The 56,071-nt window shown below is 68.5% G+C and carries 53 protein-coding genes and 1 tRNA gene (1 of these 54 cut by a window edge); 24 read left to right on the plus strand and 30 right to left on the minus strand.

What is annotated here, in order from left to right; all coding sequences use genetic code 11:
• The 3 genes from gyrA to NLI01S_RS02265 form a co-directional block, all read left to right on the plus strand.
• A protein-coding gene (gyrA, locus tag NLI01S_RS02255) for a DNA gyrase subunit A (protein ID WP_067598291.1) crosses the window boundary here: on the plus strand, positions 1-419 show its 3' portion. The gene continues 2,200 nt to the left of window position 1, outside the view; only the last 419 of its 2,619 coding nucleotides appear in the window; its start codon lies off the left edge, out of view; it ends in the stop codon at positions 417-419.
• Positions 420-520: 101 nt separating this feature from the next.
• Complete coding sequence (locus tag NLI01S_RS02260; RefSeq protein WP_067598294.1) at positions 521-1,162, plus strand: DUF3566 domain-containing protein; 642 nt, start codon at positions 521-523, stop codon at positions 1,160-1,162.
• A gap of 200 nt (positions 1,163-1,362) precedes the next feature.
• Positions 1,363-1,436, plus strand: a tRNA-Ile gene (locus NLI01S_RS02265).
• Between the two features lie 319 nt (positions 1,437-1,755).
• Here the strand turns inward: NLI01S_RS02265 and NLI01S_RS02270 are convergent.
• Complete coding sequence (locus NLI01S_RS02270; protein WP_223809070.1) at positions 1,756-2,196, minus strand: NUDIX domain-containing protein; 441 nt, start codon at positions 2,194-2,196, stop codon at positions 1,756-1,758.
• 167 nt (positions 2,197-2,363) lie between these two features.
• On the opposite strand from NLI01S_RS02270, the gene NLI01S_RS26545 reads away from it, so the two are divergent.
• The gene (locus NLI01S_RS26545) at positions 2,364-2,495 is read left to right on the plus strand and encodes a hypothetical protein (protein ID WP_263363264.1); all 132 of its coding nucleotides are present in this window, start codon (positions 2,364-2,366) and stop codon (positions 2,493-2,495) included.
• A 177-nt stretch (positions 2,496-2,672) separates the two neighbouring features.
• Complete coding sequence (locus tag NLI01S_RS26200; RefSeq protein ID WP_223809071.1) at positions 2,673-2,999, plus strand: hypothetical protein; 327 nt, start codon at positions 2,673-2,675, stop codon at positions 2,997-2,999.
• Positions 3,000-3,117: 118 nt separating this feature from the next.
• On the opposite strand, the gene NLI01S_RS02280 is transcribed toward NLI01S_RS26200, so the two are convergent.
• Positions 3,118-3,996 (minus strand): CPBP family intramembrane glutamic endopeptidase, encoded by an 879-nt coding sequence (locus NLI01S_RS02280; protein ID WP_067598299.1) that lies wholly within the window; start codon positions 3,994-3,996, stop codon positions 3,118-3,120.
• A 39-nt stretch (positions 3,997-4,035) separates the two neighbouring features.
• Between NLI01S_RS02280 and NLI01S_RS02285 the strand changes: the two genes are divergently transcribed.
• A complete protein-coding gene (locus NLI01S_RS02285; RefSeq protein ID WP_067598302.1) occupies positions 4,036-4,719 on the plus strand; it encodes a TetR/AcrR family transcriptional regulator C-terminal domain-containing protein in 684 nt (227 codons plus the stop codon).
• A 132-nt stretch (positions 4,720-4,851) separates the two neighbouring features.
• Here the strand turns inward: NLI01S_RS02285 and NLI01S_RS25515 are convergent, their stop codons facing one another.
• From NLI01S_RS25515 to rfbA, 3 genes are all read right to left on the minus strand, one after another.
• Complete coding sequence (locus NLI01S_RS25515; RefSeq protein ID WP_157090917.1) at positions 4,852-5,010, minus strand: hypothetical protein; 159 nt, start codon at positions 5,008-5,010, stop codon at positions 4,852-4,854.
• Positions 5,011-5,147: 137 nt separating this feature from the next.
• Positions 5,148-5,804 (minus strand): response regulator transcription factor, encoded by a 657-nt coding sequence (locus NLI01S_RS02290; protein ID WP_223809072.1) that lies wholly within the window; start codon positions 5,802-5,804, stop codon positions 5,148-5,150.
• A gap of 46 nt (positions 5,805-5,850) precedes the next feature.
• Positions 5,851-6,729, minus strand: coding sequence for a glucose-1-phosphate thymidylyltransferase RfbA (gene rfbA, locus NLI01S_RS02295; RefSeq protein WP_067598305.1), 879 nt, complete (start codon positions 6,727-6,729; stop codon positions 5,851-5,853).
• A gap of 80 nt (positions 6,730-6,809) precedes the next feature.
• Between rfbA and NLI01S_RS02300 the strand changes: the two genes are divergently transcribed.
• The gene (locus tag NLI01S_RS02300; protein WP_067598308.1) at positions 6,810-8,003 is read left to right on the plus strand and encodes a sensor histidine kinase; all 1,194 of its coding nucleotides are present in this window, start codon (positions 6,810-6,812) and stop codon (positions 8,001-8,003) included.
• On the opposite strand, the gene NLI01S_RS02305 is transcribed toward NLI01S_RS02300, so the two are convergent.
• Genes NLI01S_RS02305 through NLI01S_RS25910 form a run of 6 tightly spaced genes read right to left on the minus strand, consistent with a single transcriptional unit; the run spans position 7,942 to position 14,142 of the window.
• Complete coding sequence (locus NLI01S_RS02305) at positions 7,942-10,047, minus strand: prolyl oligopeptidase family serine peptidase (protein ID WP_067598311.1); 2,106 nt, start codon at positions 10,045-10,047, stop codon at positions 7,942-7,944. The two genes, NLI01S_RS02300 and NLI01S_RS02305, sit on opposite strands and share 62 nt — an antisense overlap.
• Positions 10,044-10,649 carry a flavoprotein gene (locus NLI01S_RS02310; protein ID WP_067598314.1) on the minus strand — a complete coding sequence of 202 codons (606 nt, stop codon included), beginning with the start codon at positions 10,647-10,649 and terminating at the stop codon, positions 10,044-10,046. The genes NLI01S_RS02305 and NLI01S_RS02310 overlap by 4 nt, the downstream gene beginning before the upstream one ends.
• 22 nt (positions 10,650-10,671) lie before the next feature.
• Positions 10,672-11,535 carry a hypothetical protein gene (locus NLI01S_RS02315; RefSeq protein ID WP_067598317.1) on the minus strand — a complete coding sequence of 288 codons (864 nt, stop codon included), beginning with the start codon at positions 11,533-11,535 and terminating at the stop codon, positions 10,672-10,674.
• Positions 11,532-12,443, minus strand: a complete 912-nt coding sequence (locus NLI01S_RS02320; RefSeq protein WP_067598320.1) for a T3SS effector HopA1 family protein — start codon at positions 12,441-12,443, stop codon at positions 11,532-11,534. The genes NLI01S_RS02315 and NLI01S_RS02320 overlap by 4 nt, the downstream gene beginning before the upstream one ends.
• Positions 12,440-13,465, minus strand: coding sequence for a phosphotransferase (locus NLI01S_RS02325; RefSeq protein ID WP_067598323.1), 1,026 nt, complete (start codon positions 13,463-13,465; stop codon positions 12,440-12,442). The genes NLI01S_RS02320 and NLI01S_RS02325 overlap by 4 nt, the downstream gene beginning before the upstream one ends.
• Positions 13,462-14,142, minus strand: coding sequence for a hypothetical protein (locus NLI01S_RS25910; RefSeq protein WP_190318335.1), 681 nt, complete (start codon positions 14,140-14,142; stop codon positions 13,462-13,464). The genes NLI01S_RS02325 and NLI01S_RS25910 overlap by 4 nt, the downstream gene beginning before the upstream one ends.
• Positions 14,143-15,611: 1,469 nt before the next feature.
• Between NLI01S_RS25910 and rfbB the strand changes: the two genes are divergently transcribed.
• On the plus strand, positions 15,612-16,610 hold the full coding sequence (rfbB, locus tag NLI01S_RS02335; RefSeq protein WP_223809073.1) for a dTDP-glucose 4,6-dehydratase: 999 nt from the start codon (positions 15,612-15,614) through the stop codon (positions 16,608-16,610).
• Complete coding sequence (locus NLI01S_RS02340; protein WP_067598332.1) at positions 16,597-17,313, plus strand: class I SAM-dependent DNA methyltransferase; 717 nt, start codon at positions 16,597-16,599, stop codon at positions 17,311-17,313. The genes rfbB and NLI01S_RS02340 overlap by 14 nt, the downstream gene beginning before the upstream one ends.
• A gap of 67 nt (positions 17,314-17,380) precedes the next feature.
• On the opposite strand, the gene NLI01S_RS02345 is transcribed toward NLI01S_RS02340, so the two are convergent.
• From NLI01S_RS02345 to NLI01S_RS02380, 8 genes are all read right to left on the minus strand, one after another.
• On the minus strand, positions 17,381-18,673 hold the full coding sequence (locus NLI01S_RS02345) for an activator-dependent family glycosyltransferase (protein WP_067598335.1): 1,293 nt from the start codon (positions 18,671-18,673) through the stop codon (positions 17,381-17,383).
• Between the two features lie 40 nt (positions 18,674-18,713).
• Entirely contained in the window at positions 18,714-18,977 is a 264-nt protein-coding gene (locus NLI01S_RS02350; RefSeq protein WP_067598338.1) for a hypothetical protein, read from the minus strand.
• Between the two features lie 27 nt (positions 18,978-19,004).
• Positions 19,005-20,429, minus strand: coding sequence for a dTDP-4-amino-4,6-dideoxy-D-glucose ammonia-lyase (desII, locus tag NLI01S_RS02355; protein WP_067598342.1), 1,425 nt, complete (start codon positions 20,427-20,429; stop codon positions 19,005-19,007).
• Positions 20,377-21,633 (minus strand): aminotransferase class I/II-fold pyridoxal phosphate-dependent enzyme, encoded by a 1,257-nt coding sequence (locus NLI01S_RS02360; RefSeq protein WP_067598344.1) that lies wholly within the window; start codon positions 21,631-21,633, stop codon positions 20,377-20,379. Before NLI01S_RS02360 ends, desII begins: the two co-directional genes overlap by 53 nt.
• 13 nt (positions 21,634-21,646) lie before the next feature.
• Positions 21,647-21,877, minus strand: coding sequence for a hypothetical protein (locus NLI01S_RS02365; protein ID WP_067598347.1), 231 nt, complete (start codon positions 21,875-21,877; stop codon positions 21,647-21,649).
• Between the two features lie 49 nt (positions 21,878-21,926).
• The gene (locus tag NLI01S_RS02370) at positions 21,927-22,739 is read right to left on the minus strand and encodes an ABC transporter permease (RefSeq protein ID WP_067598350.1); all 813 of its coding nucleotides are present in this window, start codon (positions 22,737-22,739) and stop codon (positions 21,927-21,929) included.
• Entirely contained in the window at positions 22,736-23,737 is a 1,002-nt protein-coding gene (locus tag NLI01S_RS02375) for an ABC transporter ATP-binding protein (protein WP_067598353.1), read from the minus strand. Before NLI01S_RS02375 ends, NLI01S_RS02370 begins: the two co-directional genes overlap by 4 nt.
• A gap of 80 nt (positions 23,738-23,817) precedes the next feature.
• Positions 23,818-24,927 (minus strand): DegT/DnrJ/EryC1/StrS family aminotransferase, encoded by a 1,110-nt coding sequence (locus NLI01S_RS02380; RefSeq protein WP_067598356.1) that lies wholly within the window; start codon positions 24,925-24,927, stop codon positions 23,818-23,820.
• A 371-nt stretch (positions 24,928-25,298) separates the two neighbouring features.
• Here NLI01S_RS02380 and NLI01S_RS02385 point away from each other — a divergent pair, with 371 nt between their 5' ends.
• The 10 genes from NLI01S_RS02385 (at position 25,299) to NLI01S_RS25520 (ending at position 37,132) form a co-directional block, all read left to right on the plus strand.
• On the plus strand, positions 25,299-26,660 hold the full coding sequence (locus tag NLI01S_RS02385; protein ID WP_067598359.1) for an MFS transporter: 1,362 nt from the start codon (positions 25,299-25,301) through the stop codon (positions 26,658-26,660).
• A gap of 548 nt (positions 26,661-27,208) precedes the next feature.
• Positions 27,209-27,337 (plus strand): hypothetical protein, encoded by a 129-nt coding sequence (locus NLI01S_RS26705; RefSeq protein WP_371850598.1) that lies wholly within the window; start codon positions 27,209-27,211, stop codon positions 27,335-27,337.
• Positions 27,338-27,978: 641 nt separating this feature from the next.
• The gene (locus tag NLI01S_RS02390) at positions 27,979-29,289 is read left to right on the plus strand and encodes a lysine N(6)-hydroxylase/L-ornithine N(5)-oxygenase family protein (RefSeq protein WP_067598362.1); all 1,311 of its coding nucleotides are present in this window, start codon (positions 27,979-27,981) and stop codon (positions 29,287-29,289) included.
• Complete coding sequence (locus NLI01S_RS02395) at positions 29,286-30,551, plus strand: ATP-grasp domain-containing protein (protein WP_067598365.1); 1,266 nt, start codon at positions 29,286-29,288, stop codon at positions 30,549-30,551. The genes NLI01S_RS02390 and NLI01S_RS02395 overlap by 4 nt, the downstream gene beginning before the upstream one ends.
• Entirely contained in the window at positions 30,548-31,807 is a 1,260-nt protein-coding gene (locus NLI01S_RS02400) for an MFS transporter (protein WP_067598368.1), read from the plus strand. The genes NLI01S_RS02395 and NLI01S_RS02400 overlap by 4 nt, the downstream gene beginning before the upstream one ends.
• Complete coding sequence (locus NLI01S_RS02405) at positions 31,804-32,358, plus strand: DUF3291 domain-containing protein (RefSeq protein ID WP_223809074.1); 555 nt, start codon at positions 31,804-31,806, stop codon at positions 32,356-32,358. The genes NLI01S_RS02400 and NLI01S_RS02405 overlap by 4 nt, the downstream gene beginning before the upstream one ends.
• 58 nt (positions 32,359-32,416) lie before the next feature.
• Positions 32,417-34,372: a class I tRNA ligase family protein gene (locus NLI01S_RS02410; protein ID WP_067598371.1), complete on the plus strand. Its 1,956-nt coding sequence runs from the start codon at positions 32,417-32,419 to the stop codon at positions 34,370-34,372.
• Positions 34,372-35,442, plus strand: a complete 1,071-nt coding sequence (locus NLI01S_RS02415; RefSeq protein ID WP_084392249.1) for an NAD(P)/FAD-dependent oxidoreductase — start codon at positions 34,372-34,374, stop codon at positions 35,440-35,442. The genes NLI01S_RS02410 and NLI01S_RS02415 overlap by 1 nt, the downstream gene beginning before the upstream one ends.
• 26 nt (positions 35,443-35,468) lie before the next feature.
• A complete protein-coding gene (locus tag NLI01S_RS02420) occupies positions 35,469-35,951 on the plus strand; it encodes a GNAT family N-acetyltransferase (RefSeq protein ID WP_067598374.1) in 483 nt (160 codons plus the stop codon).
• Positions 35,952-36,004: 53 nt separating this feature from the next.
• Positions 36,005-37,132: an amino acid:polyamine antiporter gene (locus NLI01S_RS25520; protein ID WP_157090919.1), complete on the plus strand. Its 1,128-nt coding sequence runs from the start codon at positions 36,005-36,007 to the stop codon at positions 37,130-37,132.
• Between the two features lie 166 nt (positions 37,133-37,298).
• Here NLI01S_RS25520 and NLI01S_RS02430 read toward each other — a convergent pair whose 3' ends face one another.
• A complete protein-coding gene (locus tag NLI01S_RS02430) occupies positions 37,299-38,957 on the minus strand; it encodes a catalase (protein ID WP_067598380.1) in 1,659 nt (552 codons plus the stop codon).
• Between the two features lie 209 nt (positions 38,958-39,166).
• A complete protein-coding gene (locus NLI01S_RS02435; RefSeq protein WP_067598383.1) occupies positions 39,167-39,664 on the minus strand; it encodes a phosphoribosyltransferase in 498 nt (165 codons plus the stop codon).
• Positions 39,665-40,047: 383 nt separating this feature from the next.
• Here NLI01S_RS02435 and pdhA point away from each other — a divergent pair, with 383 nt between their 5' ends.
• The 3 genes from pdhA to NLI01S_RS02450 are packed head-to-tail and all read left to right on the plus strand — an operon-like array spanning position 40,048 to position 43,479.
• Positions 40,048-41,133: a pyruvate dehydrogenase (acetyl-transferring) E1 component subunit alpha gene (gene pdhA / locus NLI01S_RS02440; RefSeq protein ID WP_067598386.1), complete on the plus strand. Its 1,086-nt coding sequence runs from the start codon at positions 40,048-40,050 to the stop codon at positions 41,131-41,133.
• 1 nt (position 41,134) lies between these two features.
• Positions 41,135-42,121 carry an alpha-ketoacid dehydrogenase subunit beta gene (locus NLI01S_RS02445; protein ID WP_067598389.1) on the plus strand — a complete coding sequence of 329 codons (987 nt, stop codon included), beginning with the start codon at positions 41,135-41,137 and terminating at the stop codon, positions 42,119-42,121.
• The gene (locus NLI01S_RS02450; protein ID WP_067598392.1) at positions 42,118-43,479 is read left to right on the plus strand and encodes a dihydrolipoamide acetyltransferase family protein; all 1,362 of its coding nucleotides are present in this window, start codon (positions 42,118-42,120) and stop codon (positions 43,477-43,479) included. The genes NLI01S_RS02445 and NLI01S_RS02450 overlap by 4 nt, the downstream gene beginning before the upstream one ends.
• A 54-nt stretch (positions 43,480-43,533) precedes the next feature.
• Here the strand turns inward: NLI01S_RS02450 and NLI01S_RS02455 are convergent, their stop codons facing one another.
• Positions 43,534-44,010, minus strand: a complete 477-nt coding sequence (locus NLI01S_RS02455; RefSeq protein WP_067598395.1) for an SRPBCC family protein — start codon at positions 44,008-44,010, stop codon at positions 43,534-43,536.
• Positions 44,011-44,170: 160 nt separating this feature from the next.
• Complete coding sequence (paaZ, locus tag NLI01S_RS02460) at positions 44,171-46,204, minus strand: phenylacetic acid degradation bifunctional protein PaaZ (protein WP_067598398.1); 2,034 nt, start codon at positions 46,202-46,204, stop codon at positions 44,171-44,173.
• A 160-nt stretch (positions 46,205-46,364) separates the two neighbouring features.
• Here paaZ and NLI01S_RS02465 point away from each other — a divergent pair, with 160 nt between their 5' ends.
• A complete protein-coding gene (locus tag NLI01S_RS02465) occupies positions 46,365-46,952 on the plus strand; it encodes a class I SAM-dependent methyltransferase (protein ID WP_223809075.1) in 588 nt (195 codons plus the stop codon).
• A gap of 331 nt (positions 46,953-47,283) precedes the next feature.
• Here the strand turns inward: NLI01S_RS02465 and NLI01S_RS02470 are convergent, their stop codons facing one another.
• Together NLI01S_RS02470 and NLI01S_RS02475 are read right to left on the minus strand one after the other, a co-directional pair.
• Entirely contained in the window at positions 47,284-47,805 is a 522-nt protein-coding gene (locus tag NLI01S_RS02470; protein ID WP_067598469.1) for a YbaK/EbsC family protein, read from the minus strand.
• 311 nt (positions 47,806-48,116) lie between these two features.
• Complete coding sequence (locus NLI01S_RS02475) at positions 48,117-49,109, minus strand: ADP-ribosylglycohydrolase family protein (protein ID WP_067598401.1); 993 nt, start codon at positions 49,107-49,109, stop codon at positions 48,117-48,119.
• Between the two features lie 116 nt (positions 49,110-49,225).
• Here NLI01S_RS02475 and NLI01S_RS02480 point away from each other — a divergent pair, with 116 nt between their 5' ends.
• Positions 49,226-50,983 carry a PASTA domain-containing protein gene (locus NLI01S_RS02480; RefSeq protein WP_067598404.1) on the plus strand — a complete coding sequence of 586 codons (1,758 nt, stop codon included), beginning with the start codon at positions 49,226-49,228 and terminating at the stop codon, positions 50,981-50,983.
• 147 nt (positions 50,984-51,130) lie between these two features.
• Here the strand turns inward: NLI01S_RS02480 and NLI01S_RS02485 are convergent, their stop codons facing one another.
• The 5 genes from NLI01S_RS02485 to NLI01S_RS02505 form a co-directional block, all read right to left on the minus strand.
• Positions 51,131-51,616: a MarR family winged helix-turn-helix transcriptional regulator gene (locus NLI01S_RS02485; RefSeq protein ID WP_067598406.1), complete on the minus strand. Its 486-nt coding sequence runs from the start codon at positions 51,614-51,616 to the stop codon at positions 51,131-51,133.
• A 120-nt stretch (positions 51,617-51,736) separates the two neighbouring features.
• The gene (locus NLI01S_RS02490; RefSeq protein WP_067598410.1) at positions 51,737-53,386 is read right to left on the minus strand and encodes an AMP-binding protein; all 1,650 of its coding nucleotides are present in this window, start codon (positions 53,384-53,386) and stop codon (positions 51,737-51,739) included.
• A 198-nt stretch (positions 53,387-53,584) separates the two neighbouring features.
• Positions 53,585-54,256, minus strand: a complete 672-nt coding sequence (locus tag NLI01S_RS02495) for a hypothetical protein (protein WP_067598414.1) — start codon at positions 54,254-54,256, stop codon at positions 53,585-53,587.
• 159 nt (positions 54,257-54,415) lie between these two features.
• Positions 54,416-54,859, minus strand: a complete 444-nt coding sequence (locus NLI01S_RS02500) for a DUF6114 domain-containing protein (protein ID WP_223809076.1) — start codon at positions 54,857-54,859, stop codon at positions 54,416-54,418.
• A complete protein-coding gene (locus NLI01S_RS02505) occupies positions 54,850-55,491 on the minus strand; it encodes a DUF6230 family protein (RefSeq protein WP_067598418.1) in 642 nt (213 codons plus the stop codon). The genes NLI01S_RS02500 and NLI01S_RS02505 overlap by 10 nt, the downstream gene beginning before the upstream one ends.
• Positions 55,492-56,071 lie beyond the last annotated feature (580 nt).

Consider the following 56,071-nt stretch of genomic DNA (forward strand, 5'->3'; position numbering starts at 1 on the left):
CGACCGACGTCCTGGTCGCCACCGAGAACGGATACGCCAAGCGGACCCCCTCGGAGCAGTACCCGACGCAGAACCGTGGCGGTAAGGGCGTGCTGACGGCCAAGGTCGTGGAGGCCCGCGGCAAGCTGGTCGGTGCCCTGATGGTGGACCCGGAGGTCGACGAGATCTTCGCGATCACCTCCGCCGGCGGCGTCATCCGCACCGGAGCCGGTGAGGTCAAACAGTCCGGTCGTACCACCATGGGCGTCCGTCTGATGAACCTCGACAAGGGCAACAAGATCGTCGCCGTGGCCGCCAACGCGGAGGCCGCCGAAGAGGCGGAGGCCGAGGAGGTCGCGGACGCGGTCGAAGCGGCCGAGAACGCGAACGCCGACACGGGTGACGTTCAGGTCTCGGGTGAAGGCGACAACGAGGCCTAGACTGCGCGTTATACGCAGTACGTCCCGTGGGGTTCGTTTCGGCGGCCCCACGGGACACACGGATCGACCCGTCCCAATGAAAGTCCAGCGGAAACGTTTCTATGTCTGAGAATCAGTCGAACACCAGCAGCAAAGATTCCGACGCGGCGGGTGTCGCAGGGGACTCGAACGTGGAGACGGCGGAACCGACCGCTGCGGACTCCTCGGAGACAACGACCGCGCAGGAATCGGGGGGCACCACAGTGACGTCTGAGTCCACGCCTGAGTCCACGCCGGAACCCGAGTCCGAGGCCCGATCCACGCCCGAAGAGCCCAAGGCGTCCCCCGAGCCGACGGGACCGACCGCCGTCAAGGCGACACTGGCGAGCCGGAAGGCCCATCTGACCGTCTCCAGGGTGGAGCCGTGGTCGGTCATGAAGTTCAGCTTCGTGGTCGCCCTCGTGTGCTTCATCATCCTGTTCGTCGCCGTCGCGGTGATCTACGCGGTCCTGTCGATGTTGGGTGTCTTCGACGAACTCACCAACATGATCAACGCTCTCCTGGAGGGTGACGGTGGTGACGACGAGCTGGGTCTGAACCCGGCAGCCTGGTTCTCGCCCGGTCGTGTCCTCGGTTACACCGGTGTCGTCGGTGCGCTGAACGTCGTGCTTCTGACCGCCCTGTCCACGGTGGGGGCGATGGTCTACAACCTGGTCGCGGACCTGGTCGGTGGCGTCGACGTCACCCTCTCCGAGGCCGAGTAGCCTTCGTTCGTCCGTCGGGCCCGGCTCTCCTGCTGAGAGCCGGGCCCGACGTCCGTTCCGGAACGGCCCGAGCACTGTCGGGAACGGGCTAAAATGGGAGGTGAAGAGGGACGTGGTTCGTCCCGTGTCCCCTCTCTCGTGCCAGGAGGTCTCCGGTTCGCCCAGGCCCCCGGGATGCGGTAGAGTTCCTGACGGAACGAGGGCGTATAGCTCAGTCGGTTAGAGCGCATCCCTGATAAGGATGAGGTCCCAGGTTCAAGTCCTGGTACGCCCACACTTTTACAGATCAGAGCCTTGCTTCTCCATTCGGAGAGTGGGGCTCTTCCTGTTTCCACCGGCATTCGACCGTGGGGCCCCACGGCGATCCCTGTCGGAGCCTGCGGCTCCCTGGCCCCGAGCGATATCGACAGGACGCCAAGTCGACAACGGTTCGAATCGCCATGTCGACTCGACCCTGACCGACGCTCCCCCGGCCGGTAGCGGCACGCCCAGAAGCTCCAGAAGTTCCAGAAGCTCCGATACGCACATGGGTGACCGGGCTCGGAGGCCACGACCGTTCGGCTGACCCTGACCGGAAGTTGATCGGCGTCCTGTCACAGACCGATCGCTGACTTGGGTCCCATGTAGGAACCTGCCCCGGGAAACCCGTCCTCGACCAAACGTGCGAAGTGGTCGCTGAATCCGAGGTGGGCGAGGTCCCCGGTCTTCACGAATTCCACTCCTCGGATCGGCCGCGAGTCGAGCCCTTCCGAGATATCCCCCAGAGAACCACCCGTACGGTGAACCTCAAAGGTTATGTGCACGACGTGCAAATTCTTTTCCGAGACGATGTGGTCGCACAGATACAACAGGCGTCCAACCTCGACCTCGACCCCTATTTCTTCGCGCATCTCGCGAACCAGGGCGTCACCGAGCGGTTCACCCTCCTCCACTCGTCCACCCGGCAAGCTCCACCTGCGCGGGCCGTCGGTGTCCTGCTCCAAGAGCAGTACCTTCCCGTCCTCGGCAAGGAGGCCTGCCACTCGTGTGTCCATGCCGGCACCCTAGCGAACGCAATGAGGCCCCGGGATCGACTGATGAACGAGAGCGAACCGATGTCGTGATCGCTGCCGGGGGATGGGGAAAACGACGTTCCGAATGGTCTCGCTACCTGCTCAACGAATTATTTCCCGTGCGAGGAAACCCGGGAATCGTCCACCTCATGGATGAGATCGTCCGAATGGGCAGGGTGAGGGCCACGATGGTCCACCACCCCTACTATGAGGACTTCATCCCCTCCTGGGTCGGTCGGGCTCTGACCGATGAGCGCGGCTACGACCGGGCGGCCGCATGAACCTGCGCCCATGACCCTCGTCGGCCGAACATCGATCTGCGCTTCACCCCACAGCAGGGACCGTCCAGCGAGACCGCTCTCGGCCGCCCGAACGAGCTCTACGCGATCTACGCCGACAACCTCTATCCCGAAGGCCACCCCTTCTCGCGACTACGGAGCACGGGCGAAGGTGCGTCGGTGATCGCGCGTCCGTGCAACCGGGCAGAGGCGCCGAACCGAGGGGTGATCGTCTGCGACCGCGGGTTCATGGTGGATCTGGTGGAGAAGCCGGACGAGTCCACGGCACGTGGTCTCGAACGCCAACACGGTCCGGACGCGCTCGTGCTGTTGGAAGGACGGGCTCGTGCAGACCGGTCCTTTCTCGACTTCCTGTGGTCGTACCGCCCCGACCGCGCCATGGAAGCGAAACTGTCTCTGGCCCTCTCGGCTTACGCACGTACCCATCCGGTCCGTGTGTGCCGCATCAGTTCGTCCGTGACCGACCTCGGAGCCCCGGTGCCGTGAGGGAGTGACCGGTCTTCGGGGTGGGTACTTGCCGGAGTCTCCGTCACGGCTGGTGTGGAACACGACGAAGACGACCCTGCCCGCGCTCGACCGCGCGGGCAGGGTCGTCTTCGTCGTGTCAGCCTTCGACGCCGGCGTTCCGGGGCAGGCCCAGACGTCCGCGGGTGCAGACCAGAAGGAACAGGGCGACCAGCAGGACCAGCCCGACCTCGATGGACGAGGCCGGGGCGCCCACGGCCACACCCTTGAGCCCCGATGCGACGTTGATCGCGGCGTGGGTGATCACCGCGGCGATCACTCCGCCTCGGGCCGTGTTGAACACGTATCCGAGGACGACGGTGAGCCCGAGGCACAGCAGGACGTACGAGGGGAAGTGGATGTTCGACTGGGACGTGCCCTCCATGAAGAACAGCGGGGCGTGCCAGACGGCCCAGATGATCCCCAGCATCACGTTCGCGGCCAGGGGGCTGTGCGCTCCCTGGAGTCGCGGCAGGGCGAAGCCTCGCCAGCCCAGTTCCTCGTTGCCGCCACCGACCAGGGCGATGACCAGGAACTGAATCGGAACGGTCATCAGGGCCTGTCGAAGGGCGGCCTCGTCAAGGTCGGCCTGACCCAGGTACACGGGCAGCGCGGCCGAGCCGGCGATGGCGAGAAGGATCAGGACGGCGGCCGCGTAGGGCATGAGTCCACCCCGGCGGCGAAGGGAGTGGCGGCGGAAGAGCGCGCCCACCCCCTGGCGGCCCTGGGTGGCCGCGGTGACGATGATCGCGGCCACCATCGGGCCGAAGGCTCCGATGACGACGGCCGGCATCGGGTCGGCGCCGGGGAACAGGCGGGGGAAGATCCACCAGGTCGTCCAGGAGAAGGCGAAGGCCAGGAGGAAGAAGACGCCGAGTCCGTGGGGGGCGACGACCGTCGTGCGGGACTGGTCGGGGGTGGAAGGTGCGGAGGACAGGGGGTGCGTGGAGGGGCTCGTTGTTGCCATGCCCAGAAACATACACTGTTGGATTCATACATACAACGTAGGATTGCGGATATGCTGACGAGCATGGCCGATACAGGATCAGAGCAGCAGTTCGAGAGCGTCTTCCAACGATCGCCGCGCAAACGTCGCGCGAAGCCGGCGCTGAGCAGGGACCGTATCGTCGGCGGGACCATCGCCCTGCTCGACCGCGACGGGGCCTCGGCTCTGACCATGCGCAAGGTCGCCGCCGAGCTGGAGGTGCACGCGACGAGTCTGTACTGGCACGTGGAGCGGCGTGAGGACCTGGTGGACCTGGCCGTGGACGAGATCCTCGCGGGGGCCGCTTCGGCTCTCCCCGGGCCGGACGTGCCCTGGGACGTCGCGGTCAAGGCGACCGCACGCCGCTTCTACATGGCCCTGACCGAGCACACGTGGGCCGCCGAGTTCGCCGGCTCGAGGCCGTTGCTCGGTCCCAACGCGATCACCCTGTCACGACGGATCGTCGAGGCGATCCAGGGCTCCGGTGCCGACGAGGAGGGTCAGGCGGTCGTGATCAGGGCGGTGTCGAACCAGATCCTCGGTGCGGCCACGTCGGCCGTGGCCATGCGGGTGGCCAAGTCGGGACATTCCCAGGGGCACGAGGGCGCGGTCTCGGCCGCGGTGGCCAAGGCCGACGCCCTGGCGGTGGAGAACACCTACTTCGACCAGGCCTTGGACCTGATCCTCGCGGGCGCCGAGGCGCGACCCCGTGGGTGACCCTCGGGTCGCCGGGGTCGTCATGTCGACAACGAGACGCGTCCTCATGTCGACAAGTGTCCTCGAGCGCGTGGAGGGCCGGCCTCCGTGCGGAGGCCGGCCCGAACCGTGGGGAAGCGAACTCGACGGCTCTTAGCAGTCGAGGGTGATGGAGATGGTGATGCCGCAGGGGACGCTGGTCGGCGCGTCGACACCCTCGTCCAGCGTGACGCTCATGTCCTCCTGAGCGGCCTGGGCGCCGGCGGTGCTGAGCAGCTCGATGTCACCGAAGATGTTCGCGGACTGGTTCATGCCGATTCTCCTCTGGTGTGATGGGCGGGGACCGGGGGGATCCCTGCGCCTCACTGGCTGGGCACTTACGAGAATCGAATATTTCCTTCAGTCGGCCAAGTCATCACCGAAAATTGGCAACTAAGTGCCACGCCGGCTCAGATCCAACCCGCCTCACGCGCCAGCCCGGCGGCCTCGTAACGGGTCTTGACGTCGAGTTTCTCCAGGATCCCCGACAGGTAGTTGCGCACGGTGCCGTTGGCCAGGTGGAGCTTGGCGGCGATGTCCTTGGTGGTGGTGCTCTGGTCGACCTCGGCCAGGATGCTCAGCTCCCGCTCGCTCAGCGGACAACTCGGCTCCGCCAGCGCGTCGGCCGCCAGGTAGGGGTCGACGTACCTGTCCCCCACCGCCACGCGCCTGAGGACGTTGGACAGACTCTGGGCGGACGTGCTCTTGGCGATGAAGCCGGTCGCGCCCTCCTTCAACGCCCGCCGCAGCGTTCCCGGGTTGGCGTGGCGCGTGAGGATGACGCAGCGCACGTTCGGGCAGTGCTTGCGCAGTCTTCCCAAGAGCACGAGGCCACCGTCGGGCATCTCGATGTCCAGCATGACGATGTCCGGGCGTGACTCCAACGCGATCCTGAAGGCGTCGCCACCGTTGTCCGCCTGGCCGACCACCGTGATGTCGGGCTCCAGGTCGAGCAGGGCCGCGATGGCCTCACGGGTCATCGCCTCGTCCTCGGCGAGCAGTACACGAATCAGGTCTTCCTCCCCGGGAACGTCCGTGTGCGACGCCTTGTCGCACGGTAGGGCCATTATCGCCGCCACCTCGCGGCACGCGCCAGAGAAGTCCCGGGGCGGTTCACGGCCCGGTGAGGTCCTGGGCGATGTCCATGACGTACGAGCCGTAGGCGGAACCGGACATACGCGCGCCCAGTTCGTGGCAATCGGCGGCGGAGATGAAGCCCATCCGGGCCGCGATCTCCTCCACGCAGGCCACGCGCACCCCTTGCCGATTGGCCAACAACTCGACGTAGTGACCGGCCTCCAAGAGGGAATCGTGTGTTCCCGCGTCCAGCCACATGAATCCGCGGCCGAGCTGAACGAGGTCGGCCCGCCCCTGTCGGACGTACTCGCGGTTGACGTCGGTGATCTCCAGTTCTCCGCGTTCGGAGGGCTCCACCTCGGCGGCGATGTCCACCACGTCCTGGTCGTAGAAGTACAACCCGGTCACGGCGTTGTCGGAACGGGGGTCGAGCGGTTTCTCCTCCAACGAGACCAGTTCGCCCTTCCCGTCCACCTCGCCGATCGCGTAGCGGCCGGGATCGGACACCGGATACCCGAACAGGGCACAGCCGGTGAACTCCCGGCGCGCGCGGGCGAGCAGGTCGTAGAAACCGGACCCGTGGAACACGTTGTCCCCCAGGACCAGCGCCGACCTCTGCCCGCGCACATGGTCGGCACCGATGACGTAGGCCTCGGCGATCCCCCGTGGTTCGCGCTGGAGCGCGTAGCTCAGGTTCAGGCCCAGATGGGCCCCGTCCCCCAGGAGTGCCTGGAGCGGGGCGAGGGAGTCGGGTGCGCAGACGAGGAGGATGTCGCGGATGTCCGCGAGCATCAGAACCGAGAGCGGATAGTAGATCAGGGGTTTGTCGTAGACCGGTAGGAGTTGTTTGGAGGTGCAGTGGGTCAGCGGGTACAACCGGCTGCCGGTTCCACCCGCGAGGAGGATGCCCTTCATACCGTCGACGCCTTCCTTGTCCGGGAATCGTTTGTACGATCGGTCCGCACGCCGACGTCACCCCTCAGGGAGCGGGCCCCATGAGTGATCGCCGACGGTCCGACGAGGCCATCACCCCGGACGATGTGGTCCTCCGTCACGTGCGCAGGAACCACTACCTCACGATGATGTTCGTGGTGGTCGTCCCGGGGGTCACCCTGATCGCGGTCTTTCCCGGGGCGTTGCGGGCCCTGTTCCTGGTCTCGCTGGTCGGTCTGTTCTTCCTGTTGCGCACCCTGACGTTCGACGCCCTGCCCTGGCGGCCTTCGCCGCCGTACCGGTCGGTCATCACGTGGACGCTGGTGCTGGTCTCGCTGGTGGCCACCTGGTTCGCGACGGAGTGGGTCGTCGTCCCCTGGATGTGGCTGTTGCTGCCGGGAACCGCGACCGCCGACGTGGTCACGCTGCACCGGAACCGACTCGGCCCCTACTACGCGCTCTCCGTCGGGTTGGCGGCGGCGACCTGTGTGTACCTGGTGAAGGCACAGGAATCCGGAGCGGACGGCGGCCAGCAGGCCCTGCTCGCCTTCTTCGTCGTCATGTTCATCGGATACTGGGAGGCGACCGGCCCCATGCTGTGGCAGCGCACCGTCAGCGCGGAGCGGACGACGTTGCGGCTCGCGGTGGCCGAGGAGCGGCTGCGCCTGTCCGAGGACCTGCACGACATCCTGGGCCGGGCCTTGGAGGTCGTGGCGTTCAAGGGCGAACTCGCGGCACGCCTCGTCGAGGTCGAGCCGGAGCGTGCGCGCGCCGAGATGGAGGAGATCCAGTCGGTCGCGCGTGGTGCGGTGCACGACGTGCGGGAACTGGTGCGCAACCGTCGGGCCACCCACCTGCCAGAGGAGGTGCGCGCCGCCGAACGGCTGCTGCGATCGGCCTCCGTGCGTTGCGAGATCGAGGGCGACTTCGACGATGTGGACGAGCGACTGAGCGGGGTGTTCGGAAGCGTGGTCCGCGAGTCGGTCACCAACATGCTGCGGCACGCGACCCCGACGACCTGCCTCGTCCGTTGGTCGTGTGAGGGCGGTCACCTGGAACTCACGGTGCACAACGACGGGGTGCCGTCGGCCGGTACCTCCTCCGAACCCGCCGAGGGCAGCGGAATCGTCGGTATGCGTCGCCGTGTCGCCGAACACGGGGGTGAACTGACCACAGAGGAGCATGGCGACACGTTCACCCTCGTGGCCCGGGTGCCGGTCGCGGTGACCGCTCGCCCGGCGCGGCGTCGATGGTGAGCGACCTCGCTCGCTCGCCCAGGGGCAACCCCAGAGCGCGCGCGAGGAAGCAGAACTCGTCCACCGCCTGTGCCTTGCGGGCCGACAGGGTCCCGGACCCGTGTCCGAGCCGGGACCGTAGCGCGTAGAGCGCGACACCCGGTGGTTCCTCCACGGTCCCGTCCTGGCAGATTCGCAGGGCGGCGCAGAACTTGCGGGCGTGGGCGGGGTCGACCCGGCCGTCCATTTCCAGCGCGGTGAGGAGGAAGGGCGGGTACCGAGTGCCACGACGCAGGTTGTGGTACGGCGAGTAGGCGGCCAGGGCGGCCCGGTCCCGTGGGTCCTCGGGATCGCCGTACTCGGGGATCCAGGCACGACCGGCGGGCCACCGGGCGAAACCCAGCATGTCCAGTGGGGCCGCCGAGGCGATCACGCCCGCGTAGGTGTCCGGGCGGTCCACCGCGGCCGCCGCCGCCAGCATTCCGCCGTGGGACGAACCCAGGAGACCGACGTGTCCGGCCGCGGCGACCCCGGAATCGACGAGGTGGTCCGCCGCGGCGTGCAGGTCGCGCACCGATCGGTACTTGGCGCGCCCGCGCGCGGCCTCGCGCCACCGTTCCCCTTCCTCACCGCCACCACGGACGCCGACCATCGCCCACCGTCCGCCCGCCGCGGTCCAGGCCAGGGCGGCCGCGGAGAAGGTGGGCGTGTAGGCCAGACCGAAGCCCCCGTACACGGTGAGCAGGGTCGGTACGGGCCCTGGGAGGTCGGCGGGGCCGATGACGAAGACGCCCACCGGTACCCCGTCGTCGGCGACGGCCTCGTGACGTTCGCAGGACACCGACCCTCGTGGCGCGGACCCCGGGGCCCACAGCACCGGTTCGGCTCCGGCCCCACCGGTCGTGTACCGAAGCAGCGACGGTGGGGTGACGAAGTCGGTCCACACCATCCACGTGCGACCGTCGGGGTCGGTCCGGACATCGTTCACGGAACCGATCCCCGGGAGGTCGACCCGCTCGCCCGCACCGGGTTCGTCATCGGGCCGGTGGATCCGTACCCGGGAGGCTCCCCGGGCGCGCCAGACCGTGAGCAGACGGTCGTCGTCCCCCGTCCCCACCGCCTGGACGAGGACCTCGTCGGGCCGTTCGGGGACGGTCTCGCTCCAGCCCCTGTCTCCGTCCAGGGACAGGGTGAGCAACCGCCCGCGCGGGGCCCCGTGCCGGGTGAGGACGTCGAGACGGTCACCACGAAAGGACGCGGTGCAGTCCGACGCGGCGTGGACGGCGGACACGGAGGTGCCCCCACCGGTGACGTCGAGGACGCCGAGCCACACCCCGGTGGCGCGCCCGCGCCTGGCCTGCACCAACAGCCGGTGGCCGGACCGGGCGATACCGACCCGCTGGACCAGGAAGTCCTCGGGCACCCCTCGGATCTGGTGTGCGGGATCGTCGGGTCGGTCGAGGAGGTGGAGGGCCGCCGTACGTCGTGGCGTCGATCCGTCGCCTCCGATCCTTACGTAACAGAGCCCGGATCCGTCGGGGAGCCAGACGGGCGCCAGCGGATGGCAGCCCTCCAGGGGCGGAGCCGAGGGGACACCGGTCCACGGATCGATCAGTTCGATCCGGGCCGGGCCACCGTCGGCGGGGGCCAGGACGACCGCGAGACGGGAGCCTTCCGGGGACGCGGACCAGTCGACGAGGAGGTCACAACCCTCGGGGTCGTGTTCTCGCGGATCGAAGACCACCCGAGCCGAGAGGTCGGCCTCGGCGCCGACCTCGTCCGCCATGACGAGGACCGGGTGGTCCCGCCGCGGCTCGAAACGGAGATAGATCGACTTGTCGCCGACTCGACACGGAAGCCCGTAGCCACCGGCGGCCATGAAGGGGGCCAGGTGTTCCCGGGTCGTCTCGCGCAGGCCGTCACGGTCCAGGTGCTCGGACAACTCCGCGGTCCGTTCCAGTTCCCACGCGTGCACGTCCTCGCTCGTGCCGTCCTCCAACCAATGGAAGAGGTCTGCGCCGTCGGCGGGGACGACCGGGCGTCCCCGCCGGTGTGCCGTGCTCACGCTCGACCCGCCTCCTTCTCCCGCTTGTCCGAGTCGCCCAGGACACCCGAGTCGGCCACGAACCCCAGCACGGAGAAGACCGACGGCATGGCGCCCTCCTCCCCGGAACCGGTGTGCGCGGACACCCCTCGCTCCGGCGGCACCACGTGGTAACCGTCCTCGCCGAGCAGGGCCAGGTTGCGCCGGACCGCGCCCGCGCCCACACGCGGCCCGCCCAGGGAGGGCACGAGGAACACGGGTGCCCGGGTGAACCCGACCGTGGCCAGGGCCAGGCTGTCGGTGATGCCGTGGGCGATCTTGGCCAGGAAGGCGCCGGTGGCCGGGACGACCAGGACGAGGTCGGCCCATTCGGCGGCCTCTCGGTGGTCGACGGTCCCGGTCTCGGGTGACCAGTCCGGCCCGAGCACGGGACGGCCGGACAACGAGGCCAGGGCCTCGGGTGAGACCAGTCGGGTGGCGGAGTGGGTCAAGCACACCCTGGTGTTCCAACCCATGAGTTCGCGCAGGTACAGGACCCACCCCGGCAACAGGGACACCGGCAGGGCGCCCGTACCGATGACCAGGAGGTTGCCCCGCGGGAGTGGGATGTGGGGGAGATTCATGCCGTTCTCCTTCGAGTGGGGTTCAGGCCTGGGGCGCGTTGTCCGCCCGGTCCAGCAGCGTCGCGGCGACGGACAGTTCCAGGGCGACGGTGGGCGGGTCGATCCCCTTGACGGAGGCCAACCGGCGGGCGTGGTCCACCACCAGCACGGCGGTGCCCGCGCGCAACGTCGCCGCGTTCGGCTGGGCGCCCTCGACGGCGAGGGCACCGTAAGAGGCGGCCACACGGGACAGGGAGGGGGCGCTCGACTTGCCGGCGGCCGCGAAGAGACGGGCGGTCAGCTGGATCTCGGCGAGTGTCCGGCTGAGGTTCAACACCAGGGGGACCGGGGACGACGGCACCAGGGCCGTGGCCGCGTCGAAACGGGGTGCCCCGGTCGAGGGACGGGCACCGAGAACGAGGCGCCCCAACCCCAGCGTGCGCTGCGACGAGTGCCGGAGGAAGACCGGATCCGGGGGGAGGCGACCCAACAGGGCGCGCACCCTGGACGCCTCCTCGATCCCCAGGTCCGCGCATCCCTCCAGGAATCGGTGCGCCTCCTCCCACAGAGGAGGCGAGGGGTCGGTTCCGCCGTCACCTTCCGAGGAACAGCCCTTCACGGCCAGGTGGACCAGGCGGGGCAGCCCCCGCTCCGCTTCGGCCGGCAGAGCGACGGGTGCCCGCAGGACGTCGGCGACGGTCAGGTGTCCCCGAACCGAACGGTAGACCTCGTAACCGTCGTCGGAGGGCGAGGGTGGGACGAAGGCCACGGAGCCTCCGATCTCCCGGGCGGGGAGGGAGACCGGAGGCCGCTTCCGGGCGGGGAAAGCACCTGAGGAGGGCAGGTACCAGTCCCAGGAGTCACCGTTGGCTTCGACACGGCGGGTGGCGGCGGGCGTCGCCGTCATGGCGCGGGCACCTCCTCGGGGACGCCGTTGAGGGCGTCGAGCATGCGGTCGGCGAGGTCGTCGGTTCCGTGTTCCGCGAGGAAACGGGAGAAGAGGTCGGCGACGCCGGCCCCGAAACTGCCCGCGCGCAACCCCGGCGGGTGCACGGCCAGAGCCGCACCCCGGGCCACTCGCAGGGAGAACCCCGGGACCGTGTCGTCCAGGACGTCGGGGACCCGATGTTCCAGGAGCCCGGCCACGGCGTGCTCGGTCGCGGCCGCGTCCAGATAGACGACGAACGAGTCGGGACGGGGGCGTTTCGGCCCACGGATCGCCGCCTTCGCCTGCCAGGGCACGTCCAGTTCCTCCAGGAAGGTCAGCACGCGGGCCAGGACGGCGCGCTCGGACAGGGAGGACAGGTGCAGGTACAGGCGGGCGTCGGGTCGATCGGCCGGGCCTCGGGGCCCCGTGTAGGCGAACCAACCGAACAGGGCGCCGGGGCGGGCCCGGGGCAACATGAGGGTGGCCGTACCGTCGGCGGCCCCGCGAACCCGGTCGGAGGGCAGGCGTAGGCGGACGCCCCGTCGGACGGCCTCCACCTCGAGCCCCTCCTCGACCCGGACCCGCCAGCCGCCGGAGGGCCAGGTGCCGGTGGCGAGTTCGGTGAGCAGTCCCACGGCGGCGTGGTCGGTCCCGTGGTCCTCGGTCTCGGACCCACCGGACAGGTGGACGTCGCGGTAGATCCAGCCGCGCAGTCGACGGACCTGACCCGGAAGACCGCGCTCCTCGCTCACCTCCCCCGTCGCGGTCCGGACCCAACGGCGGCCCCCGTCCTCGGGAACGAGGGCCCGGGTCACGCGGGCGCACCACTCGTGCACGACCGCGTCCGGGATCGAACGGGTGGCCGGGATCAGGGGGGTGGTGCTCATGTCCGGGCTCCTTCGGTGAGGACGGTTCGGAGCCGTTCCGCGGACGTGGCGACGTCGGTGAGCATGCCGGTGGTCGCCAGCAGCAGAACGGTCGGGACGGCGCCGACCTGACTGCTCAGGGTCGCGAGCGACTGCGCGCGGCAGAGAAGGCGCGAACCCATGAGCGGCAGCAGGTGGTCGAGGTCGGGTTCCATGTCGCGGACCGATCGGTACCCCTCCATCAGGAGCGCGAAGTACCGGAAGGACGCCGCCGCGCTCGTGTTCAGGGCCCGGGCGATCTCCTCAGGTCGGTCCGCGCGCGAACGCCGGATGTGCTCGTTGAGGGAGGACGCCAGGACCCCGGCCAGGAACGCGGCCAGGTCCTCGTGAGGGTCTCCCCGTCCGGCCAGTTCCCAGTCGATGAGGTGCGGCCGGCCGGAGTCGCCGGGCCCGAGCAGGACGTTGTCGGGCTTGAGGTCCCCGTGGACGAGGACCGTCGCTTCAGCGGCGGGCCGTTGCACGGACTCCAGGGCCCGTCTCGCCTCGGGGTGCTCCTCCAGCAGGCGCAGCATCGCGATGCTCTGGTCCGAGGTGGTGGCGTACTCTTCGGCGGTCAGGGGGAAGAGCCGGGGTCGTTCCGGTCGGGCCGTGGGCAGGTCGTGCGGATCGAGGGTGTGGGTCGTGGCGATCAGCGCGCCACAGCGGCGGGCGTGCCCGGTGTCCCACGAGGCGGTGAGCGCGTCCTGGAGCGTCATGTCGCCCGGATCCGCGTCGAAGACGAGACGGGCGTCGTCGTACCAGAGCGGGGCGGAGCACAGCGGGTCGTCGTCGGGGGTCCGTGCCGAGGAGGCGATCAGGTTGGCCCGGAGTTCGCGGGCCAGGTCCTCGGACCCGGAGGCGGATCCCCGCGCCTTCTTGACGACGAGGTGCCGGCCCTCGTGCTCCAGCCGGGTGACACGGGGGTGGAAGGCGAGGGGGCGAGCGTCCCGCAGTGGTCGCTCCAGGGATTGGGGGGGACGGGTCGAGCCCGTGGAGACCTTCACAGCAAACCCCTCCGGGCGAGTCTGACGGCTGTTTGGAAGCGGCTGCGGGCCTTGACCATGTCCTTGATGCCGGCCACGTGTCGGCGGAAGGTCCGCAGTGACATGCCCAGCTCGGCGGCGGCCTCTTCGTCCCCCACTCCCTCGCTGAGGAGACGGATGATCTCGCAGGTGACGGGGTCCGTCCGTGGAGAGTCCACGTCCGGGTCGGTGTCGGGGGAACCGTCGTCCAGGGTGTCGGCCGTTCGCCAGGTCAGGTCGAACAGGGCGCGCATCCCCGAGATCATCGTCGGGCTGCGGTGGGTGACCGCCTTGTCCGATGCGCTTTCGGCCTTGGGCGCGATCGCCGCGATCCGCTGGTCGATGAGGGTCAGGTAGTGGGGCACCGAACGGGCCACTCGTACGTGGGCCCCCGAGGACTGCATCTGGCGCAGGGCGGCGCGCAGTTCCGCGTCCTCCAGGTTGCGGCGGTCGCTGACGATACGGACGCGGGCCCCCGACGTGATCAGGCGGTGCGGCGTGGTCCGCATCGCGACACAGACACCGATGCGGGCCGGGTGGAAGACCCGGACGTCACCCGGCCGGTCACGGCCCAGACGGTCGAGCAGCGCCTCGATCCTGATCGTCGTGGTCAGGGATACCGGGTCCGTGGCGGTGGATCCGATCGGGGTCTGGGACACCATGCCTCCTCCGGTACGGATGCGGGCCTTGACCGGAGAGCCACCCCACGAGTCCGACGTGCGCGGGCCCGGGGCTCGAAGCCCCTGAGCGGGGGAGCGTCTCCGTGGTACGTGGGCAGGGCCACGGAATCTCGAAATCCAGCAGGGCCGAACATAACCAGAATGGGTGGAAATATTCAACCGTTTCGCTCGTGGGACCTCCTTGTCGGCCAGGATCACGGTGTCTTAAGGATCCGTTAATATGACAACGTTGTGACAGTCGGTTCGGGGTTCTCTCATTCGAATATTGTTTCCACGCTGTTCGATGTGCGGGCGCGGGGTCGGATCGGCTTCCCGGAGCCTTGTGTGCGGCTTTGAGCTGCGGTTATGTAAAAATTACGACCGAATCTGCCTCGCCTGATCGGGCGGGTTCGAGCGGATTATTTTTAACCCGGAGGCGTTTCGTGTATTCTATTCCGAGCAAGGGGGAACTGTTTTCCGTTGATATCGTTTGTGACAGCTATATGTTCCCTCATGTGCGCCTCGGTGTCCGTGGCGGTGGGTGCGTCATAGGGGTGGCCGGCGATAATGCGGTGATGGTCGTTCGGGCTGTTCTCGTTTCCTTGTGTCCATGTTTTCTCATCACGGAAAACTTCGATAAAAGGCCCTTTCTCCTTCGGTTGTTTCAGGTTTTCCATGCCTTTCCCGGGCCCTTGTGTTTTAACCCCGTGGGTCGATTCATGGGTCCACGCGAGCGGCGACCGGCGTGCCTTCCGGTGTTTCCGGTCCGGTCTCCGATGACGCGATCGTGGCTTCTGTGATCATCTCGCTGCTGTGTGTATTCGATCTACCGTCGGTTGTGTCGGTGGGTCCAGGTCCCACTCTCGTCGAGTTCTCCGCCGAGAACCAAGAACTCGTTTCCCCTGAGGTTTTCCGGGTGAACATGAGTGGATCGCGGGGATCTCTCGAAATCGACCTCATCGCCGACGGTGATCATCGGGGCCTGGGTGCTCGGGGGTAGCAGGTTCGGAAAGCCCTTGCCGGTCGTCCCGACCGCCGTCCCGCCGGAGCCGGCGCGTGTCCCGATCGCGCGCGCGGTACGACACGAGGGGCGAGAGGCGAGCGTGCCGGGGGCCTTTTTCCCAGGCCCATGGTCGAGGCGTCTTCGATGACGGATGGAAGAGAAGGTGGCTCTTCGTGGACACGGAACCGGAAACTCCATTTCTGGTTCCGGATCGGCTCGAACCCGCGGAGCCGGAGAATGCCTGGAACCGCGCAATGAAGAACTCTTGCCAATGATCTTTGAATCACCGTTGATCGAGTAAGTGTGAACGGTCGTCACGGAGTGTGCGGTAACTCGTTCTTGTGACAGGAATCCCTTATCGGCCCCGCCGGGTGCGTGTTAGAAACGAAGTACTTGTCCGGCCCCGCTCCCGTTGGCCGCACGACGACGACAAGGTGGTGTCCGACGGTTGTTCCCGCATGTTCTCGTGACCGGAGGAGCCGGCTTCATCGGCTCCCACTACGTCACCGCGCTGCTCGGTCCCGACGGTCCCCCCGTGGCCTCGGTGACCGTGCTCGACAAACTCACCTACGCCGGTGACCTCGCGAACCTGGCGTCCGTCGCCGGCGACCCCCGTCTGACGTTCGTCCACGGCGACGTCTGCGACGAGGCCCTGGTCGACTCCCTCGTCGCCAGGACCGATCACATCGTGCACCTGGCCGCCGAATCCCACGTGGACCGCTCCCTCATCGATGGTGGGGCGTTCGTACGCACCAACGTGCTGGGCACCCAGACCCTGCTCGACGCCGCCCTCCGGCACGGCAGGGGCCCCTTCGTGCACGTGTCCACGGACGAGGTCTACGGGCCCGTCCCCACCGGGTCCAGTATCGAATCGGATCCACTCAGGCCCAGCTCGCCCTACTCCGCGGCCAAGGCCGCCGGAGACCTCGTGGCGCTCTCCTACGCCGTCAGCCACGGCCTGGACGTTCGGGTGACCCGCTGTTCCAACAACTACGGCCCTCGCCAGTACCCGGAGAAGGTCATCCCGTTGTTCGTCGGACGACTCCTGGACGGTGGGAGGCCACCGCTCTACGGCGACGGCACCCAGGTACGGGACTGGTTGCACGTGGAGGACCACGTACGGGCGCTGGAACTGGTCAGGACCAAGGGATCCTCCGGGAACGTCTACAACGTCGGCGGTGGCACGGAGCTGACCAACAACGAACTCACCGACCTGATCCTGAAGGTCTGCGGTGCCGGATGGGACCGCGTGGACCGGGTCGGTGACCGCCCCGGACACGACGTCCGCTACTCGGTGGACTGGTCGAAGGCCAGGGACGAACTCGGCTACGCGCCCCGGCACGACTTCGTCGACGGCCTGAACCGAACGGTCGAGTGGTACCGGGAGAACCGCGGCCGATGGGAGCCCGAACGTCTCCACCGACCCCTACCGGCGCAGGAGGTCCGCCCACATGTACACCGCTGATCACGCCGAGGTCTACGACCTGGTCTACCGAGGCAGGGGCAAGGACTACGCGGCCGAGGCCGCCCAGGTCATGGACCTGGCCGAGCGGCGCGGTGTCCGACCCTCCTCCCTGCTCGACGTGGCCTGTGGCACCGGCGCGCACCTGGAACACTTCGCCGGCCTGGTGGAACGGGTCGAGGGGGTCGAGCTGTCGGAGGAGATGATCGACCTGGCCCGGCGCAGGGTCCCCGCGGCCCGCCTGCACACCGGGGACATGCGCCACTTCTCGCTCGCCACCACCTTCTCCCTGGTGACCTGCATGTTCAGCTCCATCGGCTACATGCGGGACACCACCGAGCTGGGATCGGCCCTGTCCTGCCTGGCCCGGCACCTGGAGCCCGGAGGCGTCCTCGTGGTCGAACCGTGGTGGTTCCCCGAGTCGTTCATCGAGGGATACGTCTCCGCGCACGTGGTGGAGGAGGGGCGACGTACCGTCTCTCGCGTCTCGCACTCGATACGCGACGGCGGGGACACGGTCATGGAGGTGCACTTCGTGGTCGCCGACGCCGGGATCGAGGTCAGGCACTTCGTCGACGTCCACAGGATCGCGCTCTTCACCAGGCGGGAGTACGAGGAGGCCTTCCGAACCGCCGGGCTGAAGGTGGAGTTCGTGGAAGGCGGCCCCTCGGGGCGAGGGCTGCTGGTGGGCACCGCCCCGGACTGACCCCTTCCGGGGAATCCGGCACGTCGTCGCCGGCCGGGAACCCTCCCCGCCGGCGACGACGTGTCCGTCATCGACCCGCCATCGTGTCCCTGGACCGGTGCGCGTGGACGTGCTCCTGCAAGAGCGGGACCAGTTCACCGGGCAGGGGCATGGTCTCGGCCTCGACCCGTAGGTCGGCCGCGCCCTTGGCGAAGGCCGGTTCGGAGAGGACGCGTTCCAGGGCATCGCGGATCCGAGACCCCAGGTCCTCGCCCCCGGGCACGACCAGCCCCGCGCCCCGGTCCTCCAACCGGCGTGCCCGAGCCGGGGTGTCGTAGACCTCGGGAAGCACGACCTGGGGGACGCCGTTGACCATCGCGGTGGAGAAGACCCCGATGCCGCCGTGATGTACGACCGCGGCGCAGTGCGGGAACACCGCGTGGAAGGGGACGAAGTCCACCAGGCGCACGTTCTCCGGAACCCGGTCGATCAGCCCGGCTCGCCGCTCCTTGCCGAAGGTGGCGATCACCTCGGCGTCCAGGCCGTCCAAGGCGGAAAGGAGTTCCTGCGCGTTCGCCAGCGGTGCCCCCACCCGATCCGCGAACGTGGCACCGAGGGTGAGGCACACGCGCGGACGCTCGGAGGGTTCCAGGATCCAGCGCGGGAGTTCGGCGGCCCCGTTGTAGGGCACGAACCTCATGGGCAGGACCGCGCGCGAGGTGGGCAGCCGGAACGACTCCGGGAGTTGGTCGATGGTGAACTCTCCGGTCGTCAGCTCCTCCCGGAACCCCACGCCGAAGCGGGCGGCCTGTCGAGTGACCCACTCCTGGAAGTGGTCCGCCCGGTCGTCCTCCGGGCGCTCCTCCTTCAGGGCGACGTATCGCTCCCGGTAGCGACCCTTGAAGTCCATCGCCCAGGTCATCCGACCGTGGGCGGCGCCGCACGCCTCGGCGGCGATCGCGCCCGCCACGGTGGTGGACTCCCAGATCACCAGGTCCGGCCGCCATCGCCGACAGAAACCGACCAGCTCCTTGAGCAGGGGGTCGTTGATCATCCGATATTCCCAGTCCACCAGGGCCCCGAAGTGCTCCCGCAAGTGGTCCCAGGTCAACTCGCTGTCGGGGCCGTCGCCCCTGGTGTAGAAGGGGCTCGCCGTCGAGCGGTCCGCGGCGGCCAGGTGGGGGCGTCGTCGCATGTAGGGCCACATGACGTGGTCACGTCCGAGGGGGACCGCGGTCAGTCCGGCCCGACGGACGAACTCCGCCGACTCCGGGTGGCCGGCGACGGCGACGTCGTGGCCCGCCGCGCCCAGGGCCCAGGCCAGGGAGACCATCCCCTTGACGTTGCTGTCCTCCGGATAGGTCACGAACAGGGTGCGCAACGGTTCATCCTCTCGTCGGGGGTGGAAGGCGCCGGGGCGCTCAGGTCTGTTCCGTGAGGGCGCGGGCCACGGTCTCGGTGACCTTCTCCGTGGTGTGGTCCGTCATCCGGGACACCTCTTCGACCAGGAGTACGTCGAACTCCTCCTCCAGGTAGACGCCGAACTGGAAGAGGGTGAAGGCGTCCATGAAGTCCAGGCGGACGGACGTGGTGCCGTCGGGCTCCCAACCCGGACCGCCCACCACCATGTCCTTGACCTCCAAGGCCAGCGCGCTGACCCGTTCGTGTAGTTCCCGCCGGTCCATCGCCGGCTCCTTCCTCTGTGGGGGCGCTCAGCGCAGGAAACCCCGGTCGGCACCCCACCCGGCGGCGAGGTCGGATTCGATCTGGTTCAGGCGCGCGGTCACGACCTGGTCGTAGCCGTCCATGAAGTACTCGTCGCCGGGGCGGGGGTCCACCCGCCGCCCGGAGGTGACGAAGTCGGAGACGACGTCGACCAGGCCGAACCCCTCCGCGACCCGCCCGGCGACGTAACGGTCGGCACCGGCCAGGTCTGGGAAGCCCGCCTCCCGGTAGAGGTAGACGTCGCCGCGGATGTCGACCTGCGCGGCGGCCTGGAGGTGGGCGGTGGGCCGCATCGTCTCGGGCGTGATGCGCGGCAGCACCGCGTCCACACCCGACATCAGGCCGTGCAACGCGTAGCCGTAGTCGATGTTCAGGTCGGGGGTGCGCTCCGCGGCCAGGTCGGCGAACCGGTGCAGTTCCTCCTGTAGACGCGAACGTTCGTCCTCCGGGAGCATGCCGTCGTCGCGTCCGCTGTAGTCCTGCCGCAGGGTCAGGAAGTCCACGGGACGGTCGGGGGACGCGCCGTCGAGGTCGGCGATGTAGTCGACCAGCGCGGGGAGACGGTCGGCCCGTCCCGGCAGGATCAGGTAGTTCAGCCCCAGCCTGACGCCGGAGCCACGCTCGGAGCGCAGGGCCTGGAAGCGTCGCAGGTTGTCCCGTACCCGGGTGAAGGCGTTGGCCTTGCCGGTGGTGTCCTCGTACTCCTGATCGTCCAACCCGTAGAGGGAGACACGGACGGCTCCCAGGTCCCACAGGCCGGGCTGTCGATTCAGGGTCGCGTCGGTCAGGGCGAAGGCGTTGCTGTACATGGTGACGCGCAGCCCACGAGCGGCGGCCCGGGACACCAGGTCCCCGAGCCCGGGGTTGGTCAGCGGTTCCAGACCACCGGACACGTAGAGGGCGTCGGGGTCGTCGGTGGGCATGCCCTCGACGACCGCGGCGAGGCGTTCGTTGCCGGGGGCCAGTTCGGACGCCGCATAGCGGGCACCGGTCACCCGTACGCAGAAGTGGCAGCGGAACATGCAGGTGGGGCCCGGGTAGAGACCCACACTGGCCGGCGGCACCACCCGGTTCTCCACCACCGAGTCCAGGACGCCGCGACGTTCCAGGGGCAGGATCGTCTTGGTCCAGTACTGGCCGGCGGGCCCGGCCACCACGGCCGCGCGGAGTTCGGGGACCTCGCGAAAGCGTGCGATCAGACGGGCGAAGGCGGTTCGGTCCACCCCGAGCCCGAGCCTGGCGTCCTCCAACGTGGTGAAGGGCGCGTTGCCGAAGACACGTGCGAGTTCGACCAGGTGGGCGGCGTCGACGTCGGTGAACGGGGCGCGGTGGCGCAGGGCTTCGACGGCGGAACGGGGGTCACTGTCGGGCAGAGAACAGATCGCTACCGGATCCGTGCTCGAGATCGTCATGTCGGGTCTCCTGTGCTGGGCCGGCCTGGAGAGCGCGAACCACCCGGTCGCCGTGTGAGGCCGCGAGACGGACGATGTCGCACACGGTCTCGACGTCCGTGGTCGATGTGCCCGTGCCCGTGGGCAGGGCCAGGACGGTCGCGGCCAGCCGTTCGGTACGGGGCAGGGGAAACGGGGTGGGGCGGCAGGTGTAGGGCTCCGTCTGGTGACAGGCCGGTGAGAAGTAGGGCCGCGTGATCACGTTCTCCGCGAGGAGCACCCTGTGGAGGGTGTCACGGTCCATGCCGGTCTCCGCCGGATCCACGCGAACGATCACGTACTGGTGGTTGGGTCGTTGGGCGGGGTCGAAGCGCTCCACCGAGATCCCGGGAGATCGCTCCAGGAGCTCCACGTACAAGGCGTGGTTGCGCCGATTGTGGGACACCGTGTCGGGAAGGGCCTCCAGCGAGGTCAGCGCCATCGCGGCGGACACCTCGCTCATCTTGGCGTTGGTGCCGCCGTACTCGTTCCTGGTTCCCTCCCCGAAGGCCCGCAGGGACCGGACCCGTTCGGCGGTCTCCTCGTCGTCGGTCACCAGGGCGCCGCCCTCGAAGCCGCCGACGACCTTGGTCGCGTGCAGGCTGAACACCTCGGCGTCACCGAAGCTCCCGACGGGACGCCCGTCCAGGGCGCAGCCGATGGCGTGGGCGGCGTCCAGGTACAGGTCGAGCCCGTGTTCGGCGGCCAGGTCCTCCAGCTCGGGGGCCGGGCAGGGGCGCCCCCAAAGGTGGACGCCGACGATCGCCCCGGTCCGCGGGGTGATCGCCGCGCGGGCCCGGCGCGGGTCGATCTGTCCGGTCAGGGGGTCCACGTCGCAGAAGACGGGGGCCAGACCGACCCAGCGCATCGCGTGCGCCGTGGCGACGAAGGTCATGGACGGCATGACCACTTCGCCTCGGATCCCCCTCGCCCGGGCGAGCACCTGCATCGCCGTGGTGGCGTTGCACATGGCGACGCAGTGACGGACCCCCGCGATCTCGGCGAGCCGTGTCTCCAGTTCCTCGACGAAGGGTCCGCCGTTGCTGTGCCGACCGCTGTCCAGGATCCGTTCCACCCGGCGGAGGAAGGAACGACGATCCACCCTCGAGGGACGACCCACGACGAGGGGATCGGTGAACGAGGGGCTTCCGCCGAGCACGGCCAGGTCGGATACCGAAGTCTTCATGGCGTGGACCCGCTCAGTGGTCGGAGGTCGACCGGTCGGCGCGTTGGGTCGAGACGACGACGACCACCCGACCGACGGAGTAGAGCAGGATGGCCGCCATGCCCAGGATCTGGATCAACGGCCGGTCGGAGACGAACAGGTGGATGACGAGCCCGACGACACCGATGGTGATGAGCTGGACGAGGACCTCTTGGGCCACGCTCGTACCGAGCTTGAGGCCGGAGAGGGCGTACAGGAAGTTCATGGTCTTCTCCTTGTGGGTCCGATGGCTTCGGGGCGCCGCCCCCAGGGGGTCAGGAGCGGGGCTCCCAGCGCCAGGTGCGCGTCGTCACGAAGATCGCGAGCGCCGTCCACCCCACGAGGAGGACGATGTCGGCGACCACCGGTGACACCGGTAGGGGCAGGGTCTGGAGCCCGGCGCCCGCACCACCCCAACCCTTGGCGATCAGGTCCGCCGCGGGGACGAGGGGGACGAGGATCGAGAGCCAGGAGACGATCTCCATCGGGTGGTCGAGTAGCTGGGCGCCGATGACGGCCAGGATGAGCAGCGGCATCATCGTGAACATGACGCGCTCGTGGTTGCCGGTGATGGACACGATGAAGGTGCCCAGGATCGGTGCGAGGACCAGCCCCAGGACGACCCCGGCCAGCACCAACGGCAGGTTCTCGGGTGCGGGTGCACCGGTCACCAGGAACACGGCCAGCATCAGGAGCATCTGGGTGAGGCCGAGTGCCGCGACCGCGAGCAGGTTGGCGGCGATCAGCTCCGCGCCGTCCAGCTCCGTGGTCCGCAGCCGCTTGTAGACCAGGGTGTCCCGACGTGACGAGAGCTGTGTCGCCGTGCTCATGTACGGCGTCATCATCAGCGCGTACATGAAGTACACGCCGAGCGTGGCGCCCCACTGCTCCGAGCCCTCCGGCCGCTGTCCCAGGTAGGAGAGACCGACCAACATCATCGGCAGGAGCAGCGCGACCGCGAGCACGCCCTTGCGACGCGTCAGCAGCCGTAGTTCGGTGAGGGTGAAGGCCATCATGAGGGCGAACCGTCCGCGTGAGCGCACCGTGGTCCGGTCCGGAGCGGCCGGGCGCGTGTCGTTCGTCGTCATGACGTGGTCACATCCTCCTTGACGCGGTGCTCGGCGTCGGTGCTCGGCCGCTCGTCGGGGGAGAGTCGTTCGTCCCCCACACGGATCGCGTGGAAGAGGTTCTCCAGGGTGGCGGCCTGGGCGTGCAGGTCGGTCAGGGTCACCCGTTCGCGCTCCGCCCAGTTCAGGAGGAGGGTCAGGTCCCTCTGGAGCGTCGAGGTCTCGATCCGCAGTGAGGCTTGCGAACCGTCGGTGCGCCGCTCCACGGTCGGGACGACGGACAGGGCGGGCAGCCGGGCCTCCTCCGCGCCGGGTACGCGGGCGGTGATGGTGGCCGGGTACGAGGCGAGGACCTCGCGCTTGGTCCCGGCGACGGCGACACGGCCCTGGTGCATGATGGCCAGGCTGTCGGCCAGGGACTCGGCCTCTTCGAGGTAGTGCGTGGTCAGGATGATGGTGGAGCCGTTCGACCGCAGCTCGTCGACCAGGGACCAGAGCCGCCGACGGGACTCGGGGTCCAGTCCGGTGGTGGGTTCGTCGAGCACCACCAGCTCGGGTGATCCCCACACCGCCAGTGCGATGTCCAGGCGTCGCTTCTCGCCACCGGACAGCTTGTCCAGGCGGACCTCGGCGCGGTGGGAGAGTTCGACGCGTTCCAGAACCGAGTCCACGTCGTCGACCCGACCCGAGATGGAGCTCCAGAGGTGCGTCATCTCACGGACGGTCATCTCCGTGAGGAAACCGGCCTCCTGGAGCATGAAGCCGGTGCGTCGACGCAGGTCGCGGCGGTCACGGAAGGGATCCAGGCCGAGGACGCGAATGTGGCCCCCGTCCGGCCTCCGATAGCCCTGGATCAGCTCCAGCGAGGTGGTCTTCCCGGCGCCGTTGGTACCCAACAGGGCGAACACCTCGCCTCGACCGGCGCGCAGGGAGACGTCCTTGACGGCCTGGAACGAACCGTAGGAGTAACAGAGTCCGTCGACTTCGACTGCGAGTTCGGTGAGCGGTGGTGTGGACATGCCTTCACTGTCACAGTGCGGTTCTCACACGGGTAAGTACCGCGCTGTCACGGAAACCGGATGACAGCCGCGCGAGGATGTCACACCGCGTCAAGGGATTCGTGCACAGCGGTGATGATCCGCTCCTGGTCGGAGTCCTTGAGGGAGGGGTACAGGGGAAGTGAGAGGACCTCCTCCGCTACGGCCTCCGTCACGGGGAGGGAACCCGGCGCGTACCCCAGGTGCGCGAACCCCGACATCAGGTGGACCGGGCGGGGATAGTGCACCGTCGTCCGTACCCCGCGGCGCTCCAGCTCGGCGGCGAGGGCGTCACGTCGTGGGTGCCGCACCACGTACAGGTAGTACACGTGCTCGTTTCCATCGGCCGTGACGGGCAGGGACAGGCCCGTTCCGGCGAACGCCCGGTCATAGCGGGCGGCCAGCTCACGACGTCGGTCGACGTAGGTGTTCAGGCGCGGCAGCTTGACCCGCAGGATCTCCGCCTGAACCTCGTCCAACCTGCTGTTGTAGCCCGGTAGTTCTTCGACGTGGAAGCGTTCGCGCATGCCGCAGTAACGAAGGACCCGAAGGGACTCGGCCACCCCGGGCGTTCCGCTCAGGACGGCGCCGGCGTCACCGTAGGCGCCCAGGACCTTGGTCGGGTAGAAGGAGAAGGCCCCGGCGTCGCCCATCGTGCCGGCGAGCCGTCCCTGGTGACGGGCACCGTGTGACTGTGCGCAGTCCTCGATCACGGCCAGACCGTGCCGTCGTGCCAGGGGAAGGAGTGTCGTCATGTCGACACACTGGCCGTACAGGTGCACCGGGAGCAGGCAGCGGGTGCGCTCCCCGATCAGTGACGCCACGTGGTCCGTGTCGATGAGGTGGGTCCGGGGGTCCACGTCGGCGAAGACCGGTACCGCGCCCACCGCGTCGATGGCCACGACCGTCTGCGCGGCGGTGTTGGCGACCGTGACGACCTCGTCGCCCTCGCCCACGCCCAGGGCGCGCAACGCCAGGACGATCGCGTTCGTCCCGTTGTCCACGCCCACGCAGTGGTCCACTCCGTGGTGGGCGGCGAACTCCTCCTCGAACGAGGAGACCCCCTTCCCCAGGATCAGCCTTCCCGACGAGAACGCCCGGTCCACGGCGGCCAGGAGCTCCTCGCGTTCGTTCCGGTACTCGTCCAGGTATCCCCAGTCGTGGATGACCATGCGGCCTCGAATCTGGTCGGGGGTGTGAGGGGTGCCCGATCGTACTACCGGTACGGGATCTCGGTATGTGGACCTGTCGCCGTGCGGATTTGTCGACCTTGCACCGTCACCCCGTGGTCGCGGGGTGTTCGAAGTGCCTGAACAACGGTGGTTCCCCACCGACCGTTCGGTCAGGCCACATGCCCCCAACTGCGAATATTTGGACCCCGGCCTAGAAAGTGTTCCGCCTCACATGCCATGGTGTCCTAGGGCTCAGACGCATGCCGACCAAATACCCCTGTGTCGTGACACCCGTCGCGTCCGGAGCGGAGTGTGCGTCGTGGCCCCGCCAGCGAATCCGGCCACGGCCGGCTGAGAAATACGGAGCATTGATGGCGACTTCCGACGCCGCGACCCCCGGCCCCCGGCCACTCGACCAGAAGGAGAGGCGAAAGGTCCTCGCGGGGACGATGGTCGGCACCACCATCGAGTGGTACGACTTCTTCATCTACGCCCAGGCGGCGGGCCTCGTACTCGCCCCGCTCTTCCTGGCGCCCCTGTCCGAGAGCAGCCCCGCCGTCGCCCAGGTGCTGTCCTTCGCCACCATCGGCATCTCGTTCCTCTTCCGACCGCTCGGCGCGATCGTCGCCGGGCACCTCGGCGACCGCTTCGGACGCAAGAAGATCCTGGTCGCCACTCTCATCCTGATGGGGTTGGCCACCTGCGCCATCGGCCTGCTGCCGACCTACGCCCAGATCGGTATGGCCGCGCCCATCATGCTGATCCTCATGCGCGTGCTCCAGGGCTTCTCCGCCGGTGGCGAGTGGGGCGGTGCCGCCCTGATGTCGGTGGAACACGCACCGGTGAGCAAGCGGGGGTACTTCGGCGCCTACCCGCAGATCGGCGTGCCGTGCGGCATGATCCTGGCGACCTTCGTGGTCTGGCTGATCACCGCGATCATCGGCGCCGACGCCTTCCTCGAATGGGGCTGGCGCATCCCGTTCCTGCTGTCCTTCGTGCTGATCATCATCGGCCACCTCATTCGCAAGACGGTCGAGGAGTCCCCGGTCTTCGAGCTCATGCAGGAGCGCCGGGCCAAGTCCTCCGCCCCACTGGGTCGGTTGTTCCGTGAGCACACCCGCGAGGTCGTCCTTTCCGCGCTGATCTTCGTCGCCAACAACGCCGCCGGCTACCTGGTCATCGCCTTCCTCGCGACCTACGCCTCGCGTCCGGTCGAGGAGTTCGGTCTGGGCATGGAACGCGGTCCGGTCCTGCTCGCGACCACCCTGGCGTCCTTCGGCTGGCTGATCTCCACCCTGTACGGGGGTTGGATCTGCGACAAGATCGGCCGTGTGCGCACCTTCCAGATCGGCTACGTCCTACTCGCCGTCTGGGCCATCCCGATGTGGTTCATGGTCGACACCGGGAACATCTACATGTACTTCCTCGGCGTCTTCGTCTTCACACTGACCTTCGGGCTGAGCTATGGACCCCAGTCCGCGCTGTACGCCGAGATGTTCCCCGCGGAGGTGCGCTACTCGGGTGTTTCCATCGGCTACGCGCTCGGCGCCATCCTGGGCGGTGCCTTCGCCGCGATGATCGCCGAACTGCTGCTGACCAACTTCGGTGCCTCCTGGACCATCGGCGTCTACATCGTGGTCCTGTCCGTGATCTCCTTCGTGGCGGTCTCCCTGGTGAGGAAGGACCTCCAGGGCATCGACCTGCACGTCGACGAGGTCGCTTCGACCAAGTAGGACTCCCACCGCTCGACCCCATCGACAGGGCGACGGGTCGTTCCGCCGATCTGTCGCCCTGTCCTCTTTCCCACGTGGAGTCCAGTCGTGGGACCTGTGCACCGTCCCTTCCCATGCGGATCGCACCGCCGCGACGGTGATCCCGCGCGGTCCCCGGCTGACCGGAGAGACGACATCTGGGCGCGAGCAGACGTAAAGCCCCTGGTAGGGCAGGTCTCACCACAAGATCATGTCCGTAACAACCAGAGGCTTCACCTTCGTCGCCTATTCCGCCACCATCGACGTTCCGCGCCACCTCGGCGAGTTCCTCGCCCGCCACCTGGCCGCCCAGCGACGAAGGATCGCCACTCCGCAGGGTTCTCGGGCGCTGGGACCCTACCGCCAAGTGGTGCGGGTGCTGCGCTGGTTCCGTGAGCGCGGCGGCGTGCACTGCCTGGCCGCGACGCCGGCGTCTCCCAGGCCACCGGCTACCGCTGCCCGCACGAAGGCATCGACGTCCTCACCGACCAAGCCCCCGACATCACCGCCGCCAGGGTGCAGGTATCGGCGTGCACACCCCCATCAAGCGCTCGGCGGGTCAGGTCGAAGGGGCTCTGCACGTGGACCTGCGGATGTACAACGCGCTGTTGCGGCACGTGCGTGCGCTCGGTGAGCGCACCGCCGCCGAGCTCAAGTAGCGCCGGCGGACGCTGGAGCACGTCACGCTCGGCCCGAGCGGGATCGGCGACATCGCCCCTGCGGCTCTGGTCCTTAACCGGCAGTGGAAATGATCTTCGTTGAGGAAAGATCATTCAAAGGATAACTACGCCGGGCCCGTGAGGTCGCCAGCACCTATACGGTCATTCATTCATTGCTCCCGAGGCCGGATCCGGCCAAGGACTTGACCGCGTTCAGGAGGGTGCTGTTAGTCTCGATTTTGGTCAAAACGGGGCGCTAGGAAGGCTGAGTTTAATGGATTCAAGGGGCTGATTGACCCTTGATTTCAAGTGGGGTCGATGCGCTTGGGGTGCGCTGGATATATTCTAGGATCTCCGCTGGTCGAGTAATTGTGGGGTTCCTGTGGCGTGGGGTACCTGAGTGGTGGCTTCTTTCGGGGGTTTTCGGGGGTTCGGTTCCCAATGTCCCCGCCAGGGCGGCGACTCCTGGGTCATCCTCGCGCTCACTCCAGGGTGAGATGCGCTTGCCCTCTAGTGCTTGTCCGGGTTGTCGGACCAGTGTGATGGCCCCGGCCGCCCGGCTGGAGGCAGGGCCATCGAGATGCTGCGAAAACTGACCGGACGAAGCGAAACCCCACCTCAGGCAAGGAGAGTCTTCGGACGTGGATGTATACGATGTAATAGGCATTGGATTCGGTCCTGGGAATATATCTCTGTCAGTGGCCCTGGCTGAGCAGAACCCAGATATCTCTGTGCGGTTCATCGAATCTCGGGATGCGGCTTCGTGGCAGCCAGGGATGCTGCTCGAAGGATCTGATATCCAGAATAACCCTGTTCGAGATCTCGTTTCCCTGAGGAACCCCAGGAGTCGGTTCTCGTTCATAAATTTCCTGTTCGAGACCGGCGGTTTGATCGAACACCTGAACCTTCCGGCGCATTACCCCCTGCGGAAAGAGTACGCCCAGTACGTGTCCTGGGTCGCGCAGAACTTCGACCACCTGGTCGACTACGGTACGAAGGCCGACCGGATCGGGGTCGTCTCAGAGAGTGGTGAACAGTTCTACGAGGTGGGGACCTCGACCGGGCGCCGCTACCGGGCGCGCTCCCTCGTACTGGGCACCGGCCGGACGCCCTACGTCCCCGAGCCCTTCTCCGGGGCGACCGGTCGCAGGGTCTTCCACCTGAATCACTACCTGCCCCGACTGGCTGAGCTGACCAGGGATGGAGAGCCGGCGTCCGTCGCGGTCATCGGCGGCAGCCAGAGCGCCGCGGAGCTGACACTGGACCTGTCCAAGCGGTTCCCGACCACCCGTGTCCGTAACCTCGTCCGCTCCTACAGCCTTCGTCTGAAGGACACCAGCCCCTTCAGCGACGAAGGCTACTTCCCGGAGTTCACGGCCTACTACAACCAGGCCTCGCCGGAGGCGCGCCGGCGCTTGGACACCTACATGCGTGCGACCAACTATTCGTCGGTGGACGGCGACGTCCTCGACGAGCTGTACATGCTCATCCACGAGCAGCGGCTCGACAAGGAACAACGGACCTTCGTCGACGGTAGTCGCGCCGTCACCGCACTCCGGGAGAGTGACGACAAGGTCGCTCTCGACATCCGGGAGGCCGTCACCGGGGAGAGCGAGACCGACGAGTTCGATCTGGTCGTCGTGGCCACGGGCTTCCGTGACCTGGGTCCCGGCCCGCACCAGGAGAGCCACCCACCCCTGCTGTCAGGGCTCGTCGACCGGTTCTCCTTCGACGAGGCCGGCGTCCTCGTGGTCGACTCCGACTACTCGGTCAGGGGCACCGACGAGAATCTCCCCCCGCTGTTCCTCAACGGACTGTGCGAGTACACGCACGGGATCGGTGACGCCGGCTCGTTCAGCCTGCTCTCCCTGCGCGCACAGACCATCCTCGACGGGGTCGTCAAGTCCGTGACGCGCGAGTTGCCCGGCCTGGTCCGAGGGGGTGCGCAGTGAACTCCTCCGTCGCACACGAGGGTGTCCTCCTGGTCATCGGGATCGGTAGCCAGAAGGACAGGGACAGCCGCCCCTACCGTGAGCCCCTGCTGGCCGCCGCCGCCGAGAGGTTCCCCGTCTGGCTGTTCGACAGCGACGAACCCACCTGGCAGAAGGATTACACGGTCGGGGCGACCGCCCTGGACTGCTACGACCCCCAGGCACTGGTGAAGGAGGCGCGACGCCTCGCGGAGCTCCACCCGATCGTCGGGGTGCTGTGCCCGGACGAGGGCACCTTGGCCGCCGCCTCACACGTCACCGAGGAGCTCGGCTTCCCTGGGCTGTCCGTGGAGTCCGCACGGGCATGCCGGGACAAGAAGATCTCCCGCAGCGTCCTGACAGAGGCCGGTATCGCGCAGCCCGGCTTCACCACCGCCCGGAACTGGCAGGAGGCCCTGGCCGCGGCGGAGCGGTTCGGCTTTCCCGTCGTGCTCAAGCCGCGCACCCTGGGTTCCAGCCAAGGTGTCGTCATGGTGAAGGCTCCGGAGGAGATCGAGGGGGCGTTCCACGACACGTCGAGGGCGGCCTACCCCGGGGTGCACATCCCCGACGACTACGTTGTCGAGCAGTACCTCTCCGGGCCCGAGGTGAGTATCGACGGCGTGGTCTTCGACGGCGTCTATACTCCGGCCTTCGTCGCCCGCAAACAGATCGGGCCCGAGCCGTTCTTCACCGAGATGGGCCACGTCGTCACCGCCGAGGACGAGATACTGACGGACGCGGCCGTGCGCTCGATGCTCCAGGACGCCCATACCGCGCTCGGCGTCACCCACGGCACCACGCACTCCGAGGTCAAGCTCACTCCGCAGGGTCCCGTGATCGTGGAGATCAACGGCCGCCCGGGGGGCGACATCCTCCCCTACCTCGGCCGGCTGGCCAGCGGCGTGGACGCATGTCTGGCCGCCGTCGACGCGATCACCGGACGGCCCCCGACCATCCGCCCCACTCGTTCCGGGTCCGCCGGGATCCGCTTCTTCGCTCCGACCGAGCCCTGTCGGGTCCGCGAGGTGCGGATCGGCGACACCAGCACGGTACCCGGTCTGGTGCGGGCGGCTCCCCTGGTGAGTCCAGGGGCGGAGCTGCTCTGCCCGCCACAGGACACCGTGGCCAGGTTCGGGTACGTGATCGTCGAGGGTGCCTCGTACGAGGAGTGCGCGGAACGGCTCGAACTCGCGGACGGGCTGATCACGCTTGACGGAGAACCGCTCAGGACCACTGCATGACGGAAAAGGACCCGAACCTCTCCCCGTCCCTGTTCCGGACCCTGACGTCGATCCCTCGGCCGATCCTCGCCGTCACGCTCAGCGTCTTCCTGAACCGTATCGGCGGATTCTTCGCCATATTCCTGACCCTGGTCCTGGCCGGCCGGGGCTACGGGCCCAACGAGATCACGCTGGGGCTGGCCGTGGTCGCCATCTGCGGGGTGGCCGGAGCGGGTGTGTCCGGCATCGTCGCGGAGTGGATCGGGTCCAAGAACACCGTCGTCCTGTCGACGGGGCTGTCAGCGTTCCTCTCGCTCAGCCTGGTCTACGTCCAGGGCTACGCGGGAACCATCCTTCTGGCCGGGCTGATGGGGGCCTCCCTTCAGGCGTTCAGCCCGATCGCCCAGGCGATCATCGGCGAGGCCTCCCCACCCGAACAGAGGGTGTCGATGTTCGCCGTCTACCGGGTGGCTCTCAACATCGGCGTGGCGGGCGGGGCCTTCCTAGGCGGCCTGTGGGCATCCGAGCACATGGGCACCTTGCTACTCGGCAACGCGATCGCCTCGGCTTTCTCCTCCCTGCTGCTCTTCTTCGTTCTTCCGGGACAGCCCCGTAAGGAGCCCAGGAACTGGAAGGACAAGCGGAAACCGGTCCAGCGAGGCCCCGGCCCCCTGTCCGATCCGCGGTTCGCCGCGGTCTGCGTCCTGTTCGGGCTGACCTCACTCGTCTACGCGCAGCACACCGGATCACTGCCCTTGGCGGTCACCGACAACGGTTTCAGCGCGGGGTTGTTCGGATCCCTGCTCGCGATGAACGCCCTGCTCGTCATCGTGTTCGAGGTACCTATCGCTCTCGGGGTGCAACGGCTTCCGGTGCGTATCCCGATCGTGCTGGGGGCGGCCTGCGTCTTCGTCGGTTTCCTGGTGAACGCCTTGGGGATCGGCTGGCTGGTGTTGATCGGCGGCGTCCTCCTGTGGACTCTGGGCGAGATCCTCGTCTCCCCGGTGTCCGCGGCCATCGCCAGCGGCGCCGCACCAGCGGGTGCCGGAACCCGCTACCAGGCGTTCCTGGGGTTCTGTCAGATGGCGGGCATGTCGGCCGGACCCGCTCTCGGAGTCTTCCTGTACGGGATCGATCCACAGCTCCCGTGGCTGGCCAGCGGCGTCCTGGGTTTCTTCGTCGCGTTCCTGTTCTTCTGGCTTTTGCCGCTCGACCCGGGGCGGCTCACCACCCAACGCTCCAATGACCCGAACATCCGGATGGGAAAGCAGCCATGACCCACCTGCACCGAGTGGCGTTCACGACCTTCGCGGTGATGAAGGAACCCTACGGCTCCGCTGTCACCAAGGGCTTCGAGGACCTGACCGAGCCCACGTTCGAGGAGGCCGAACGTCAACCGGGTTTCGTCGCCCGGGCCACGAGCCCCGACGACGAAGGACAGGACACCAACTTCGGTAAGGACTACGGGCCCTGGGGGGAGTTCGACGTGCCCCGCTTCTACGTGTGGGGTCGCACGGAGGAGACCGATCGCCGGGCCTCCACCCTCTCCGTCTGGGAGGACCTGGAGTCCGTCTACTCCTTCGTCTACTCTGCACCGTTGCACAGGTCGGCCCTCCGACAGCGACACGACTGGTTCGTCCGGCCGGAGTGGCCCTCATACGCGATCTGGTGGATCGGTGACGAGACCCCCACCTGGAAGGACGCCTGCCGGCGGCTCGAAAAGCTGCATGACGAGGGGCCGACCCCCGCGTCCTTCACCTTCCACGACCCCTTCACCGCTCAGGGCGAGCCCATCGAGCTGATCAAGAGCGGAAGGAAGCGGTCGTAAGGACAGGCACGGTTCATTCCCCCGCCCGCACCCTCCCCTACTGGACGGGATTTTCTCCATGATCACACGTACGTTCGACCGCGAATCCATGACCTGGTCGTACGAGATGCACCTTCAACCAATGCTCTCGGCCACCGACATCCCCGGACTCCCCTTCGGGTCCGTCTTCGGCAGCGTGCCCGCGCACACGGTCTCCAAGCGCCACGCCCACCAGGACGACGAGGTCTTCATCGTCCTGAAGGGCGAGGCGGTCGTCGTCCTGGACGGTGAGGAGCTTCGGACGAAGGCGGGCGACGTCGTCCACCTCACGCCGTTCGGCTTCCACGAGATCCGCAACGACACTGATGAGCCGTACGACATCGTCTCCATCTTCTGGGAGAGCGTCCCCTCCGCCACCAACGCGCTCAAGGCCAACGAAGCCAGGGCCAAACTTCCGGAAAACGCTCTCGTGTGCTGCCCGCCCGTCACCCCCAACGGAGGTCTCCACCTAGGACACCTCTCGGGCCCGTACGTGCGCGCGGACATGTACGTCCGCGCGCTCCGGTCCATGGGGCGTCGGGCCCGCTATCTGACCGGCACGGACGACCACCAATCGCACGTCGCCTTCAAAGCCGGCGGAGGCGGCGCCGAAGCCACCGCACTCGCCGCCTCCTGGCGGGAGAGGATCGAGGACACCCTCACCAGGGCGGCCATCGACGTCGACCGCTTCACCGTCTCCGCTGTGGAGGGCGAACAGGCCGCCCGCATCCGGTCCCTGTTCGATCGCGTACTCGAGTCCCCCTCGGTGACGTGGGAGAAGAAGGAATCGGCCTACTGCCAGAGCTGCGACCAGTCCCTGTACCAGGCGTTCGTGGAGGGGGCGTGCTTCACCTGCGGCGCTGACAGCAACGGGGAGATCTGCGAGGCGTGTGGTCGTCCTAACGAGGCCCGGGAGCTGGTCGACGCTCGCTGCCGGACGTGCGGCGGCGCGGTGACGGTGCACGAGGAGACCTCGGCCTGGATCGACCTGGGGAGTCACATCGACCGTCTGCGCGCGTATCTGAACGACGCGGACACTCCGCCCGACCTGAGGACACTCCTGGACGGGCTGCTCGACGCACCGGGTGGTCTGGCGCCGTACCGGCTGACGCGCACCGGTGACTGGGGCCTGCCGGTGGGCGAGGAGGGCCGGCGCCTGGATGCGTGGGTCGACCTTGCCCTGACCTACCTGGACGCGGTCCGGAGCGAGACCGAGGAGCATGGCCCGGCCGACGTCGCTCTCTTCCTCGGGTACGACAACTCCTATTACTACGCCATCCTGCTCCCCGTGTTGGCCTTCGTGGTGGACCTGGCCGACCTGTTGCCCTCCTCATTCGTCACCAACCAGTTCCTCCATCTGGACGGGGACAAGTTCTCCACCAGCCGGGGGCACGCGGTGTGGGCCGATGACGCCCTGGAGGGCTCCGGGAGCGACCAGGTGCGTCTGGCCCTTCTCCGTCGGGCGCCCGAGGGCCGGGTCACCAGTATCTCCACGGACGAGACCGCCGACCTGGACGGCGACCCCTTGCTTCAGGATGCGGCCGTGTGGCTGAACGGATTCGGAGAGCTGATCGAGGAGTTCGGACCGGAGGTGCCGGGAACCGGTGCGTGGACGGACACGCACCGGGAGTTCTACCGGTATCTGGGTTCGGTGACCGAACAACTGGACGGGTTGCTGATCCCCGCCTCCTTCAGCTCACGCGGCTACGTCGTCCTGCTCGACTCCTTCGTCACCCGCGCACGCGAGTTCCGGTTCACGGAGGAAGCCCAGCGCCGGGTACCCACGCAGCAAGAGGAGGCCAGGACGAGTCTGGCCCTCGAGTATCTGGCGGCCAAGGTCTTCGCCGGACTGGCCTGGCCCGTGGTTCCCGCGCTGGCGGAGGACGTGTGGTGGTGGTTGGGGAACACCGGCCGGCCCGAGCGTGAGCAGTCCTGGCCGTTCCTTCCCCCGGGTACCTCCTGCGCGGATCCGGCCGGCCGGTTCGGAACGACTTGATGAGAAGCGTCCCCCTGCCCGCCACCGCTGACGTCGTGGTGGTGGGAACCGGGATCATCGGGGCCTCGATCGGGTACCACCTCACCGAACAGGGGGCGCGTGTCGCCTTCGTGGACCGGGCGGAGGGCGTCGCCGCCGGTGCCACCCGCCTGTCCGGTGGCATGGTGCGTGCCTATGACCCGGACCCCGGTGTCGGCGGGCTCGCTTTGGCCGGCCTGGAGAGATACGCCGACCCTGGATGCTGGCCCACCGGGTGTTCTCCCCTGGTCGAGGTCGGTTCCGTGACGATCGGCCCCCGGGCGGCCGCTCCGGTGTTCCGGGACTCGGCACGGTCGCTGAACAGGGTCTTCGGGCCGTCCGTGTCCGTGGTGGCCGACGCCCGGGAGTCCATGGGCGTCGGCCTGGCGGGCGGAGCGGCCTTGATCGAGGAGAGGGCGGGGTACGTCTCGCCACCGGAGGTCACCACGGAGTGGATCCGCCACGCCTGCGGCTCCACGGCCTCACTGCACCTGGGGGCGCATGTGTCGGGCGTTCGCGGACACCGGGCCGGGGCGTCGCTCCTGACCAGTGCGGGAACGATCGAGGCCGGAGCGGTCGTGACGGCTGTCGGCGGGTGGGGGACGGAGCGGATCAGTGGTTTCCCGCCCGCACACGGTGTCAGGACCCGTTCGATCCAGGTGGCCGTCGTTCGGCGCCCGGCAGGGGCGGGGTCGCACGCCACGTTCGTGGACCTGCGTACCGGCGTCTACGCCAAACCCCTCAACGGGGGGCGGTCCTTGATCGGTCGGCCGCATCTGGTGTGGGGGGTGCCGACGGACCCGCAGCCGCCACCGGATCCCGAGCACACACGGTCCACGGTCGAGGCCCTGGTCGATCACCTTCCCTGGGTGGCGGAGGCCGAGGTGATCCAAGAGATCCGCTCCTTCGACGGCTACACGGAGAAGTCCGACGTCGTCGAAGAGCACCAGGACGAGCGTCTCTGGTCGGTTCGGGCCTGGAACGGCACGGGTGTCAAAGTAGCCCCGGAAGTGGGGAGCACTGTCGCGGAGAGTGTTCTCTCCCGGTTTTGAACGGCAACGTTGAAGGAGGATGCACCATGACCTACCGCATCGAAAGGGTGAACGCGTCGACCTTGGACCAGGTCCTCCCCCTGATCGCGGAGTACCAGGCCTTTTACGAATGCGAGTCCGACGAGGACCGGAACCGCGTCTTCTTCGGTGAGCTCGTGGAAGACGACGTCCACGGACTCCAGTTGGCTGCGTGGGACGGTGACCAGGCCGTCGGCTTCGTGACCCTGTACTGGGTCCGGACCTCCACCCGGGCCACGACCGTGGCCCTGCTGAACGATCTGTACGTCAGGCCGAGCCACCGCGGTGGCCGGGAGAAGGGTGCCGGAGCCGAGCTGATGCGCTCGGCGGCGTCGGAGGCGGCCGCGCGGGGCTACTCGTCGATGAACTGGGAGACCGCCCCCGACAACTACTCGGGTCAGGCACTATACGACCGATTCCTGACCGAGGCCCCGACCCCGGGCAGCAAGACCGAATGGTTCCACTACGGCTACCCGCTCACGGCACGTTGACGTCAGAGGTGGCAGCGGGCGCCGGGAAAGGGGGGACGACATCCCGACGGCCGGTGCTGGGCATCGCCGTCTCTCTGGCCGGGAATGTGCTCGGTGCCGGGATGCTCCTCATGCCCTCGGTGGTCGAGGGCACCATGGGCGCAGCATCCCCGGGGGCGTGGGGGGCCCACCTCGCTTTGGGCGGGGTGGTGGCCTTGCTCCTGGCCGGGATGGTGGCCCGGGCCCGCCCGAACCGGTTGCCGGGCGCGCTCTCCGGGCTGCTGGGGCCATGGGCCGGTCGCCTGGTGGACGCCGTGTACGCGGTCGCGTTCACCTTCGGCCAAGCCGCGATCGCCTGGTTCGCCGCGGTGTGCTTGCTGTCCGCGCTCTCGCCGCTCCCGCCCGTCCCCGGCCCCTCGGGGGCGGCCCTGGCCAGCGGTGTCCTACTGGTCGGGACGGCCCTGGCCACCGTGGCCCCACCGCCGGGCCCCGGAACACTGAGGATGCGCGCGTGGGCGACCGGCCTGGTGGCCCTGGTCTGCGCGGCCGGCGCTTGGCCGGCCGCGGCGGCGCCGGACGCGCTCGCCCCCGACGTATCGTTCCCCGCCGCGTTCTGGCTGGCGCTGGCAGCGCTTTTCTTCGCAGGTGTCGGCTGGGAGTCGGTCACGTCGAGTGTGCCCACGGCACGGATCGGTCCCCGGCGGGCCGCCGGAGGTGTCCTCCTCGGCACGGCGCTCGTGGCGATCGTCTACCTGGGGCTCGCGGGTGTCTACCGGGGTGCGGTCGGCCTGTGGTCGGGCGACGTGACTCCGGCGGGAGTACGGATCCTCCTCGCGGTCCTGGTCGTGGTCCTGTTGACCTCGTACTGCGCCACCAATATCAGGGCGGCCGCCGGGATCGCCTCCCGAGCCTTGGCCCCGGGACCTTCAGGGAAGGCCGACCCGGGCGGGTCTTCGGGGCGCGACGTTCCCGCCTGGCTGATCGGTGCCGTGTGCCTGGTGTGGACCTGGTCGTTCGCGCGTGAGGGCGCCGTGGCCCTGTTGCTACTCGGACCCGCGGCGGGGGCGTGGACCGCCTATACGGTGTCCGCGATCGCCGTGGTCCGACGCGGTTCTTCCGCCTTCCGTGCCTGCGGAGCGGTGCTGGCGGGCGTGTTGGTCGTGCTCTTGGTGGAGGTCGTCCGCGCCTTGTCGGTTCTTTGAGCCTCTGGGGATCGCCGTTCCACATCATCGAGACGTGCTCGACCCACCGCATCGAACGAGGTCGCGCCAGGGCGTGAGTCCACCGGGGTGGGCGCTCCCCGAACCGGGTGCGGCCCCGGTCCCCCGCTCGGGTCCGGGGCCGCGTCGTCGCGCGGTGGGGTCCGGGTCAGCGCTCGACCACGTGACGCTGGTTGGGCACACAGTGGGTCATGGTCAACCCGGACACGTCCCTGGGGCCGTTCGCTCCCAGGTTCGCCAGCCGCTCCCGGTCCTCCTCGGTGAGGTCCTGGCCGCGCAGGGGCTCCATGCCGGCCACGTCACCGGGCGCGATCCCCAGCCCCTCACCGACCCGGAGCCCCAGTTCGTCCTCCACCAGGAGGAAGTGCCACACCATCCGTTCCTGGATGGGGCGTACGCACTGGGAGAGCAGATCCGTGAAGTTGTGCACCAGGTCATCACGCTCCCACTGCTCCATCAGCCTGAAGCGCTGGCCCGCCTGCTTGTAGTCGTTGGCGCGGTCGATGCGCTTACGGGTGAGCCGCCCCCTGATCTCGGGCCCCTGCTCGTCATGGGTGGGGAACTGTCCCTCCCGGAGCCCGCCGGTGATGGACGGCTCGTAGTTGACGTGCGGGTTCTCGCCGGCCTGGTCCTGGTAGTAGGCCATCAGGCCGTCGCGCTGATTGGTGCGCACGTCGGCGTTCTTGGCCTGGTTGACCGGCAACTGAAGGTAGTTGGGGCCCACCCGGTACCGCTGGGTGTCGCTGTAGGAGAAGGTACGGCCGACCAGCATCTTGTCGTCGGAGAAGTCCAGGCCGTCGACGAGGACACCGGTACCGAAGGAGATCTGCTCGTTCTCGGCGAAGTTGTCCGAGACGTTGCGGTCGAGCACGATGCGACCCACCGGCTTGGGCGGAAAGTCCTGCTCGGGCCAGGTCTTGGTGTCGTCCAAGGGATCGAAGTCGAGTTCGGGATGCTCGTCGTCGCTCATCATCTGCACGAGCAGTTCCCACTCGGGGTGGTCACCGCGGTCGATGGCCTCGTGCAGGTCCTTGGTCGCGTGCCCGGTCTCGTTCGCCTGGACGTTGGCGGCGTCGGCCTCGGTCATGCTGCGCACACCCTGCTTGGGCATCCACGTGTACTTGACCAGGACGGTGTCGCCCGTCTCGTTCACCCACTTGTAGGTGTTGACGCCGAATCCCTGCTGGTGCCGGTAGTCCGCGGGGATACCACGGGGGCTGAACAGGTTGACGATCATGTGCATGCACTCAGGCGTCTGGGACATGAAGTCGAAGATCCGGTTCGGCTCCTGCCGGAAGGTCACCGGATCCGGCTTCAACGCGTGGATCACGTCCGGGAACTTGATGGCGTCCCGGATGAAGAAGATCGCGAGGTTGTTACCGACCAGGTCCCAGTTCCCGTCCTCGGTGTAGAACTTGATGGCGAAACCCCGGGGGTCCCGCGCGCACTCGGAGGAGTCGCGTCCGCCGATCACCGTGGAGAAGCGCAGGGCCACGTCGGTGCGTTTGCCCGCGCCCTGGAAGAGCCTGGCCCGGGTGAACCGCTCGATCGGTTCGTCGCCCCACTTGCCGTAGGACTCGAAGTAGCCGAACGCGGTCGCCCCGCGCGCGTGCACGACGCGTTCCGGGATGCGCTCGCGGTCGAAGTGGCTGATCTTCTCCAGGAACTGGTAGTTCTCCAGGGTGGCGGGCCCCCGCTCGCCCACCGTCCGCTGGTTCTGGTTGTCGTAGACCGGGTGCCCTTGGCGGTTGGTGAGCACTTCGCGCTCGTCGCCGGCTTCGGGCCCCTGGCTGGATACGTCGGTCATGTCGGCGGTCCCCCGTGTCGGTCGTGTACCCCCCACTCCCCTGCCCGAGGTGGCGCCGAGTGATGCTGAAGTGACCGAAGAATTGCCTGAATCGGAGGTCGAGGAAAGGTGAGGTGGTCGGGTGTTTCACGTGAAACACCCGACGTCGGTCACCGGTTCCGCGCTCCGGGCGGGTGACAGGGGAGATCCGACCGGTACCGGGCCGACGGTCAGGCGTCGCGAACCTGGTCGGGGCGCTCGACGACGGGGGGCAGAACCGACCAGGGGAAGTTGATCCAGCGGTCGGTGTGCTTCCACACGTACTCGCACTTGATCAGCGACTGCGGCTTCTCGTAGATGACCGCGCTGCGCACTTCGGCGACGTGTTCGGAGCAGAAGTCGTGCACGAGCTTGAGGGTCTTGCCGCTGTCGGCGACGTCGTCGGCCACCAGCACTTTCTTGTTGCTCAGGTCCACCACGTTGGGTACCGGGGGAAGCATGACAGGCATGTCGAGCGTGGTGCCGACCCCGGTGTAGAACTCCACGTTCATCACGTGCAGGTTCTTGACGTCCATGGCGTACCCCAACCCACCGGCGACGAACAGGCCGCCGCGTGCGATGGACAGGATGATGTCGGGCTCGTACCCGTCGTCGGCGATCGCATGGGCCATCTCTCGGATGGCGGTGCCGAAGAGCTCGTAGGTCAGGTTCTCGCGCTCGTCGCTCACGGTCTGGTTCCCCCTGGTAGCCCTGGCGTTGTTCGGTTCGCGGCGGCGTCTGGCAGGTCGGGCCGTCCGCCGCACCGGTACATGCTAACGACGCTCGGGCACCCGAACGGTGGCGCGGTGGGCCCGCCGGATGTCGGTTCGGCGACGAGTCGCCGTGGGGACGAATCGACAGGTCGACACGTGGGTCGCGGGTCACCCGCCCCTGAGTCGTGGGCCACATGTCCATGAGCGGTGGTGTTCTGGATCACAAAGTCGGACGTTTTGTCATTGAATGTGCCTGTCTCCATGACATTTTCTTGATTTCTCCCGGTTTGTAGCGAACAGATGGCCGGAAACAGCACCATGTCCGCATACAGATCTTCCGTGCACCAGGAGGTTGCAGCATGGCTGAGCACCAGGGCCTACTCCCCTCCGAGCGGCCACTACGGCTGCTCGACGAGATGGGGACCCCGGTCGACGGCTCCGGACTCGTGATGCCCGACCACCGGCGTCTCCTGGAGGCGTACACCTCCCTGGTGATCGGCCGCAGGGTCAACGACCAGGCCGGCGCCCTCGTCCGCCAGGGCCGCCTCGCCGTCTACCCCTCCTCCCACGGGCAAGAGGCATGCCAGACCGGTGCCGCGCTCGCCCTGGCCGAAGGCGACTGGCTCTTCCCCACCTACCGCGACACCGCCGCCGTCATCGCGCGCGGGGTCGACCCCGTCGAGGTCCTCACCCTCCTCAAGGGCGACTGGCACGCCGGCTACGACCCCTACGCGCACAAGGTCGCGCCACAGGCCACCCCGCTGGCCACCCAGCTCCTGCACGCCGTCGGCGTCGCCCACGCCGCCCGCCTCCGCGGTGAGGACACCGTGATCATGGCGCTGTGCGGTGACGGCGCCACCAGCGAGGGCGACTTCCACGAGGCGCTGAACTTCGCCGCCGTGTTCAAGGCCCCGGTCGTGTTCTTCGTGCAGAACAACGAGTACGCCATCTCCGTGCCCCTGGCCCGACAGACCGCGGCCCCCTCGCTCGCCCACAAGGGCATCGGCTACGGCGTTCCCGGCGAGCGGGTGGACGGCAACGACGCCGCCGCGGTCCTCGCCGTCCTGGAACGCGCAGTCGAATCGGCTCGTTCAGATGGGGGACCGCGGCTGGTCGAGGCGCACACCTACCGGATGCAGGCGCACACCAACGCCGACGACGACACCCGCTACCGCGACAGCGGCGAGGTCGACCCGTGGACGGAGCGCGACCCGTTGACGCGCATGGAGAAGTACCTCAAGCGCAAGCGGGTGCTCACCAAGGCGAAGCAGACCGAGATCGCCGAGGCCGCCGAGGCCGTCGCCGCCCACATGCGCGAGGGCGTCGCACGGGACACCGACCCCGAACCCGCCGAGCTGTTCACGCACGTGTTCGCCGACCCCACCCCACAGCTGAACGAACAGGCCGCCTTCCTGGCCGACGAACTGAGCAGAGAGGGCAACTGACATGGCGACCGAGAAGCTCTCCATGGCGCAGGCGCTCAACCGGGCGTTGCGCGACTCCCTCTCCGAGGACCCCTCCGTGTACGTGTTCGGTGAGGACGTCGGTCCGCTCGGCGGCGTCTTCCGCATCACCGACGGGCTGACCGCCGAGTTCGGCGAGGACCGCTGCTTCGACACCCCGCTGGCCGAGTCCGGCATCGTCGGCATGGCCGTGGGCATGGCGATGAACGGCATGCGCCCGGTCGTGGAGATGCAGTTCGACGCGTTCGCCTACCCGGCCTTCGAACAGATCGCCAGCCACGTGGCCAAGACCCGCAACCGCACCCGCGGTCGGGTCGGCCTGCCCATCGTCATCCGGGTGCCCTTCGCCGGTGGCATCGGCGGCGTCGAGCACCACTGCGACTCCTCCGAGGCCTACTACGCCCACACCCCCGGCCTGAAGGTCGTCACCCCGGCTACCCCAGAGGACGCCTACCACCTACTGCGCGAGTCCATCGCCTCCCCCGACCCCGTCGTGTTCATGGAGCCCAAGAAGCTCTACTGGGCCAAGGAGGAGGTGGACTTCGACCGGCCCGTGCCCGCCATGGGCAAGGCCGTCGTCCGCCGCGAGGGCACCGACGCCACTCTCATCGCCTACGGGCCATCCGTGCCCACCGCGCTGGAGGCGGCCGAGGCGGCCGCGCAGGAAGGGCGCAGTCTTCAGGTCGTGGACGTGCGCTCCCCCGTCCCCTTCGACGACGAGACCGTGTGCGCCGCCGTGCGTTCCACCGGTCGCGCCGTCGTGATCGCCGAGGCGAGCGGCTACGCCAGCGTGGCCTCCGAGATCGTCGCCCGGGTCACCGAGCGCTGCTTCCACTCCCTGGCAGCCCCGGTCCGCCGCGTCACCGGCTTCGACATCCCCTTCCCCCCGCCCAAGCTGGAACGGTTCCAGCTGCCCGGTGTGGACCGCATCCTCGACGCCGTCGACGACCTACAGTGGGAGGACCAGTGACCGCGCAGAACTTCGACCTCCCCGACCTCGGGGAGGGCCTGACCGAGGCCGAAGTGGTCCGGTGGCTGGTCGCCGTCGGCGACACTGTCACCCTCGACCAGCCGATCGCCGAGGTCGAGACCGCCAAGTCGATCGTCGAGGTCCCCTCCCCCTACGCCGGGACGGTCACCGTCCTGCACGGGCAGGAGGGTGAGGTGATGGCGGTCGGCGAACCGCTCATCACCGTGGACGAAGGTGCGGCCGCGACCACAGCCGACCCCGTCACGGCCACCGACCCCGCGGGTGAGCGCTACCGGGAGGAGGAACGCGCCGGCTCGGGTTCGGGCAACGTCCTCATCGGTTACGGCACCCCCGAAGCGCAGGCCACGGGGCGTCGCCGCAGGCCCCGTGGCCGCCCACCGGCGCGCGGATCCCAACCCGCGAACCCGACCCGCCGGGTCCCCTTGGTGACCTCTCCCCTGGTCCGCCAGATGGCCCGAGAGGCCGGACTTCGCGTGGCCGACATCTCGGGAAGCGGCCCCGGTGGACTCATCACCCGACGGGACGTAAGCTCCGCGATCGAGGCGGCCGGTGCCTCCACCACCGCTCCGGCCCCGTCCGCCCCGATCGCGGTCCACACCCCCACTCCCGCGCCGACTCCAGAGATCCCGCGCACCGCCGACACCCGTACCGGTCTGGCCGAGTCCCGGCGGGTCCCGATGGGCGCGTTCCGCAGATCCGTCGCCGCCTCGCTCTCCCGCAGCCGGCGGGAGATCCCCGAAGCGACCGTGTGGGTGGACGTGGACGCCACCGAACTGGTGCGCCTGCGTCGGTCCGATCCAGAGGGCCCCGGTCTGCTCGCCTACGTCGCCCGCTTCGTCCTGGCCGGTCTGCGAGCCCACCCGGAGCTCAACGGCCTGGTGGACACCGAGCGCGAGGAACTCGTCCAATACGACGGGGTCAACCTGGGCCTGGCCGTCCAGACAGACCGCGGCCTGGTCGCCCCGGCCGTCATGGGCGCGCACCGGCTCACCACCGCCGAACTGGACACCGAGATCAAGGAGCTCTCCCGACGGGCCCGCGAGGGCAAGGCCACCCCGGCCGAACTCACCGGCGGCACGTTCACCCTGAACAACTACGGGTCACTGCGGGTCGACGGCAGCGCCGCGATCATCAACCACCCCCAGGTGGCGATCCTCGGACTCGGCCGCGTCATCGACCGCCCATGGGTCGTCGACGGGGAGCTGACCGTCCGCAAGATCACGCAGCTTTCCTTCGCCTTCGACCACCGCGTCTGCGACGGAGGTGCGGCGGCGGGCTTCATGCGCGTGGTCGCCGACGCCATGGAGGCTCCGGCCAAGGCCATCGCCCGCCTATAAGCGGTGACACGAACGGAAGCGCCTCGGAGGGAGTCGGCACCCCCGGGGCGCTTCTCATGTCCTGTGGTCTTCGAGTGCGGCGCGCATCCGTCGCAGGCGCGGGCCGAAAGCGCCACGGAGCGCGGTGGCCATGGCCAGGTCGCCCAGCGGGCCCAGACCGGTGGAGAACTCGACCACGTCGGTGTGCCGGGTGTCCGATCCGTAGGGCTGGACCCGGTGCGTGTGCCGCCAGTACCGGAGCGGTCCACGTACCTGGAGGTCGCTGAACGAACGCCCCGCCTCGAAGGCGTCGATCACGGCGTTCCAGCGCACCGGGTAGAGCCCGGCCGCACCCCAGCGCAGGTTCAGTGCGCGACCGGCCTCGAACGGTTCGGGCCACTCCAGGACCTCCACACCGGGAGGCATGGCGTCCAGGAATCCGGCCTCACCGATGATCAGCGCGAACACCCGCTCCACCGGGGCGTGGAAGTCCTCGGTCACCCGCAGCGTGGTGGTGCGCCGGGGCGGGACTCGTCGGTCACGTTCACGCAAGTCGCTCCCCCTTCGTCGAGATCCCCAGCATGACAGCGCCCCCGGCCCGAGCGTGTGCTCGGGCCGGGGGCGCCGGCGTGTGTCGTATCGCCCTGTCACTCCGTGGCCTTGTCGCTCTGTCGACTCGGCTACATGGAGATTCGGTGACTTGTCCGTTCGGCTACTCGTCGCCCTTGGCGACCAGGGTGAGGACGTCGTAGGTGGCGACGGCCTCGTCGTCCTGATCGGTGACGACCGCGTCCCAACGCACCTCGCCGTAGTCGGCGTTGGTGCGCGGGGTGATCTGCTTGGCGGTCAGGGTCACCTTGATGACCGCGTCCTCCTTCACCGGGGTGAGGAAACGCAGGTTGTCGACGCCGAAGTTGGCGAGCACCGGACCCGGGGCCGGGTCGACGAACAGACCGGCGGCCAGAGACACCACCAGGTAGCCGTGCGCCACGATCCCCCCGAACAGCGGATTGGCGGCGGCGGCCTCCTCATCGGTGTGCGCGTAGAACGTGTCCCCGGTGAACTCCGCGAAGTGGTCGATGTCCGCACGGGTCACCGTGCGTTCGGCCGACGCGATGGTGTCGCCGATCCGCAGCTCGGTGAGGTCCTTGCGGAACGGGTGCACCTCGCCGACGTCCCGGCGCGAGCCCGTGGTCCAGTGGCCGGTGATCGCGGTGAGCATGTCCGGAGAACCCTGGATCGCGGTGCGTTGCATGTGGTGCTTGACGCCGCGAACGCCGCCCATCTCCTCGCCGCCACCGGCGCGGCCGGGGCCGCCGTGCACCAGGACGGGCAGCGGCGATCCGTGTCCGGTGGACTCCTTGGCGTCGTCACGGTTGAGCACCAGGACGCGGCCGTGCCAGGGGGCCGTGCCCAGGACGACCTCGCGGGCCACGTCCTCGTCGTTGGTGACCAGTGAACCGACCAGGCTGCCCTGGCCGCGTGCGGCCAGCTCCACGGCCTCGTCCACGGTGTCGTAGGTGATGATCGTGCTGACCGGTCCGAAGGCCTCCACGTCGTGGGGTTCCTTCGCGCCGGGCTCGGCCCGCAGCAGGATCGGCGACATGAAAGCGCCGGACTCGTCGTCGGCACCGGTCACCTCGACCCGCTCCGGGTCACCGAACACCAGTTCACTGGAGGTGCGCAGCGCCTTGACCGCCTTGCGGACCTCCTCGCGCTGGTCGAGTGAGACCAGGGCGCCCATCCGGACGTCCGGGTCGTCGGCGGCGCCGACCCTCACCTTGGCCAGGCGTGCGGTGAGGGCCTCGGTGACGGCTTCGGCCATCGAGGTCGGGACGATGACGCGGCGGATGGCGGTGCACTTCTGGCCCGCCTTGACGGTCATCTCGGTGACGACCTGCTTGACGTACAGGTCGAACTCGGGGTCCTCGGGCTTGACGTCGGGGCCCAGGATCGAGCAGTTGAGGGAGTCGGCCTCCACGTTCAGTCGGACCCCGCCGCTGACCACGTTCGGATGGTTGCGCAGGATCGTGCCGGTGGACGCCGAACCGGTGAAGCCGACGATGTCCTGCGGGCCCAGGTCGTCGAGCAGGCCCCGGTGGCTGCCCACCAGGAGCTGGATCGAACCCTCGGGCAGCAGTCCGGACTCCACCATCCGCTTGACCACGGCCACCGTCAGGTAGGAGGTCTGGCCTGCGGGCTTGACGATGCTGGGAAGGCCCGCGATGAAGGCGGGGGCGAGCTTCTCCAACATGCCCCAGACGGGGAAGTTGAAGGCGTTGATCTGCACGGCCACGCCCGGGCGGGAGGTGTAGACGTGCTGGGCGACGAAGGTACCGCCCTTGCTCAGCTGTTCGAGGGGGCCGTCCAGGATGACCTTCGCGTTGGGGAGTTCGCGGCGGCCCTTGCTGGAGAAGCTGAAGAGGGTGCCGAAGCCGCCGTCGACGTCGACCATGGTGTCGCGCGCGGTGGCACCGGTCCGGTGGGAGAGCGCGTAGAACTCGTCCTTGTACCCCATGAGGTGCTTGGCGAGTTCCTTGAGGATGCCGGCCCGCTGGTGGAAGGTGAGCTCTCGCAGGGTCGGGCCGCCCACGGTGCGCGCGTACTCGACCATTCCCGCGACGTCGGGACCGTTCTTCGAGATGCGGGCGACGGTCTCGCCGGTGTTCGCGTCGGCCAAGGGCGATCCCTCGTCCGTGGGGGTGAACCACGACCCCTGGGCGTAGCTCTCCAGTACTTCGGACACCTGACGGTCCTCTCCTCGAACGGTGGGTCTGTGGGAACAGTATTACAGACCGATCGGTCAGTAAATAGGGCCGTACCTGCGTGAGCGCGCCCCACCAGTGCCTTCTCGGTCGGATGCGGGTCGCCTGTCCAGCCCTGGACGGCCGACCTACCGTGGAACCATGACCGACTACGCGCGGATGTACCGTCTCGGATTCACCCCCTGGGAGCGCTATGGCCCCGCCGCCGGGGCGCAGCTTCGTTCCCGGCTCCGGCGTGAGGCCGAGGAACGGGACAGCCCCGGTCGCGCGCTGGACATCGGTTGCGGTCGAGGTCAGTTCACCTCCGCGCTCGTCGACCACGGCTGGGAGACCACCGCCGTCGATCTCGTTCCCGCCGCCGTCGAAGCCGCCCGCCGGAAGGGTCCCGCCGAGGTCACTTACCTCGTCGGAGACGCGACCGACCTCTCCTGCGACCTCGGCACCTTCGACCTGTTCCTCGACATCGGTTGCTTTCAGGGCCTCGACGAGAGTCAACGCGCCGCCGAAGGGCGAGGGGTCACGGCCCTGGCCAACCCGGGCGCCACCCTGCTGATGCTCGCCTTCGGCCCGTCGATCTATCGACGAATGGTCGAGGGGGTGTCGCGAGCGGAGGTCGAGGCGGGATTCCCCGAATGGGAGTTGGTCGACGTGGAGAAGGCCTCCACGGAGGGTCTGGGTCGGCCCATGAACCGGACCGACCCCCGGTGGTACCGCTTCCGCCGCCCGTAGCCATGCCTCGGGGGCCGACGTGAACACCCTTCGGGAGGACGGTCATCCTCTCCACAACCGCAGTGCCTCTGGCTACAGTGCGTGCGGGAAGGTCATCAGTACGGAAACGGACCCGGTTGCCTGCCGGGGCTGTTTCCCGTGTGCTCCTTCAACGATCCAGCGGGCGCGCCGCTCCCGCTGTAGGCATATCGAGAAGTCGCCGTGTCTCCGTGTGGTCATGTCGATCTGGGGAGAGAGCGACGTGTCGACAAAGCAACGCGGCCCGGATCGAAATCGACCCGGGCCGCGCCGTAACCACAGATGGTTTTGTCGACAAATCGACTGATGGCGACTACCTCGTCAAGGACAGGACCTCGGCGCCGGGCAACTCCGCCAGCAACGGACCCGGGACTCGCAACTTGGATCGGCGCAGGCCACTGCCCACGACCACCCACGGGGTGTCGTGGACGGCCTTGTCCACCAGGACCGGCCAACCCTCCGGCAGTCCGAACGGGGTGATACCCCCGTACTCCATGCCGGTCATCCCGGTCGCCTCGTCCATCGGGGCGAAGGACGCCTTGCGCGCGCCCAAGTGCTTGCGCAGCATCCCGTTGACGTCGGCCCGCTGCGTGGCCAGGACCATGCACGCGGCGTGCACCACCTCGCCACCCCGCTTGGCCGCCAGCACCACACAGTTGGCACTGGTGTCCAGGGCCTGCCCATAGCGATCGCAGAAGGCCGCCGTGTCCGCGACCTCCGGATCGATCGCCCCGACACGGACCGACCCGTCGAACCGGGTCACCGCCTCGCGTACCGGCCCGGCCATCAGTTCAGGGTGGTCCAGCGCGGGCACCCACTCGATCCGCTCCGTCATGACCGCTCCCCACTCGCGTTCCGCACCGTGCGGGACCATGATGCCGCACGGTCGGTAGTGGAAAGGGCGGTACCCGGCCGTTGGGTACTCGTATTCCGAAATCGTCCGACCTGTCGGGGCGCCCGTCGCGTGGCGCATCCGGGTCGAGAGCACCCTCGACCTTGCGAAGGTGGAAGTCGACACGTTGGTGGGACGGCTCGGATCGAGGAGGCCGCACTCGTGAACATTGAAGCCGTCCACGGTGTCGTATCCATGACCAGAGGGTGCCTGAAGCCACTGATTCGGTTGGCGTGCTTCGGTCTGTCGCCGGCTCAGTCCGCCTGCCGCGTGTGCCGCAGCAGGATCACCTCCGCGAGCCCACCGAGCCCCTCGGCGCGGTAGCCCGGCCACCCGTGCACCACCTCCAGGTACGCGGCGGGGATGGCCGAACGTCCCCACCTGGCTCCCACCAGTGCTCCCGCGATGGCCGCCACGGTGTCGGTGTCGTCGCCGACCCGTACCGCCGCCATGACCGGTGCGGCGTAGCGGTCGGGCGAGGACTCGTCCCCGGGGGCGTGGACGATCGCCGACCAGGCCGCCTGTAGGGCCGACACCACGAAACCGTTGGGGGCGAAGGTGGTCGGTGGCTCCTTCTCCGCCTCGTCCAACCGCGCCGCCCACTCCCCGCGCACCGACGAGGGCAACAGGTCCAGCCCGCCGCGCACCCCGTCGTAGGTGCCGTGCGCGATCGCGTGCCGAACCGCCTCGCACCACAGCACGCACGCCTGGGCGGCCAACGGGTCGCCGTGGGTGAGGTGGCTGTAGCGGGCGGCGCTCCGCGCCAACCCCTGCGGGTCGTTCAGGTGGGCCAGGGCCAGTGGAGCCGTGCGCATCAGCGAACCGTTGCCCGCGCACCGCTCCCCCACCTCGAACATCCGGTCGGAGCGGCCGGTCATGACCTCGGCGGCGTCACCTCCACGTTCGGTGAGGGACCGATCGGTGTCCTCCAGGATCCGAGCCGTTTGCACCCCGACGTCGGAGGCGCCCCCGTGGAACCAGTTCAGGAACCCCCGGGCGGTCCGCTCCAACGCCTGCGGGGAACGGGGATCGTCATGATCGCGGAGCGCCTCGGCGATGCACACCGCCATCTGCGTGTCGTCGGAATACTCGCCCGGTTCGTAGGGCCCGAGCCCACCGCCGATCATCTCGGGGATCCGGCCCTGGGCCAGACGAGGGGCGAATTCGTAGGGGACGCCCAGGGCGTCGCCGCACGCGGCGCCCAGCAGGGCACCGGCGGCACGGTCGAGCACGGCGGAGGGGATCACGGCACCTCACAGGGGCGGTGGAAGGGGCGGAAGCACCAGAATAGCGCCGGGTGATCGCCCATGTTCGGCCTGATCGAGGGCGATATGTAAGGGTTCGGCACCGTACAATCCGACTCATGACCCCCGGCCCCCACACCGGTCTCACACTGCGAGGCCGTGTGCTCATCGGTGACCGACTCCGTGGCGACGGAACGGTGTCCGTGTACTCCGGTACCGACGCCGACCTCCCCGTCACGGTGACCCTCCTCGACCCCGACGCCGCCGCCGATCCCGCGACCATGCAGGGATTCCTCGGCCGCGCGCGGTCCCTCTCCGGCGTCGACACCCCCGGCCTGGCGAGGGTTCTGGAGCAAGGTGTCGACGATGACCTCGTGTACATGGTCACCGAACACCTCCCCGGCCAGACCATCGCCCAGGTGCTCGAAGGGGGAGAACGGGGGCTCCGGTACGCCCCCCACGTCGCCCTGACGATCGTCACGGGCGTGCTCACCGCGCTCGACGAGGCCCACGACCAGGGCATCGTTCACGGTGGACTCGGCCCGCGGAGCGTGGTCGTGGACGACGAGGGCCGGGTGACGGTCACCGGTTTCCGGATGCTCGGCATCGAGGGCGTCACCCCGCGCACCGACGTCCACGCCGTCGGTAGCCTGCTCCACACCCTGCTGACGGGATCGCTCCGGTTCGACGGCGACACCGTGCCGAACCCCTCCTCACTGGTCCCCGGCCTGACACCGGACCTGGACGAACTCGTCGCCGACGCGACCGAGCCCAACCCGAGGAACCGGCCGCGCGACGCCGGTCAGTACCTGGCCATGGTCGAACAGGTCGCGCGCTCCCTGCCCGGGCCGGACGGTGACACGGGTTCGGGCACGGAACCGATCCCGGTGGTCGATGCCCGGGCCGAACCCACGGCCGAGCGCCCCATGCCCCTGTGGCGCCGTGCCCCGTTCCTCGCGATCGTGGGCGTCCTGATCCTGGTGCTCGGCGCAGCAGGTTGGGCCTTGGCACCCGACGACACCACGGAACTGCCCGATCTGGTCGGCTACACCGCCGAGATGGCCGAAGTGGAACTCGAAGCCCTGGAACTGGGGCTGGACCACTCCTATGACGAGACCTACAGCGACGAGGCACGACCGGGCGAGGTCGCGGCGACCGATCCCGCGGCCGGGACGGAACTGGGCGAGGGCGACACGGTCCTGCTGTCGTTGTCCATCGGAGCGCGGTACGTGGAGGTGCCCGACGTGGTGGGCGGCACCGAGTCGGAGGCCCGCACCCTCCTGCGGGACGCCGGCTTCGACGAGGTCGAGGTGGTCCAGGAACACTCCGCCGACCACGATCCCGGCACAGTCCTGTCCACCACCCCCGAGGTGGGCGAGGACGGTGACCGCGAGGAGGAGATCACCCTCCACGTCAGCGAGGGCGTCATCGTGCCCACCCTGACCGACATGACGCGGGACGAGGCCTCCGCCGCCCTCGAATCACTGGGTCTGACCACCACCGTGGTGGAGTCGGCAGACGAGACCGTCCCCGAGGGATGGGTCGCCGCCCAGAACCCGGAACCGGGGGCCGTCCTTCCAACGGACGGCGAGGTCACCCTCACCGTTTCCGCCGGCCCGGAAGAGGTCGAGGAATCGGAGGAAGGGGAGACCGAGGAAGAAGAGGGCGGTTCCGACCCCGAGGAGGGCACGGACGCGGAGGAACCGGAGGCACCCGCCGAGTGCTCCGCCACGGCCTGGGACTCGGGATCCACCTACGACACCGGCGACCGTGTCCAGTACGAGGGGCGCGTGTACGAGGCACGACGCTGGACCATGGCCATTCCTCCGAACGTCGGAGGAGAGCTGAGCGCCTGGGACGACCAAGGCCCCTGCTGATATCGGTGACGCCCGCGACCCGTCGACGGGTGTCGACCGAAAGACGCGGGGCGGGCGGGCCATCGGCCCACCGCCCCGCTCCATTCCCCTCCCGGTCTTCGGAGGACGGGCACGACCCCCGTGGTGCCCGTCCTCCGTTCCTTCCCCTCAGGTCTCCTCGGCGACGTGTGCCTCGCCCGCGAGCACGTTGGCGGTCAGCCTGCGCAGCGCGAGTCTGGTCGCCTCGAACTCCTCGTTCGGAAGGTCGATCACCCGCCCGATCGCCTCGGGGATGCCCCGAGCGCGGGCGCGCAGGGCACGGCCATCGTCGGTGGGAGTGATCCGTACCGAACGCTCGTCCTCGGGGTCACGGTCCCGGCGGAGCAACCCGTTGGACTCCAGCCGCTTGAGCAGGGGGGTAAGGGTTCCATAGTCGAGTTGGAGCACCGCACCGATCTCCTTGACCGAGCACCCTCCTCGTTCCCACAGCAGCATCATCACGAGGTACTGCGGGTAGGTCAGACCGAGCGGATCGAGCAACGGGCGGTACAGGTTGGTGACAGCGCGGGACGCCGCGTACAGCGCGAAGCACATTTGCTCGTCGACTGGCGGGAGTTCGAAGTCGCCCTCGGGGGCGGGGGATCGGTCGGGCATCACTCGTCATCGTAGTAACCACGCACCCGATGTCAAAGCCCACAATCACCTTGCGTGAAAGGTAAATGGGACGAAGAGGTCGGCTCGCGTTCGCGAACCGACCTCCACCCGCGGGAACGGTCAGGCGTCCTCGGGTGGACGTGTATCGGCCGGAAGCCGGCGTTTGAGCACCTTCCCGGTGGCGTTGCGCGGCAGCTCCGCCAACACGATCACGTCACGCGGTACGGAGAAACGCCCCACCATCTCCCGAACATGCAGCCGGATCCCGTTCGGGTCCACCGACCGCCCCTCGTAGGGCACCACGTACGCCGCGAACCGTTGCCCGAACTCCTCGTCCGCAACCCCGGTCACCACGACCTCGCGCACCGAGGGCAGCGTCACGATCGCCTCCTCCACGGGCCGGGGGAAGACGTTCTCACCACCCGAGACGATCATGTCGTCGTCACGCCCGGCCACGTGCAGCAGGCCGTGTCCGTCCACGTGACCGCGGTCGCCGGTCTCCATCAGACCGTCGGACACCCGCTTGCCCTTCCCGTTCGTGTACCCGTCGAAGAGCATGTCGTTGCCGACGAAGATCGCGCCCTTCGACCCCTGGGGAACCTCCCGCCCCCGCTCGTCCAGGATCGCGATCCGCGTACCGAGCGGCGGCCGTCCCGCGGTGGTCGGCGCCGTCCGCAGGTCTTCCGGGGAAGCGATGGTCGCCCACGACACCTCGGTCGACCCGTACAGGTTGTAGATGACGTCGCCGAACGCGTCCATGAAGTCGTCGATCAGCTGCGGGCTCATCGCCGACCCACTGCACGCCACGATCCGCAGCGACGAGGTGTCGTATTTCTCCCGCGTCGACCGGGGCAGGTCCATGATCCGCCGAAGCATCACCGGTACCGCGAACAACGCCGTGCACCGCTGCTCCTGAACGGTCCGCAACACGTCCTCCGGCTCGAACAACCGGCGCATCACCAAGGTCGACCGCATCGACATGCCCAACTGGACACCGGCCAGCCCCCAGGTGTGGAAGATCGGCGCCGACACCAGGATCCGGTCCGTGGAGTTCAACGGGATCCGCGACAGCACCGAGGCCGCGTCCTGCGGGCCCTTCGGGGTCGGGCGTCGCGCGCCCTTCGGCGCCCCCGTGGTACCCGAGGTCAGCACGATCAACCGACCCGGATTCTCGGGCGGTGCGGGGTCGGGTTCGGTGGGCTCCTCGACCTTGGTCGGGATCCGAGGCCCCGGCGCCACGGTCTCCCCCCACGCCGTCACACGTGGAATCTCCGGCGGCGACCCCTTGTACAACTCCTCGAAGTCCGCGTCCGCGATGAGCAACGACACCTCGTTGCGCTCGATCACGTCCACCAACGGACCGGCGGCCAACCCGGTGTTCAACAGGACGGCGTCGGCGCCCAGACGTCCACAGGCCACGATCGCCTGCACCATCCCGGCGTGGTTGCGACACAGGATCCCCACCCGAGACCCGGGGCGGACCCCCAAGCGCTTCAGTTCGTGGACGAGCTGCCTGGCCAGCCGGTTCATCTGGCCGAAGGTCGTCACCCCAGAATCGTCGATCACGGAGATCTGGTCGGGGACCCGCTCGCTCGCGGCGGCGTAACCACCGGCGATGGTCGCTCCCCAGGTCTTGAGCTGACGTAGCTGGCGGACGATCTTGTCCGGGCGGCCGACGGAGAAGACCCCGGCCTTGACGAGTACGGACACCACCTTGAGGGTGTGGTTCAGTTTGGACCGGGTGGACGGGCCACCGACAGAGGACGGCATTCGGTCTCCGGGGAGTACGGGGACGGGCGAAGCGGTCCGCGCCCTCCGAGGAGCCTTCGCCTCGTGACTCCACGGAGTACTGCGAAGGTAGGTCAGATACGCACGGGATTCTTCGTCGCGAAGTGAGTGGCCACCGACGCGTGGTTGTCACCGGGTGAGCCCCGGGGCCCTCACGGAAGGGCCCCGGAACCGGAACCATCAGCCGTTCACGGTGATCGGTGCCGCCGGGTCGTCGACGTTGGACACCTCGTAGGTGGCGGTGAACGCGGCCTCGTCACTGCTGGGGCAGACCGCGTCACCCTCCACCACGACCGGGGCCGTGGTGTCGAAGTCCAACGTGGACACGGGGTCTCCGTTGGTCCATGTGCCGCCGATCGCGACGTCGGCGTCCGGGCTCACCGTGGCGGTGCACGAGGCCAGACCGCTCGTGGTCACCACGATGCCGCCCGCCGGGACCAGCATCGTCCCGGTCGAGGGTTCCCCGAACCGCATCGCCATCTCCCACGTCGGGTCGGCGACGGTGACCTCGGCGTCGACGAGCGGCATGTTCGTCTCGCAGTCCTCGAAACCGGGCGCGGAGATGGAGCCGGAGACCGGCCCGTCCGGGTTGGTGTTGTCCGGAGCCTCGGGAACCAGGTTGGTGCCCTCCTCAGGGGAGGAGACCGAGACCGAACAAGTGATGACCGTGCCGCCCGCGTCGAAGGTCGCGGAACCGGTCAGGGCCGCCTCGAAGGCGGCGCCGGCGGGCTCCACCGTGGTCGGGCCCTGCTGGGCGGCGAAGGCGGGTACGCCCCAGGCCAGGGCGAGGACCCCGGCGGAGCAGACGGCGAGAGCGATGGAGCTGCGGGATCTCGGTTGCGGAACCGACATGGGTACTCCTTCTGAGTGACGGCCGGACGGCGTGCTCGGAGGACGTCCGGCGACAGTGCGGGAAGTTCGCGCCGACGTAGGTAGAGGGGCTTTCCGGTGGACGAACGGGGACGGAACCGCCAGGTGAGCGGTTTGAGGGTCCCCGGGGTTCTGGGGAAGTCAGCCCTCCCGGGCCGGCTCCGGGATGGCCGCCGACGGCTTCTTCCTGCGACGACGTCCGCGTCCACGTCGTGGTGGTCGCGCGACGGGTCGCCAGGCGAAGGCGAGTCCGCCACCGACCAGGGCCAACAGGGTGCCGACGACCAGACCGCCGAGGTTGGACAGGACGAGCGCGCCCAAGGCGATGAACCCGGCGAACCCACCGGTGATCACGTGCTGGTTCGGGGTGAACCAGGTGACCAGTCCGAGGACCGCCAACATGCCGCTGAAGACCAGGGTGGAGACCGCCCCGATGCCGAGGTGGAGCATCAACTCCACCGGTAACCGGGCGACCACGACCATCTCCACCGCCGCGAGGAGCATCAGCAGCCCGGCCGTGAAGGGGCGCCGCTTGCGCCAACGGGACCAGGCGGTCCACAGGCGCCGGAAGGGGGTCAGAAGCACTCGTCATCCCCCAGGGAGACACCGAGGCTCAGGTTGTGGAGGCGGAAGGTGCCGGCCGAGGCCGCCCGTGCGGTCTGCTCCAGGTCCTCGATCACGATGCTGTCGGACTGCATCCCGAACAGGGAGGAGTGCCCCTGGCCGCGGCCCAGGCCCTCGGGGCCCTTGTCCAGGGTGGAGGCGTCCCGACCGATCTCGATGTTGTCGAACTCGGCGTTGCCGTCCATCTGGTCCATGTCGATGACCAGGTCGGAGGCCTGGACCGGAGTGCCGTCGTCACCGGCGGTCAACATCAACGAGACGTTTCCGATCAGCGGGAACTCGGTGGTCAGGACCGACTGGCACAGAGCCACGATCTCGGCCTCGCGGATACCGGCCACCGCCGAGGGAACGGGTTCGTCGCGAACGGTCGCGTTGACCCAACCGAACTGGGCGAACCCGGTACCGGTCATCTCGTCGGCGGAGATCTTGAATTCCTGGCTGGAGATGCTGAACGTCGCCGCGAGCGCCCCACCGGCCATGGCGACCAGGATGCCGCCGATCGCGGCACCTGCGGGGATGGAGAAGAGGACGAACCGTCGCCAGCTGGTGTGACTCTCGGGAGCCGGAGAGTCCTCGGGGGATGTGGGTTCCATGCATGTCCTTCCAACGGTGCATGGTCGCGCTGCGCCCTGCCGTTCCCCCGAACCTCCGGCACACGACCTGTTCTGAGCCGATCATGAGCCGGCCTCCGAGGAATTACAAGACCGGTTCGTCGAATTATTCGCCGTCTGATGTTGTCGACGGAAAATGATCTTGCATGACCATTGGCATGCTTATTCCAAGCCTCTGACCTGCTGTGATATTAGAAATCCGCTGGTGGGAATCGAGGTGGCACCGTTCAGGTGTAAGCAACAAGGAAGGGTCGTGTATTTGTCGTGAAGTGAGCTTCGGTGGGGTCGGTGTTCATCAGTTGGGTGAGTGTTGCGGGGCCGGGGGTCGATGTGGCCGCAAAAAGGAACGCGCGTACGCGCGCGAGGAGGGGGCGGATTCGGTCTCCGGGGGACGAATCGCGTGTGTTGGCCGAAGAGGGGTGTCGAGGTGGGCCTCGGGTGACCGGGGACACATCCGGTTCGGTTTGCCGGGTGTGCGGAGTGCGGGTAGTGTTCTCCAAGTCGCCGCAGGACGGCGAGTGGCCCCAGGGTCGACTCGGAACCGGACTGCGATCACAGACAT

The organism is Nocardiopsis listeri NBRC 13360 (genome assembly GCF_001570765.1).
Classification (GTDB): Bacteria; Actinomycetota; Actinomycetes; order Streptosporangiales; family Streptosporangiaceae; genus Nocardiopsis; species Nocardiopsis listeri.

Bases quoted from the DNA above. Each gene is read 5' to 3' on its own strand.
- NLI01S_RS02260 (WP_067598294.1), top strand. From the start codon at position 521: ATGTCTGAGAATCAGTCGAACACCAGCAGCAAAGATTCCGACGCGGCG.
- NLI01S_RS02270 (WP_223809070.1), bottom strand. From the start codon at position 2,196: ATGGACACACGAGTGGCAGGCCTCCTTGCCGAGGACGGGAAGGTACTG.
- NLI01S_RS26545 (WP_263363264.1), top strand. From the start codon at position 2,364: ATGGATGAGATCGTCCGAATGGGCAGGGTGAGGGCCACGATGGTCCAC.
- NLI01S_RS02280 (WP_067598299.1), bottom strand. From the start codon at position 3,996: ATGTTTCTGGGCATGGCAACAACGAGCCCCTCCACGCACCCCCTGTCC.
- NLI01S_RS02285 (WP_067598302.1), top strand. From the start codon at position 4,036: ATGCTGACGAGCATGGCCGATACAGGATCAGAGCAGCAGTTCGAGAGC.
- NLI01S_RS25515 (WP_157090917.1), bottom strand. From the start codon at position 5,010: ATGAACCAGTCCGCGAACATCTTCGGTGACATCGAGCTGCTCAGCACC.
- NLI01S_RS02290 (WP_223809072.1), bottom strand. From the start codon at position 5,804: ATGGCCCTACCGTGCGACAAGGCGTCGCACACGGACGTTCCCGGGGAG.
- rfbA (WP_067598305.1), bottom strand. From the start codon at position 6,729: ATGAAGGGCATCCTCCTCGCGGGTGGAACCGGCAGCCGGTTGTACCCG.
- NLI01S_RS02300 (WP_067598308.1), top strand. From the start codon at position 6,810: ATGAGTGATCGCCGACGGTCCGACGAGGCCATCACCCCGGACGATGTG.
- NLI01S_RS02310 (WP_067598314.1), bottom strand. From the start codon at position 10,649: ATGAATCTCCCCCACATCCCACTCCCGCGGGGCAACCTCCTGGTCATC.
- NLI01S_RS02315 (WP_067598317.1), bottom strand. From the start codon at position 11,535: ATGACGGCGACGCCCGCCGCCACCCGCCGTGTCGAAGCCAACGGTGAC.
- NLI01S_RS02320 (WP_067598320.1), bottom strand. From the start codon at position 12,443: ATGAGCACCACCCCCCTGATCCCGGCCACCCGTTCGATCCCGGACGCG.
- NLI01S_RS02340 (WP_067598332.1), top strand. From the start codon at position 16,597: ATGTACACCGCTGATCACGCCGAGGTCTACGACCTGGTCTACCGAGGC.
- NLI01S_RS02350 (WP_067598338.1), bottom strand. From the start codon at position 18,977: ATGGACCGGCGGGAACTACACGAACGGGTCAGCGCGCTGGCCTTGGAG.
- desII (WP_067598342.1), bottom strand. From the start codon at position 20,429: ATGACGATCTCGAGCACGGATCCGGTAGCGATCTGTTCTCTGCCCGAC.
- NLI01S_RS02360 (WP_067598344.1), bottom strand. From the start codon at position 21,633: ATGAAGACTTCGGTATCCGACCTGGCCGTGCTCGGCGGAAGCCCCTCG.
- NLI01S_RS02365 (WP_067598347.1), bottom strand. From the start codon at position 21,877: ATGAACTTCCTGTACGCCCTCTCCGGCCTCAAGCTCGGTACGAGCGTG.
- NLI01S_RS02370 (WP_067598350.1), bottom strand. From the start codon at position 22,739: ATGACGACGAACGACACGCGCCCGGCCGCTCCGGACCGGACCACGGTG.
- NLI01S_RS02375 (WP_067598353.1), bottom strand. From the start codon at position 23,737: ATGTCCACACCACCGCTCACCGAACTCGCAGTCGAAGTCGACGGACTC.
- NLI01S_RS02380 (WP_067598356.1), bottom strand. From the start codon at position 24,927: ATGGTCATCCACGACTGGGGATACCTGGACGAGTACCGGAACGAACGC.
- NLI01S_RS02385 (WP_067598359.1), top strand. From the start codon at position 25,299: ATGGCGACTTCCGACGCCGCGACCCCCGGCCCCCGGCCACTCGACCAG.
- NLI01S_RS02400 (WP_067598368.1), top strand. From the start codon at position 30,548: ATGACGGAAAAGGACCCGAACCTCTCCCCGTCCCTGTTCCGGACCCTG.
- NLI01S_RS02405 (WP_223809074.1), top strand. From the start codon at position 31,804: ATGACCCACCTGCACCGAGTGGCGTTCACGACCTTCGCGGTGATGAAG.
- NLI01S_RS02410 (WP_067598371.1), top strand. From the start codon at position 32,417: ATGATCACACGTACGTTCGACCGCGAATCCATGACCTGGTCGTACGAG.
- NLI01S_RS02415 (WP_084392249.1), top strand. From the start codon at position 34,372: ATGAGAAGCGTCCCCCTGCCCGCCACCGCTGACGTCGTGGTGGTGGGA.
- NLI01S_RS02420 (WP_067598374.1), top strand. From the start codon at position 35,469: ATGACCTACCGCATCGAAAGGGTGAACGCGTCGACCTTGGACCAGGTC.
- NLI01S_RS02430 (WP_067598380.1), bottom strand. From the start codon at position 38,957: ATGACCGACGTATCCAGCCAGGGGCCCGAAGCCGGCGACGAGCGCGAA.
- pdhA (WP_067598386.1), top strand. From the start codon at position 40,048: ATGGCTGAGCACCAGGGCCTACTCCCCTCCGAGCGGCCACTACGGCTG.
- NLI01S_RS02445 (WP_067598389.1), top strand. From the start codon at position 41,135: ATGGCGACCGAGAAGCTCTCCATGGCGCAGGCGCTCAACCGGGCGTTG.
- NLI01S_RS02465 (WP_223809075.1), top strand. From the start codon at position 46,365: ATGACCGACTACGCGCGGATGTACCGTCTCGGATTCACCCCCTGGGAG.
- NLI01S_RS02470 (WP_067598469.1), bottom strand. From the start codon at position 47,805: ATGACGGAGCGGATCGAGTGGGTGCCCGCGCTGGACCACCCTGAACTG.
- NLI01S_RS02480 (WP_067598404.1), top strand. From the start codon at position 49,226: ATGACCCCCGGCCCCCACACCGGTCTCACACTGCGAGGCCGTGTGCTC.
- NLI01S_RS02485 (WP_067598406.1), bottom strand. From the start codon at position 51,616: ATGCCCGACCGATCCCCCGCCCCCGAGGGCGACTTCGAACTCCCGCCA.
- NLI01S_RS02490 (WP_067598410.1), bottom strand. From the start codon at position 53,386: ATGCCGTCCTCTGTCGGTGGCCCGTCCACCCGGTCCAAACTGAACCAC.
- NLI01S_RS02495 (WP_067598414.1), bottom strand. From the start codon at position 54,256: ATGTCGGTTCCGCAACCGAGATCCCGCAGCTCCATCGCTCTCGCCGTC.
- NLI01S_RS02505 (WP_067598418.1), bottom strand. From the start codon at position 55,491: ATGGAACCCACATCCCCCGAGGACTCTCCGGCTCCCGAGAGTCACACC.